Here is a 51,638-nt window from a genome sequence, read left to right as displayed (position 1 = left end):
CTTCATGACCGCCGCCTATGTGCAGCAGAACCGCGGTCACATCGGCATCGAGGCCTTTGTCGGCCTGCTCTCGCCGCTCGCCAACAGGATCCGGCTCTGGCTGGTCGACGCCGCGACGTTCCTGTTCTGCGCCTTCTTCACCTGGAAGTCCTGGACGCTGGCCCACGAGGCCTATGTCGACGGCCAGGTCTCGAATTCGATGTGGTCGCCGCCGCTTGCCATTCCCTATTCGCTGATGGCGTTCGGCATGAGCCTGCTCTGCATCCAGATCCTCGTGCAGCTCGCGCTGCCCTTTGCCGGAGGCCGGCGGCCATGAGCGTTTTCGGGATCGGCCTAGCCTACGGCATTGCGACGCTGGTCATCATGTTCTCGGGCATGCCGATTGCGTTCGCGCTCGGCGCGGTCGCGGTCGTGTTCATGGGCATCTACATGCCCACGGCGTCCCTCGATACGGTGACGCAGAACGTCTACGAGGAAATGGCCTCGATCACGCTGCTGTCGATCCCGCTCTTCATCCTCAAGGGCGCGGCGATCGGCAAGTCGCGGGCCGGCCAGGACCTCTATCTGGCGCTGCATGCCTGGCTGCATCGCGTTCCCGGCGGCCTCGGCGTTGCCAACGTGTTTGCCTGCGCACTGTTCGCGGCGATGGCGGGCTCGAGCCCGGCGACCTGCTCGGCGATCGGCTCGGCCGGCATTCCCGAGATGCGCAAGCGCGGCTATTCCGGCGGGTTCGCTGCCGGCATCATCGCCGCCGGCGGCACGCTCGGCATTTTGCTGCCGCCGTCGATCACCATGATCCTGTTCGCGGTCGCGGCCGAAAAGTCGCTCGGACGGCTCTTCCTCGCCGGCATCGGACCGGGCCTCTTGCTGGTCACGCTGTTCGGCGCCTATGCCGTGATCCGCTTCCGCCAGGAATACAAGACGGCTGAAGCGATCTACAAGAACGGTGGCCCCGAGGCTGCGATCCTGGCCCGCGACGAGTATACGCTCGCCGAACGCTTCAGCGTGCTGCCGCGCGTGATCCCCTTTGTGCTGCTGCTCACCGGCGTCATGATTGCGCTCTATGGCGGCTACGCCACGCCGTCGGAAACGGCCGGCCTCGGAGGCCTGCTGGCGCTGGCGCTGATCGCGGCGATCTACAGCGTGTGGCGGCCGAGCGACCTTGCACCCATCATGAAATCGACGATCCGGGAATCGACCATGCTGATGATGATCATCGGCATGTCGCTGCTCTATTCCTACGTGATGAGCTATCTGCACATCTCGCAATCGGTCGCCGAGTCCATCGTCGCGATGCATCTGCCGCGCTGGGAGCTGCTGTTTGCGATCCTCGTCATGGTCGTCGTGCTCGGCTTCTTCCTGCCGCCGGTCTCGATCATCCTGATGACCGCGCCGATCATCCTGCCGCCCTTGCGCGCCGCCAATTTCGATATCATCTGGTTCGGCGTGGTCATGACCATCGTGATGGAGATGGGGCTGATCCATCCGCCGGTCGGCCTCAACATCTTCGTGATCCGCAACGTCGCACCGGATATTCCCCTGCGCGAGGTGATCTGGGGCACGCTGCCCTTCGTGCTGCTGATGATGCTCGCGGTGCTGCTGCTGTGCTTCGTGCCGGGGATTTCAACCTGGCTGCCCGATCTCGTGATGGGGCCGGACGGGAGTAGGTGACGCTGCCGTAGGGTGGGTTAGCCGCGCGGATGCGCGAAGCGTGATCCGCGCGGCGTAACCCACCTCTTCTGCATCCGCGGTGACGAACAGTGGTGGGTTACGCCTTGCAGATGCGCTACGCACATCTGCAAGGCTAACCCACCCTACGGATTCTCCTTCCGCCGCTGCTTCGGCGCGTTGGCCACGACCTGCAACAGATCCTTGCGCACGGCCTCGATGTGCCGCTCCAGGAACCGGCAGGCCTCCTCCACCTTTTGCGCGCGGCACAGCGCGATCAGCTGGGCGTGCTCCTTCTCCGCGATGCCCATCGCCTTGGTGTTGGAGAGCTGCAGGCGGGTGTAGCGGTCGCTGGTCTGGAGCAGCGACAGCACGATCGCGCGGGTGCGCGGCTGCGGGGCGTGGACGTAGAGCGCCATGTGGAAGTCGGCGTTGAGCTGGCCCCAGTCGCTGACGTTCCGTGCCTTGATCGCCTTCTCAAAACTCTTGTGGATGTCGTCGAGTCCCTCGAAATCCTCCGCGGTGAAGCACGGCGCCGACTGCGCCAGCAATCGCGGCTCCAGGATGCGCCGCAGGTCGAACACGTCGTTGATCTCATCCAGTGACAGTTCGGAGACGATGGCGCCCTTCTGCGGCACGATCCGCACCAGCCCTTCGGCCTCGAGCTGGAACAGCGCCTCGCGCACCGGGATGCGGCTGACGCCATAGGCATCTCCAAGCGCGTCCTGGCGCAGCTGCGATCCGGCCGGATATGTGCCGTCGAGGATCGCCTGACGGAGCTGATCGACGATCGCAGCCGACAGGGTGCGATGCTTCAGAGGCTGTTTCATCTGACCTTCCGTCTTGCTTCCGACTCGTCGGAGCGAAGCGGTTCCTCTCTTGCATGTTGACGTGCTCCGCAAAAGCCGATGCCCAGCAAAAGCGCGTCCTGCCGCCGAATTGACCGCAATCTCCGTTTGACTCCCAAAATGTATAAATTATACATTTGGCAATCGCACGACAAATCTTCGGGGGTTGGGGCCTCTTTCATGATCGAGCAGACGATGCCGGCCACGCGCGCGCTCAGCCTCCGACGTACGGTCGTGCGGATGTCGAGCGCCCTGCTCGCCTTCGAGCGTCTGGCGCTGATGGGCCTGATGTACCTGCTCACCGGACTGATCCTGGTGAACGTCATCACCCGCTACTCGCGCTTCCCGATCTATTGGATCGATGAATCCGCGGTCTATTGCGTGGTCTGGCTGACCTTCATCGGCGCCTCCGCCATGACCCGGCTGCGGCTCGACTTCGCGGTCACCATGCTGACGGAGCGGCTTTCGCCGCAGCACCAGAAGATCGCCAAGGTGATCTCGACCGGCCTCGTCGTCGTGTTCGGAATCGCCCTGACCATCACCTGCGTGCTCTGGATGGACCCGGTCGGCCTCGCACGTGCCGGCTTCGACGGGCGCAAGCTCGCGGCCGAGACCTTCAACTTTCTCTATACCGAGCACACCCAGACGCTGAACTGGCCGACCTGGGTGCTCTATCTGACGCTGCCGATCTTCGCCGTGTCGATGACCATCCACGGCCTCGCCAATTTGCTGGAAGATCTCGAGCTGGTGCCGCGCACGCCGCCGAAAGGCTTCCAGCTCTCCGAGCTCGACGGGGTCAACTGATGATCACGTCCGCCGCCTTCGTCGCGTTCATGCTGGTCGGCGTGCCGATCGGGCTCTGCCTGTGCCTTGCCGGCCTCGTCTACATCGCAGCGTCCGGCAATCCCGTACTGTTCCAGTCCTATCCGCTCCAGCTCTTCGGCGGCGTCGACAGCTACGGCCTGATTGCCATTCCGCTGTTCATCCTGATCGGCGAGATCATGAACGGTGGCGGCATCACGCGGCGCATCGTCGACATGGCGATGGCCTTCGTCGGCTCGCTCAAGGGCGGGCTCGCCTACGTCAACATCCTCGCCAACATGTTCATCTCCTCGATCCTGGGCTCGGCGACCGCGCAGGTCGCGATCATGGCCCAGATCATGGTGCCGGAGATGGAGAAGAAGGGCTACGACAAGACGTTTGCGGCGGGCCTCACCGCTTACGGCGGCATGCTCGGCCCGATCATTCCGCCCTCGGTGATGTTCGTGGTTTACAGCGTGCTGGCGCAGGTCTCCGTCAGCGACATGCTGATCGCCGGCATCGTGCCGGGCGTCATCCTCACCGTGATGTTCTGCCTCGTCATCGCGCTGATGGGATACATGTACAACTATCCCCGCGCCGATTATCAGACGCCGCGCCAGCGTCTGATGACGATCCTGCGGACCTCGCCGACGCTACTGATTCCGATCGTCATCGTCGGCACGATTTTGAGCGGCCTCGCCAATGCGACGGAATCCGCCGCCGTCGGCGCAGTCGCCGCGGCGCTGGTCGGCAAATACTGGACGAAAGAATTTGAGTTCTCCCAGCTGCCGCAGATGATGCTGCGCAGTGGCATTTATTCGGCGATCGTGCTGTTCCTGGTCGCGGCAGCCGCCGTGTTCTCCTGGGTCCTGATCTTCGGCAAGGTGCCGCAGGAAACCGCCGGCTGGATCCAGTCGGCCGCCAAGGACCCGGTCAGCTTCATGCTGATCTGCAACGTCATCCTGCTGGTCATCGGCACTGTGATCGACGGCATTCCCGGCCTGATCATGACGGTGCCGATCCTGCTGCCTGTTGCAACCGACGTCTATCACATCGATCCCCGGCAGTTCGGCGTCGTGGTGGTTATCAATCTGGTCCTCGGCCTGCTGTCGCCGCCGGTCGGGCTCTGCTTCTTCGTCGCGGCCGCCGTCACCGGCGCCAAGCCCGGCAAGATGTTCATGGTGACGCTGCCGTTCTTCGTCATCTCCTGCGTCCTCCTGGTGCTGCTTTCGCTCTACCCCTCGCTCTCGCTGATCCTCGTCAAATAGGCCCGTACAAAAGGAAGCCCGACCATGCCGCTTTCACGCCGCCGCTTTCTCGCCGCCAGTGCCGCCGCATCGGTGTTCGCCCCTTCGCTGGCGCTCGCCCAGGCCAAGGAATTCCGGCTCGGCCTGATCACGCCCAACGGCCATTCCTGGAACAAGGCCGCGCTGAAATTCGGCGACGAGCTCAAGGCCGCAACCAACGGCCGCCTGACCCTGACCGTGTTCCACTCCGGCCAGCTCGGCAACGAGCCCGCGATGATGCAGCAATTGCAGTCCGGCGCGCTCGACATGGGCTTCATCCAGGCCGCCGAGCTCGGCTCGCGCGTGCCGCACATCGCCGCGATCAATGCGCCCTACATCGTCCGCTCGACGCCGGCGGTGGCGAAATTCGTGCGGCATCCGGCGGCAGTCAAACTGTTCGAGGTGTTGCCGCAGGAGACCGGCACGATCGGCCTCGGCTGGGGCATCACCGGCATGCGCGCGGTGTTCTCGTCCAAGGACCTGAATTCGCTCGCCGACATCAAGGGCATGAAGCTGCGCATCAACCCGACGCCGGTCTATCGCGACTTCTATTCCTCGCTGGGTGCTGCGCCGACGCCGATCCCGACGCCGCAGGTGTTCGACGCGATGGCCAACGGCCAGGTCGATGGCCTCGAGGCCGATCTCGAATTCTCCTGGAACCAGCGGTTCGACAAGGTCTCGAAGGTGATCCTGCAGATGAATGCCGTCTTCATGCCGATGGCCGCGGTCGTCTCAGGCCGGGTCTGGCAGTCGCTCCCCGCGGCCGACCGCGAGCTGATCACCAAGACGATCAAGACGACGCTGGATGCGCAGATCGACGAGCTCGCCGGCAACGAGCCCGCGTTGATCGAGAATTTCAAGAATGCGCCGATCCCGATTCGTCAGGTGCCCGCCGGCGACACCGAGGCTGTCATCGCCGAATTCGACAAGATCTGGCTGCCCAAGGCCCCGGTCCTCGCCGAGCTGCGCAAGGTCGGCGCCACGCTCTGATCCCAACCGCCATCCTTTTCGCCACAACCGGCGGCCCCAGCCCCCCGCCGGCAATACACTTGGAGTGAACTCATGAGCCGCCGCGTTTCCTGGGAAGGTGTCTTCCCGGCCGTCACCACCCAATTTCACGACGATCTCTCGCTCGACATCGATGCGACCGCCAAGGTGATGGACGGACTGATCCGCGACGGCGTCTCCGGCCTGATCGTCTGCGGCTCGGTCGGCGAGAACACCTCGCTGGAGCGCAAGGAGAAGGTCGCGATCATGGAGACGGCGAAGTCGGTCGCGGCCGGCCGCGTGCCCGTGCTGTGCGGCATCGCCGAATTCACCACGGCCTTCACGGTCGAAACCGCCAAGGAAGCCGCGCGCGTCGGCATCGACGGCGTGATGGTGATGCCGGCCCTGGTCTACTCGTCCAAGCCGCACGAGACCGCCGCGCATTTCCGCGCCGTCGCCAGCGCGACGGATCTTCCCGTGATGCTCTACAACAATCCGCCGATCTACAAGAACGACGTCACCCCCGACATCCTCGCCTCGCTCGCCGACGTCGAGACCGTGGTCTGCTTCAAGGACTCCTCGGGTGACACGCGGCGCTTCATCGACACCAGGAACATGGTCGGCGACCGCTTCGTGCTGTTCGCAGGCCTCGACGACGTCATCGTCGAGAGCGTCGCCATGGGCGCCGTGGGCTGGGTGTCCGGCATGTCCAACGCCTTCCCGCGCGAGGGCGAGACGCTGTTCCGCCTGGCCAAGGCCGGCCGCTTGGCCGAGGCCATGCCACTCTACGAATGGTTCATGCCGCTCCTGCATCTCGACGCCCGCCCGGACCTCGTCCAGTGCATCAAGCTGTGCGAGCACATCATGGGCCGCGGCACGGCGCTGACCCGCCCGCCGCGCCTCGCACTGCTGCCGCAGGAAAAAGCCGAGGTCGAGGCCATGATGGTCAAGGCGCTCAAGAACCGGCCGCTGTTGCCGGATGTCGGGCTGAAGGCGGCCTAGGAAGGTTTCGTAGGGTGGGTTAGCCTTGCGGCTGCGCAAAGCGCAGTCGCAAGGCTTAACCCACCACTGTTTGTGCGGAAACATAAGAGGTGGGTTACGCCCAGCGACCGCGCTTTGCGCGGCTGCTGGTCTAACCCACCCTACGAAGCCGCCCGCTTTTTCTTCGCGTTCAGCGCGGACGCCACACGACTCACCGGCGGCTTGCCCAGCACGACGCTCATCGCATTCGTCGCCGCCAGCAGCTTTTCCATGTCGACGCCGGTCCTGACGCCCATGCCTTCGAGCATGTAGACGACATCCTCGGTCGCGACATTGCCGGTTGCGCCCGGCGCGTAGGGGCAGCCGCCGAGGCCGCCGGCGGCGGCGTCGATGACGCGGACGCCCTCCTCCATCCCCGCATAGAGGTTGGCGAGCGCCTGGCCATAGGTGTCGTGGAAATGCATCGCGAGTTTCGCGGGCGGGATGTTGGCGCTGACCGCGCGCAACATGTCTTTCGCCTTGCTTGGTGTGCCGACGCCGATGGTGTCGCCGAGCGAGATTTCGTAGCAGCCGAGGTCCCACAGCGTGCTCGCGAGATCGGCCACCGCCTTCGGCTTGATCTCGCCATCGAACGGACAGCCCAGCACGCAGGAGATATAGCCGCGCACCTTCACGCCATCGGCCTTGGCGCGCACCAGCACCGGCTTGAACCGCTCGATGGATTCCGCGACCGTGCAGTTGATGTTGGCGCGCGAAAACCCTTCCGAAGCCGCCGCAAACACGGAGACCACGTTCGCGCCGGCGGCGCGCGCAGCGTCATAACCCTTCTCGTTCGGCACCAGCACGTGGAACTCGGCGTTCTTCACATGGGCGACACCTTGCAGCACGGCGTCCGAACTCGCCATCTGCGGGATCGCCTTGGGCGAGACGAAGGCGCCGACCTCGACCGTATCGAGGCCGGCTCCGACCAGCGCCTCGATGAAGGCAATACGGGCCTTGACGCTGACGGGCGTCTTCTCGTTCTGGAGGCCGTCGCGCGGCCCCATCTCGATGATGCGGACGGGATCGCTCATGTCACTCTCCCGTAGGTTCGACCACGGCGAGCTCGACGCCTTCCTGCACGATGTCGCCGACCTTGCATTTGATGGATTTCAGCACGCCGGCAAAGGGCGCGCGCAGCGTCTGCTCCATCTTCATGACTTCCAGCGTGAGGATCGGCGCGCCCTTCTCCAGCTTGGCACCCTCCTCGGCCAGCACGGCGACGACGGTTCCCGGCAGCGGCGCTGCGATCTTGTCTTCGCCGACATGCTCCTCGCTCTCGCCGCCGAACGGATCGACCCAGTGCAGGTCAAAGCGGCCGTTGCGCGTGCGCAGGTAAAGCTCATGGCCGTCGATCACCGCTGCGACCGACGATTTGACGCCGTCGAGCGTGAGATCGAAGCCGCCGTCCTTCGCCGTAATCGTGAACGCCAGCTCGCGCTCGCCGATGACCAGCGTGGACAGCCCGCTGCCGTAGTTCAGAGCGATCTTCTGCTCCGGACCATGGCCGACGCGGAAGGCAAAGCTGCGCTGGCGGCGGCCGACCGGCTGCCAGCCGAAGGTCTGCCACGGCGAACTCGCCTCGGCCTGCGCGGCCTGCCGCTCCTCGTTGACGATTGCGGCCACGGCGGCGCAGAGCTCGAGCTCTCCGGGCGCCGGGGCCGCCGACGTCAGCACCGCGAGCTCGCGCTCGATGAAGCCGGTGTCGATCGCATTCGCGCGCACCTTCGGGTGCGTGATCAGGGCAGACAGGAACGGAATGTTGGTGACGATGCCGCGGACATCGGACTCTTCCAGGCCGCGGTTGAGCCGGTCGATGGCCACGTCCCGCGTCGGCGCCCACGCAATCGTCTTTGCCAGCATCGCATCGTAGTAAGGCGAGACGGTATCGCCCTCGCGATAGCCGGCGTCGATGCGGAGGCCCCCGGTCTCCGCCGGCAGGCGCCAGGTCGAGATCTTTCCGACCGACGGCATGAAATTCTTGGTCGGGTTCTCCGCGTAGACGCGCGCTTCGATCGCATGGCCGTTGAGGCGGATCTCGTCCTGCTTCAAGGGCAGAGCCTCGCCGAAGGCGACGCGCAGCTGCCATTCGACGAGGTCGATCCCGGTGATCAGCTCGGTCACGGGATGCTCGACCTGGAGGCGCGTGTTCATCTCGATGAAGAACACGTCCTTGCCGTCGGAAACGAATTCGATGGTGCCGGCACCGACATAGTTGACTGCACCCGCCGCCTTCCGCGCGGCAGCGCAGACCGCCTCGCGCTGGGCAGCGTTGAGCGTCGGCGACGGCGCCTCCTCGATCACCTTCTGGTGCCGGCGCTGCAGCGTGCATTCGCGCTCGAACAGCGAGACCAGATTGCCGTGGCTGTCGCCGATCACCTGCACCTCGATATGCCGGGGATTGTCGACGTACTTTTCGATCAGCATGCGGTCGTCGCCGAACGCGGCCAGGGCTTCGCGCTTGGCGCTGACGATCGCAGGCCCGAGCTCGGCCGCGGAGCGCACGATGCGCATGCCGCGGCCGCCGCCACCGGCGGAGGCCTTCACGAGGACGGGGAAACCAACCTTCTCGGCCGCCTTCGCCAGCGTCGCATCGTCCTGCGCATCGCCGTGATAGCCGGGCACCAGCGGCACGCCGGCTTTCTCCATCAGCTCTTTTGAGCCGGATTTCGAGCCCATCGCCGTCATCATTCCCGCGGTCGGGCCGACGAACACCAGCCCGGCGTCGAAGCAGGCTCGCGCAAACTCGGCATTCTCGGACAGGAAGCCGTAGCCGGGATGCACGGCTTCGGCGCCGGTCTTGCGCGCGGCCTCGATCAACCGCTCGACATTGAGATAGCTGTCGCGGGCGCGTGCCGGCCCGAGCAGCACGGCTTCATCCGCGAGCGCGACATGCATGGCGCCACGATCGGCCTCGGAATAGACCGCGATCGTGCGCAGGCCCATCGCACGCGCAGTGCGGATGACGCGGCACGCAATCTCGCCGCGGTTGGCGATCAGGAGGGTGCGAAAACGGCGGTAGAGGTTTGAGCGGTCCATCGCATCACATCCTGAACAGGCCGAATTTCGTCGGCTCGATCGGCGCATTCGACGCCGCCGAGAGGCCGAGGCCGAGCACGAGGCGCGTGTCGGCGGGGTCGATCACGCCGTCGTCCCAGAGACGCGCGGTCGCGTAATAGGGATGCCCCTGGCTCTCATATTGCGCGCGGATGGGCTCGCGGAACTTGTCTTCCTCCTCCTTCGACCAGCTATCGCCCTTGGCCTCGATATTGTCTCGGCGGACCTGGCTCAGCACCATCGAAGCCTGCTCGCCGCCCATCACCGAGATGCGCGCGTTCGGCCACATCCAGAGGAAGCGCGGCGCGTAGGCGCGGCCGCACATGCCGTAATTGCCGGCGCCGTAGGAGCCGCCGATCACGACGGTGAATTTCGGCACCGAGGCCGTTGCCACCGCCGTCACCAGCTTGGCGCCGTCGCGCGCGATGCCGCCGGCCTCGTATTTCTTGCCGACCATGAAGCCGGTGATGTTCTGCAGGAACACCAGGGGAATGCCGCGCTGGCAGCACAGCTCGATGAAATGCGCGCCCTTCAGCGAGCTTTCGCTGAACAGAATGCCGTTGTTGGCGATGATGCCGACCGGATAGCCCCAGATATGGGCGAAGCCGCACACCAGCGTCGTGCCGTAGAGTTTCTTGAACTCGTCGAACTCGGAGCCGTCGACGACGCGGGCGATGATGTCGCGCACGTCGAACGGCTTTCGGCCATCGACGGGCACCACGCCGTAGATCTCCTCCGCGGCAAACAGCGGATCGCGCGGCGGATGCATGTTGAGGTTCGGCCGCGCCGACGGTTTCAGCGTGCCGACGATGCGCCGGGCGATGCCGATCGCATGCGCATCGTTCTGGGCGTAGTGGTCGGTGACGCCCGACTGCCGCGAATGCACGTCGGCGCCGCCGAGCTCCTCGGCGCTCACTACCTCGCCGGTCGCAGCCTTCACCAGCGGCGGACCGCCGAGGAAGATGGTGCCCTGGTTGCGCACGATGATGCTCTCGTCCGACATCGCCGGCACATAGGCGCCGCCGGCGGTGCAGGAGCCCATCACGATCGCGATCTGCGGGATGCCAGCTGACGACATCTGCGCCTGGTTGTAGAAGATGCGGCCGAAATGCCGCTCGTCCGGAAAGATCTCGTCCTGCAGCGGCAGGAAGGCGCCGCCGGAATCCACCATGTAGACGCAGGGAAGGTTGTTCTGCCGCGCGATGTCCTGCGCCCGCAGATGCTTCTTCACGGTCATCGGATAATAGGTGCCGCCCTTGATGGTGGCGTCATTGGCGACAATCACGCATTCGCGCCCCGAGATGCGCCCCACCCCGGTGACGACGCTCGCCGAATGCACGTCGCCGCCATAGAGGCCGTAGGCCGCGAGCGGCGACAACTCCAGGAACGAGGTCCCGGGATCGACCAGGAGGTCGACGCGCTCGCGTGCCAGCATCTTGCCGCGCGCGGTGTGGCGGTTGCGCGAGGCCTCACCACCGCCGCCGGCGACCTGGCTGAGCTTTTCGCGCAAGTCCGCGACGAGGCCGCGCATGGCCTCGGAATTGCGCGCAAAATCCGACGAAGAAGGATCGATGCTGGAATGGAGCGGCATGTTGATTCCAATGAGGTGAAGGATTTAAGCCGTCTCGGCCATCAGCTCGCGGCCGATCAGCATGCGGCGCACCTCGGATGTACCGGCGCCGATCTCGTAGAGTTTTGCATCGCGCCAGAGACGGCCGACCGGGAATTCGGATGTATAGCCGACCCCGCCAAGCGCCTGGATCGCCTCGCCCGCCATCCACGTCGCCTTCTCCGCGGAATAGAGGATCGCGGCGGCAGCATCCTTGCGCAGGCTGCGGGCGTGGTCGCCGCGGTCGCAGGCGCGCCCGACCGCGTAGACATAGGCGCGCGTCGCCTGCCAGGTCGCATACATGTCGGCCAGCTTGCCCTGCATCAGCTGGAAGTCGCCGATCGGCTGACCGAACTGCTTGCGTTCGTGCATGTAGGGCACAACAGCGTCCATGCAGGCCGCCATGATCCCGAGCGGCCCGCCAGAGAGCACCGCGCGCTCATAGTCGAGGCCGGACATCAGCACCCTGACCCCCTCGCCCACCTTCCCCATCACGTTTTCCTCCGGCACTTCGCACTCGTCGAAGAACAGCGGATAGGTGTTGGAGCCGCGCATGCCGAGCTTGTCGAGATGCTGGCCGTGGGTGAAGCCCTTGAAACCCTTTTCGATCAGGAAGGCGGTCATGCCGCGCGGGCCGGCCTCCGGATCGGTCTTGGCGTAGACCACCAGCACGTCGGCATCGCCGCCATTGGTGATCCACATCTTGGAGCCGTTGAGCACGTAGCGGTCGCCGCGCTTGTCGGCGCGCAGCTTCATCGAGACCACGTCGGAGCCGGCGCCGGGCTCGGACATCGCGAGCGCGCCGACATGCTCGCCGGAGATCAGCTTGGGCAGGTAGCGCTGGCGCTGCGCGTCGTTGCCGTTGCGGCGGATCTGGTTGACGCAGAGGTTGGAATGGGCGCCGTAGGACAGGCCCACGGCCGCCGAGCCCCGCGAGATCTCCTCCATGGCGACGATATGGGCGAGATAGCCCATGTTGGAGCCGCCATATTGCTCCGGGGCGGTCATGCCGAGCAGACCGAGGTCGCCAAGGCGCTTCCACAGGTCCGCCGGGAACAGATTGGCTTTCTCGATCTCGGCAGCGCGCGGGGTGATCTCCGCCTCCACGAAGGCGCGGAGCGTGTCGCGCAGCATGCCGATGTCTTCGCCCAGATCGAAATCGATGCTCGGGATGTTCAAGGCGATTCCTCCGTAATTTGGGACCGAACCTAGCGGGGACCGGGCCCTCTTGCGGTCGAAAAGGTTGCATTTTCCGCCAAACTTGGCGAGGATTTTTCCATGCCTTTTCAAGCCGCAACCGCGATCCCGCGTCGCGCCGTGACCCCTGCCGCCTTCGTCCGCGGCGTGGTGGCCGCATACGAGCGATACGGCCGCGATCCGACGGAGGCCCTCAGCCGGGGCCAGGTAGCGCTGGACATTATCAGTTCTCCGGACGGGCGGGTCACGGCCGCCCAGTTTGAGGCTTTGGCGGGCCATGCCATGCGCGAGCTCGACGACGAGGCGCTCGGCTGGTTCTCGCGCCGGCTGCCATGGGGCACCTATGGCATGCTGTGCCGCGCCTCGATCACCGCGCCGACGCTTCAGGTCGCGCTCAAGCGCTGGTGCCGGCATCACCGCCTGCTCACCGAGGACGTGCTGCTCGATCTCGCCGTCGGCGAGGAGACTGCGGTCGTGTCGATCCGGGAGCAGCGCGACCTCGGGGCTTTGCGCGAATTCTGCCTTGTCACGCTGCTCCGCTACGTGCTCGGCTTCTCCTGCTGGGCGGTGGATTCCAGGATCGCGCTCCGCGCCGCCGAATTCCCCCACCCGGAGCCAGGCCACGTCTCGGTCTATCCGACCATCTTTTGCAGAAACGTCCGCTTCGACGCGGCCCATGCCCGCATCGTCTTCGACAAGCACTATCTTTCGCTGCCGCTGACCCGCAGCGCCGCCGACCTCGACAATATGCTCAAGGGCGCGCTCAGGCTGACCGTGCTGCCCTACCGGCGCGACCGCCTGCTGGTCGAGCGCGTCCGCCGCGTGCTGCGCAATGCGCGCGGACGCAGCCTCCGCGCCGAGGATGTCGCGAGCGAGCTCGCGCTCTCCACCCGCACCATGCATCGGCGTCTGCGCGAGGAGTCCACCTCGCTGCGCGACCTCAAGGAAGAAGCAAAGTTCGAACTGGCAAAACAGGAGCTGATGCGCGGCCGCACGCCGATCAAGCGGATCGCGGAACTCGCCGGCTTCCGCAACGAGAAGAGCTTTTCGCGGGCCTTTCGGACCTGGACGGGTACGAGCCCGCGCGAATTTCGCGGCCGGTATCGTTGAGGCGCACCGTCACCTGCTCGTCATAAATAGACGGCCCCCGAGATCGCTCTCGGAGGCCGCAATGTGCTGGATCAGGTCTCGATGTCAGGCGTTAGTTTTGCGCGCCCGAGCGAACCTTGGGCTGCTTCGCCTGCTTCGGCTGGAAAGCGAGCGCGTCGTTGGTGGTCTTGGCGCCGCCGCTCTGCGAGCACATGCCGCCGATACCGCCGGCCGCCTGACGGCAGGCCTCCATGGTCGGATAACCACAGCCGTGAGCGGCCTGGGCGCCGTTGGTGATGCAGTAGTCTTCTGCCTGCGCAGCCGGCGCGGTCAGAACCAGAAATGCAGACGCAAACAGCGTCGCAGCGGAAGCCGCGATCGTCTTCGAGATCGATGTCATGTTGTCTTTTCCTGCTTCAGGGTCCCACAAAAGAATCCTCGGCATGCGAGGCAGGCTGAGGTTCACACCTTGCATCTAGGTGGCGCACTGAACCCGACAATCACGATTCAGCGCATTGCAGGACTTCGCAAATCACATGTCACAGTTAGGTGAGTTACTCAGCTGTTTTAATCCCATGACTTCGCCCCTACCGGGTCTTAGCGCCCCATGACGTGAATCGGATTGAAGCATCCGAGGATCAAACGCTTCGGATCGAACGGAATGTCCCCGCAGCCTCAAAACACTTGTCGTCACGCATTCTCGCTTCGGCCGCCTCGAGGGTCGCCTTGTCGGGCCAGACCTGCCAGGTAAAGACGATCTTCTCGCCTTCAATCGCATTCACGGCACGGTGAAAGTCCGTGTGCTTGCCGTGAGGCACGTTGTCCTCCCAGGATTCGACGATCTCCAGACAGCCATATTCCCTGAACAGCGCCGCACCGTTCCCGGCCCATCGGCGATAGGCCTCCATCTTGTCCTCCGGAACAGGAATGACGAAGCCCGCGACGTACATGATTTCAGCTCCTTCGGGTCTCTGTGAGCCTCACACCGGCGACGCAGTACCCTAACTCGCCGGTACCGCCGCGACCTCCTGCAACGGCAGCGGCACGTCCTTGGCGACCCCGAGCACCGGAAAGCTGCGGACGTTCTTCACGTCAGGCATCGCGGCGAAATGCAGCAGCTGCTGGCGCATACTCTCGACGCTCGGCGCGACGCATTTCAGCAGATAGTCGGTGTCGCCCGAAATCCGCCAGCACTGCTGGATACGCGGGATCGCCGCGATCGAGCTCTCGAATGCCTCCAGCACCGGCTGGGCCTGGCTGCCGAGCTGGATCGAGACGAACGACACCACCTCATAGCCGAGCAACCGCTCGTCGATCACGGCGCGCACCGCCCGGATCACGCCGCGGCTGAACAGCGATTTCAGCCGCCGCAGGCAGTTCGGCGCGGAGACGCCGACGCGCAGCGCCAGCTCGTTGTTGCGAACCCGCCCGTCCTGCTGCAGCTCGGACAGTATTTTCAGATCGACGCCGTCGAGCTGGTCACGCCCCGCCATACCCCACCCTCGTCTTGGTCGTGTTACGCGAGGCAGCGAAGCACGCGGCGAGATTGGTGCCAACCACCTTAGGCTTCCCCGAGGCTGGAAAAGCGTGGCGGGATGCTTGCCTGCGGCGCATCCTTCGAGACGCCCGCCTCCGGCGGGCCCTCAGGATGAGGTCACGCTTCGCGGCGAGGTATCAAACCCTCATGGTGAGGAGCCCGCCAAAAGCGGGCGTCTCGAACCATGAAGGCCGAGCTCGTCCGACAACCTCCCGCGGCCATCCATGCCGCCCCAAAACGACAGGCCCGGGCACGACGGCATCCCAGATGAGAATGGCCCTTAATGCGTCCAGGGCTCGCCGCGGCGGAACGAGAAATTGTCGGCATAGGCGACCGGCCGGCGGATCGAATCCTGGGGCTCGATGACTTGGTAGGCGATGCCCTTGCGCTCGCAATAGGCGACCGCCTCTTCCTTGCTGGCGAAGCGCAGCGTGATCTGCTGCTTCATGTCGCCCGACGAGGTCCAGCCCATCAGCGGCTCGACCGCGCGCGGCTGCTCCGGCTCGTAGTCCAGCTGCCATTCCTTCGTTTTGGACCGGCCGGATTGCATCGCGTTCTTGGCGGGCTTGAAAATGCGTGCGGTCATGGGTGGTCCGGGCCTCTTGCGTCTTTTCGTTCGATTTCGATGCGTCAGGGTGGCAGTTGGTGGAAACCTCAGGGATAGTATAGAGACACCGATTGGGAACTGATTGGTGATTCCGGCCCCCGGTAACCTCTGCGACGGTATAGTCATTATGCTGCACCGTGACAATTGCGTACCCGCCTTCCGCGCCGGGATCCCGCCCGGCGGCACTGCCTCCCCGACCTCAGCCTGTCCGCCCCCTTCGAGAGCTCCCGTCGCATGGCCTTCCTGAACATCAACGCCACGCTCCCCGAAAAAGGCCGCGACCTCCGGCTCGACCTGTTTCGCGGCGTCGCGAACTGGGCGATCTTCCTCGACCATATCCCCGACAACGTGGTGAACTGGATCACCACGCGCAATTACGGCTTTTCCGACGCCGCCGACCTGTTCGTCTTCATCTCCGGCTACACCGCCTCCTTCGTCTATGCGCGAATGATGCTGGACCGCGGTTTCATCGTCGGCGCGACCAGGCTCACCAAGCGGGTCTGGCAGCTCTACGTCGCCCACATCATCCTGTTCGTGATCTACATCGCCTCGATCAGCTATCTGGCGCTGCGCTTCGGCGATTCCGAGATGATCAACGAGTTCAACGTCGCCGGCCTCGTCGACAACGCCACCGAGACGCTGCGCCAGGGCCTGTTCCTGCGCTTCAAGCCGCTCAATCTCGACGTGCTGCCGCTCTACATCGTGCTGATGGGGCTGTTTCCGCCGGTGCTGTGGTTCATGCTGCGCAAGCCCGACGTGACGATGGCGCTGTCGATCGTGCTGTGGCTCGCCGCGCGCCAGTTCGGCTGGAACCTGACGGCCTATCCGGCCGGCCAGTGGTACTTCAACCCCTATTGCTGGCAGGTGCTGTTCGTGTTCGGCGCCTGGTGCGCGATGGGCGGCGCTCGGCGCTCGATGACGCTGATCAATTCGCCCATCACGCTGTGGCTTTGTCTCGGTTATATGCTGTTCGCGCTGATCATGACCATGGCCGGCCGCTTCCCCACCCTCGGCGGCATGATCCCGGAATGGCTGTTCTCGGCCTTCAACCCGAACGACAAGACCAACCTCGCGCCCTACCGCTTCCTGCATTTCGTCGTGATCGTGATCCTGGTGATCCGCTTCGTGCCGAAGGACTGGCCGGGCCTGGAATGGAAGGTGTTCGACCCGCTGATCGTGTGCGGCCAGCAGTCGCTCGCGGTGTTCTGCGTCGGCGTGTTCTTGTCCTTCGTCGGCCATTTCGAACTATCGATGAGCTCGGGCTCGCTGTTCGCGCAGCTCTTCGTCAGCATCGCCGGCATCGCGATCATGACGACCGTGGCCTATTACATCTCGTGGTCGAAGAAGCAGGACAAGCCGCTGAAGCCGCCACCGGCCAAGCCGGCGGCAGAGGCCAAGGCGGCCTGAGAGAGGCGGCCGTTACGCCGCCTCTTCGCCGTCGAACTCGGTGAATTTCTTGTAGATCCAGTCGCGGCCGTCGTGCCGCCGCCAGACCTTGCCGTAAACGAGCTGCCCGTTGATCGAGCGGCGTGGCACGATCACGGTCCAGAGGTGCCAGATTTCGGTCCAGCTCGACTGCGTACTGACGGTTTTGACGTTGCGATCGAAAGACATGACGCAGAACTCACAGGATACGCGCGCCGCGACGAACTGTGATCTTGTGTGAGCACGGATTTCAGGCAGCCCATCGCGAGCCGGGACTGATCTGATAACGCCCCTTGAGGCGGCCGCAACAACCGCTCGCCCTTAACCTAACCGATCAACCTTACCTGCGGCGAACGGATGGCCGGACCGGTTGAAAGCCGAGGCCGGCTTTTCTAGAATGCATGCGCGATTTGAGATGAGCGTGCCGTTTTGGACGCGCGGTGATTTTGAACTGACATTGCATTTGAAAAATGACTTTACTGACTGGGGCGATCGCAATGAACTTGCAGTGTGTATGTTTGCGCCTGGCGGTGCGACCGGTGCCGCCTGCCCCATTGCTCCGGACTTCGGTTCAGGAGCCGCCCAAGCCCGCCAACGACAACCAGATGATCTGGCCGTTCGTGCCGTTTCCGCCCGGCTGGCACGCGTCGAGCTGATTGCCTTGGGTCCGAAAAGCGCAACGCCGCGCAAGCGGAATATCATCGCTTGGCGGCGTCCGTTTAGGCCATTGGGCGCTGAAATCCCCAACACCGATATGTCTGTGGCGACAAGCCAAAGGTTCGATGAATCTTTGGCAATTCTGCGCCCCGTGGCCCTCGCCAATACCTTGAAAAATCGCGCGGAAGTCGTGCGATGGGGACAATGAGCGCCAAGGCTTTAGCCGGCTTCGGGCATGCCTGGTGCGAGCGTTTCAGGACACCATAGGCCGGCGATCAACCTCGACTAGACCGCAGCGCTGGCACCTGCGCTGGACGTGCTGCCGGATCCGTTCTGGGCATTGCCACTGACCGCGCCTTGCGCGTTGTAGGTCTGTCCGGCCTGACCGCTTTGACCAGCTTGCGCGCTCGCGGACGTCTCGACCTCCGTCGTGCCGTCGGAATAGGTGATCGTGGTGGTGGTGACCCCATCGATGGTGATCGAGACCTCGCTGACGATGGTCTTGGCCGAGCCGCCACTGCCTCCAGATTCCGAGCTTCCGCCCGCCGATTGCGACGACGATGTCGCCGACGTCGATGACGTGGCTGAAGTCGACGAAGCCGCTGATGTCGAAGATGCCGCGGAAGATGACGCCGTGGCCGTCGACGGGGTCGTCGCCGCCGCCGCGCTGGTTGATGCAATCGCACTGATCGACATGAAAGCCTCGTCCGTGGGAGCCTCGGGCGCAACGCCGGTTGCGTAACTGCCTCTCCGCTTCAACGCGCCGGGCGGGCGAAGCAGGCGCTGGAGGCGTAAAAAATTCGGCGCGGCAGGCATTTTCCGGCACCGACCGCAGCAACCAAACGCCACGCCGCGCGTTGCAGCTGGTTCCCACCTATCCGGGACATCCGCGGGCGTCCGCAGTCAGCGCGGGCCCTCATGCAGGGATCATCATCTCGCCTCACGTCCGTGTGAGCTGGAGCGCGGCCGGTGAATTTCTTCGACCGAGCAGAGACCAATAAAGAGAAGGCCGCAAGGCAAGGGGGCGCAGTGAGCCAGATCGATACGACCGAGAAACTCTCCGAGGCACCGGAGAGCGGAAGCTCACTGTTCGCGCTCTGTGGCCTCGGCGTCGCGGGGATCGTCATGCTGGGCTGGATCTGCGCCCTCGCCTGGATCGCCTGGCGCCTCGCCGATTGGCTGCTGTTCTGATGGGGCGCTAGCGGGCCGCAAGGCCCTCAACTTTGAGGCATCAACGCCGGGACTGGTCGGGGCAGCTGGATTCGAACCAACGACCTGCAGTACCCAAAACTGCCGCGCTACCAGGCTGCGCTATACCCCGAATGTCCGGCGAGCCCCGTCGATACACGCTTCCCAGGGCGCCAGCAAGCTTACAAACCGGCGCCAGCAAGGCTGGCAACGCCCCTCTTGGGCGACCCTATTTGCTGCCGAACAGCGGGTGGCCGACCCGGTCGCCGGGGCGGATGCCGTATTTCTGCGCCGTTCCCGCCACCACCTCCAGAACCGCCCGGGCGGGGCCTCGCGACGAGATGATCTTGGTCGACAGCGGCTCGGTGTTTTCCGCAATCCGCAGGATGCGGCCGTCGGCGCGGATGAAGATCATGTCGAGCGAGACATAGGTGTTCTTCATCCACATCGAGACTTCCTGCTCGGGATTGAAGTCGAACAGCATGCCTTTGCCGTCGGCCAGCTCCTTGCGGTACATCAGGCCGGTCTGCTTCTCCTCCTCGGTCGTCGCCATCTCCACCGAGAACACCTGCACACCGTTCTTCGTGACGATCTCGAGCGGCTGGAAGCTCGCTGCGCCGACGGGCGCACTCGCGACGGCAAAGCCGGCGATGAGGAGGATGGCGGCAAGCCAGCTCCAGGCCAGCAACCGGAACGGCCGTCGATCGAAATTCATGGCAGAACGCATGGGGGATGGCACTCGAGGCGTGGGAACGGAACAGTCCTACGCGGCGACCGCCGGAAAAGCCAGAGGCGCGCCGGTCAGCCGGCGCGCCTCTGCTCACGATTGCGGGAATTGGTTGTCAGGCGAAGCTAGTGCGACTGCAACCCCGGCGATCCGGTCTCGGGATGGATCTCGGCCGCCATCATGCCCTTGGAGCCGGGCCCGAAGCGGACCAGCACATATTGGCCGGGGCGCAATTCGGTCATGCCGAAGCGGCGCAGCGTCTCCATGTGCACGAAGATGTCGGGCGTGCCCTCGCCGCAGGTCAGGAAGCCGAAGCCGCGCAGCCGGTTGAACCATTTGACCTGGGCCCGCTCCAGCCCGCTGGTCGGCGTGACCGTGACGTGGGTGCGCGGCGGCAGCATCTGCGCCGGATGGATCGCGGTCGACTCGTCCATCGAGACCACGCGGAATGCCTGGTAGCCCTTGGCGCGCTGGATGCACTCCACGACGATGCGTGCGCCCTCATAGGCGGTCTGGAAGCCGTCGCGCCTAAGCACGGTAACGTGCAGGAGGACGTCGGGCCAGCCATTGTCCGGAACGATGAAGCCGTAGCCTTTGGAGGCGTCGAACCATTTGATGACGCCGGTCACCTCGACGAGATTGGCGCTTGCCTCGCCCAGTCCCGTGAACGGACTGAGTGCGCTGTCGCGGCCGGCGCCGCCATGCTCGCCCGGCGTCAACCGCCCCGGCGACGTGCCCTGTCCGGGAACTCCAAGCTTCTTCGACTCAAATCCGTCCGACGACCCCATAACCCCGGACCCCACACTGCCATGCAACCCGCCACATTGGCGGCGCTCGAATCACGCGTCTTAAGAGAATGTTCTCAACTCGACGCGACGCGAATCTTCCGACTCAAAAGATAACACTCCCGGTTGCGACGCATAGACAAAAAAGAGATTCGCCGGAACCTATGAACAGCTTGCACAGCCGCGAATCAAACTAACGCCTCAATTGCCGACGAAGGGCCCGAGGGTTTCGCCGATGTCGTGGCGGATGACGAGATCGGCGATGTCGTCCTGCTCGGTCGGCTCGCGATTGATGATCACCAAACGTGCACCGGAGTTCTTCGCCATCATCGGGAAGCCGGCCGCCGGCCATACGACGAGCGAGGAACCGATCGCGATGAAGAGGTCGCAATGCTGCGACAGCTCGGTTGCGCGCTGCATTTCATCCTCGGGCATCATCTGGCCGAACGAGATCGTGGCCGTCTTCACCGGCTCATCACACACGATACAGTTGGGTGCGGCGTCGTCCTCGTCGAATCGTCGCTTCACCCAGTCGAGTTGATAGGACTGCCCACATCCGATGCAGCGCGCATAAGTGGTATTTCCGTGCAGTTCAATCACGTGCTCGCTGGCGAAGCCCGAGGCCTGGTGCAGATTGTCGATGTTCTGGGTGATGACCGCGGGAACCTTGCCGGCGCGGTAGAGCGATGCCAGCGCGCGATGACCGCGGCCGGGCCTGGCCGCCGCAAAAACCTCCTCCATCGCGAAGCGGCGGCGCCAGGCTTCGTCGCGCGCGTCCTGGCTTGCGACAAATTCGCCGAACTCGATCGGGCGGTAGCGCGTCCAAAGTCCGCCCGGCGAGCGGAAGTCGGGGATACCGCATTCGGTCGAGATGCCGGCGCCGGTGAACGGCACGATGGTCCTGGCCTCGGCGATCATATCGCCGAGACGTTCGACGCCGCTGCGAAGATCTGATGCAATCATGGGCCAGCCATCCTGACTTTCGGGCATGGCTCTATAGCATGCCCGCGCCGGATGTTGCCGTCCTCTCGCAAGGCGCGCCCCTGCCCTGCAGCAGAATTCAGCGCGCGTCAGGCCGCCGTCGCGACTGATCTGCTCTTGCGATTTGCCTTTGGGCTAGCTGCGTCGCACCCAAGCGACAAGATTGTTGACGCTCTTGTCCACCGCGAACGAACGCACGACCCTCATGCGCACAGAAGCGTGCTCGGCAATTTTTTCCGACCGTCGCTTATCACAATCCTGCAATCCCTCTTCCCCATTGACGCCCCAATCAGAAGCGCCAATGCATATGTTGATGCGACTCAGCGAGCGATGCGGCGGCAGCGCTTGAGTACACATTTAGACGGAGTCCCATAGATGAAGTCCAATTGCGAACAGAGGGGATGGACATGACCGAAGACGAACAACGCAAGATCCGCGAACGCGAAGAGATTGCCGCCCGTGTCGCCGCCTTCCGTGCCACCCAGGAGAAGTTCAAGCGCGAACGCGAAGAGTATTTCGTGTCGACGCTCGAGAATGCCCGCAAGGTGGAACGGCCCTCGCTCTGGCCGTAAAACACACCTGATCGATGCGCATGAAAAAAGCCCGGAGCATCGCTCCGGGCTTTTCGCATTGTTGGACCGTTACCAGTGGCGATAGTAGTAGTGGCGCCGGTAGTACGGTCCGCCGTCATAGGCGTATGGGCCCGGTCCGTAATAATAGGCCGGCCCGTCATAGTAGCCGTAGCCCGGACCATAATAGCCGTACGGATGCGATGCGGCGACCGCGCCCGCGGTGATCGCGCCGGCGGCAAGGCCGAATGCGAGGCCCGGGCCGATGCCGCGTCCGCGAGCCTCGGCGGGCGCAGGCGCCGCGACCGCGGTCACGCCGACGGCTGCGACGGTGGCGAGAACTGCCAGTGTCTTCTTCATGATCTCCTCCTTCGCAACAGGAAGCACAACGCGGGCCGCCTGCGATGGTTGCGCGCAGGCGGAACCGGGGGCTGTCAAAAAATACCGATGCAGGCGGAACGAAATCTCCTCGCGGGCATTAAGTCTGCAAGTGCAGAGCCTCCGCTATCCGGTAGAGGCAAAAGCACGGAAGCCCCGTCAGTATCCTCCGCGATGCTGGCGGGGTTTTCAGTTCCAAGGGAAGCAACACGGGAGCAAACGGCAGCAGACGATAATGGCTGCCAGCGGGGGCGGATGCCGAGGAGGAAGGATTGCCCATATCCGCTTTGCTGGCCCGCATCCGCAGGCTCGTTCCCAAATCCGATGATCAGCACTTTGAGAAGATCGTGCGCAATTTCGGTGTCGGCACGCTGCGCCAGCCGCCGACGCCGATGAGCGACGGCGAACTCGCGCGGGCCATCGCCGAGTTCCTCAAGGAGCAGCCCTCATCCGAATCCGTCGCGGCTCTCGGCCGGCGGCTCGACCCCTCCTCCCGGCTCTAGCCGGATTTTTTTGCCCGCGCGGAACAAGCGTCCGTCGCGCACGTTGAGGTTGTCCTGACGAAATGCGAGGGCCGATATGCCCGCCTGGCTCGAAGTTCTGCTCAACCTGTCCGGCTTCGCCGGGTTCGTGGCGCTTGCAACTCGCGGCGCTTCGTCCCGCGATGCGTCGGCGACCGACCCGATCCACACCGACAAGCGTTAATTGCGAGCGTTAATTGGCGCGTGGCGCCTGGCCCGCCGTGCGCACCAGCCTATCGGCCTTGACCGCGACGCGGACGTCGTCGTCTTGCGGTCGCAGCGAGAAGCTGATCACCACGAAAGCGAGGCAGAACAGCGAGCCGACGATGGCGACCCGCCGGTAGGTGTGCCGATCGCCTTGATAAAAGGACGGTTCTGAAAAAGGCGTCATGTCAAAAGCTGCTTCTTGGCAAAGTCGTTCTTGTCCTTGCAGGAACACCTACTCCAAGCAGCAGCAATCGCAACGCGATTGGGCTTTTAACCTAACCGAATAGGGTTATCGGCTTGCGCGAAAGCTTTCGTTAGGCGTTCGCGCAGCGCGCCCGTTGCCCTGCACAGCTTTGTTCAGGCCGCGACCGAAGGCCAATTGCATTCGCCGTCCAGCTTTGTTCCAGCTTCGACTCCATTTCGTTCTCGAAGAACGAATCGGAATCGAAGAAATCGGCGCGGAGCAACTGTTAACAAGAGGTGTGGAGCACGCGCGCGAATCGCCGGTCACCGCGAGCCGATCGAGTTCGCAGAGACACACAGTACCCACGGCCGGCTTGGCTCCGCATCGGGATTCAAGTCAGTCGCGACTTGTTCCGCATCCGACTCCATTTCGTTCTCGCAGAACGAATCGGAATCGAGAAAATCAGCGCGCAGCGTTTCCTAACGATCGATGAAGTCGCACTGCGCCGCTGCGTCAGTGGCAGACATCTTCGGCGGCACGAATGTCGAGACGACCGCAAACACGATGACGATCTCGCGGCAGGGTTCGCATCGAAAGCTGTTGGCCGAGCTCGCCGTCATCGGCCTGGCGCATCGCGGGCATATCATGGTGCGCGAACGCTGATGCAGGATGATGGTTCCTACGCGAGCGGCGGCGAGCACACGGACACACAGCGCCACGCGCCAACGCAACCCGCGATGACCGGCCTGCGATCAAAAACTCAACGCACCGCCCCCTCGGCGATATCAGATCAAGTGCGCGCCGCCAGAACGGGACCGCGCCTGCCTGATGTCGTCGATCCCGGCCGAACGTACGTCACGCCGCCCGCTTGCCTTTGCCCTTCTCGGAAAAGCATTCGAGGATCTGGATGCGGAGCTCTTCCGCGGCGGGGCCTTCGACCTTCCTGAGTTCGTTCCAGAGCCGGATCACTTCGCGCTGCTTTTCGACGGTCATGAGTCACCTCCAAGGTGACCTAACTAGAACAAAAAGAGAACACGAAGTCCAGCCCCTCCGCGAGATTTCCGCGCAAATCGTCTTGAACCTTCCGGGCGCTGCGCAGACTCATGAAGGCTGGGGATTTCAGCGCCCAGTCACATAGCAGCGCCGCGTGGACGAGCATATTCCGTCGCCGCGGCGCTGTTGCATTTTGGATTTTCAACCTTAAGTTAGAGCTATGACTGACGGCCAGGCGCTGAAATCCCATCGCCGTCAGTTTGGAAAACCCCGCGCGCATCGCGCGGGGTTTTTCTTTTTAAAACCGCCGGCCGAAACGAAGCGTCTCGAAACGCGGCTTTCCGTCCCACGTCGAATTGCATGAAGGCGACGTGAAGCTGCTTCTGCGAGCTTCAGGTGCTGTGGGTGATCCTCGCGCTCGCGGGACTGCTCGCGATCGCGTTCGCCGAGCATGATCTCTTCGTCAGACCGTGAACCTTTGGCAGGCCCGCGCGTCTAACTATTGAAGCTTCCCCCAGGCTTCCCCCATTAGAAAGCCCCGCTTCCCCCAGGCGGGGTTTTCGCTTTTCGCGAGGGATGATCGCGCCGTCCCGCGTGTCGTTTCGTCCGGCACGCAAGGCGGCGCGTGAGCGCCGGATCAGACGGCGTCCTTGGCCACCTTCAGCGGCGAGGCCTTGACCGACTTGCTCGCCGGCTTGGCCGCAAACTGCATCGGCTCCTTGGTGAAGGGATTGATGCCCATCCGCGCTTCGGTCGCCGGCTTGTTCACGACCGACATCTTCACGAAACCGGGAATAACGAACTCACCGGACTCGTTGAGCTCCTTGTAGCCGACGGTGGCCATGTACTCGATGACCGACTTCACGTCGTTCTTCGAGAGCTGCGTGCCCTCGGCAATCGCGTCGATCAATTGAGTCTTGGTCATCTTCGCCATGTCTGGAATCCTTCTGAATTGGGTGGGTGTGAGCTGTGAGGTCACTTGCCGGGCACATGACAAAACCGCGCAGCGCGCTTCGTGGTCATGCCGGCGGTCAGGAAGTCACGGGGCTTAGAACCCATCGAGGCCGAAAACGCAAGCCGCAGTTTCACGTGAATCCCGTCACTTTTTGCTGCCGCCTGCCACCCGTCGATCGAGAGCTGACGCGCTATATCAGCCGCGACATCGCGAAGATGCGTCCGGCACCATCGCCGTCGCGGCGCGCAATGTGATGGCCTTCAGGGAGTCCCCAACCGAACCACCAGGCCGCAACACCGATCGCGACGAAGCTCAGGCCGACGGCGGCCACGAGCTCGACGGCGTTCTCCAGACCGAAGGAGTCACCTCACCGTTAAACTTGTGATGAGAGGCATGTTGTTGAGACTTCAGTAACCTAACGCATCCAAGCTTCATTAGGTATCGTTGCGTTGGAGTATCCCCACAGTGCTGAATTTTGACGAGCTGCGTGAACTCGCAGCCGATGTTCGCGTTTTTGTCGATGTCGCCGAGGACAAGGCCGAGGCGCTGAGAGCCGTGATCGCGGCTTATGACGTAGTGCTGGCGATCTTCCCGTCCGCGGAAGGAATGGGCCTGCACGTCATCAAGGGCAAGGAGATCCTGGACAGGATCGCGACATCGCGGACCCATGCGATCTACAGCCACACGGCCATCGCGGTTCCCGATCTCGAGCATGCGAAAGCGCTCAAGTACCTGACGACGCCCGTCGCGCAACGGATCGCCGCGTAGCCTGAGCATGAGTTCGCGAGACCGCCGCTCAAAGCGGCGGTCCGCGGCCTCGCATTGTGCGGAAAACAGTTCGAACGATCAGCTGCCGGGTGGGCTATAGGACGAGCGCAGCTTGGCCGCGTTCTGCCGCACCTGCTTGATCTCGTCCTGCGTGTACAGGCGCATCAGTTTCACGTTTTGCAAGGTGCCCGCCGTGACGGTGAGGCCGGAGATGGCAGGCGCCGCACTGGGATCAGGCACGTCGAAGATCACGAGAACGCCGGGTCCGTCGACCGCGACGCTGTACATCGAGACCAGCTTTCCGCCGGCCGCCTCGACCAGCTTTCTCGCCGCTTCCTGGCGATTGGTCGTGGGATTTTCCAGAATGGCATTGAGAGCGCGCGGCGTGTATTGCCCTGTGAGACAGAAATGCATGTTGCTTGCTCCGTTCTGAAATGAAGACGCGCATCGCGACGATGCTGATCGTCGCGACGGTGGGATCTGAAATAAATGGAGTACACCGCCCGCCGTGGGCATAAACGCCGCCAGGTACTGACGAGGTTTCGGCACACCTCGTTGGCGGCTCGCTATGGAACATACATCAGCGTGGACGCGTGTGAAAGGCGGTTTCGGAAAACCTGCCGGAGAATGTCCGTCCGACCGAACGTCCTCATTCAGGAAAGTGGCTTTCTTATTCCCGTTGGCCAACACAACCAACCAGGAATGATGACGCCACGCTGGTAGGATGCTCCGGCTGTTGTATGGTCGGATGTTTCTCGCGAGGGCTGATGAAGATTGCCATTGTTATCGCCGGCTTGATCGTTGTGGCCATTGCCGCCCTCGTGGCGATCCAGCCGGGGTTTTTGAAGCCCGCATCGCTGGCCAATGTGAAGAAGTCCGACATCCTCGGCTTCTCGCCCGGGATGACATTGGAGGAGACCAACAAAGTCATCACGCAACGCCGCTACCGCTGCCGCCAGCTTCGCGACACCTTCACCCTCGAATGCGCAGTCGATGGCGCCAAGGTCACGATCGACAGCGACGACGTCGACGCCAGGCATCCGATCTGGCGCGTCCATGCGGCGCTGAACAATCCCGGGCCGCAAGACGCCGCCGTCAAATCGATCTCCGACCAGTTCAACGCCCAGCCGGCGAAGGATACCCGCGAGGGATGGATCTGGATCGTCGGCCGCGGCTTGAGGCTGAGCTACGACGGCGCGGCCTTGACGCTCGTGGACGAGTCCGAAGAGGCCGGGCGCGGCAAGGACGGATCAAGGCGCTGAAGCATCATCCTGAATGATGCCACCGGAATCCACCGGCTATTTTCACTCTCGCATGTCGCTGGTCGCGAAGTGGCATCCGAATGCCACCAGGACCAGAGTGAACGACGCGCCGAGCAAGATTCGCAGAGCCAGTTCTGTCCCCTCGCTCACATACCGGACGTCGTGCCGGTGCGCGTAACGCTCGGGATGTGCGGCATCGGGCGCTTGCGGAGAGCTTGTCAAAAGCACGAGCCACGCGACGGTGCCGCAAATCGCAGCAACCCTCGCAACCTTGCCTAACCTCTGAAGCCAGCTCTTCATGCCTCCCTCAGCACCTTTACAGCGCTGAGAATGACGAAAGCACCCAGACCGTAGACGAGCGCATTCACGAGCCAGGAAATGGCGATGCCGAGGAAGGAGGAGCCTCCTACCGCTCCCCAGAAGAAATACGCTACGGTGATGCCAGGCCATTCCAGCGAAAGATAAGCGAAATCGGTCAGCGGCTCGATGGCGAGGAGCACCAATGAGACGAACGCCCCGATGGCCAATGCGATGCAGAAGTTTGTCTTCACGGAGGGCATCAAAGACCCAGCAGCCCGGCGATAACAGGAATGAGGAAATAGGCGGCGATCCCGAGCAGACCGCCCACGACAAAGCGTGCAGCGCGGCCGTGAATCTTCGTGTCGAGCCACGCACAAATGGCCAATGCAGCCTGTCTCAGCCAGCTGCCGACGAGGCTTCTGGCGAGATCGAACAGGAATTCTGCAAGGAAAGCGGCCATGGCGTTTAGTCGCCCCCGCCTCTGGCGGGGTTCAACTGCGCTTGCGTGCCGCGGAGGGCACGGCCGGCGCACTCGCTCATCCGACCTTGCCCTGCCCGGTTATAAATCTTATCGAGCCGCATGTGTATGATGTGGCTAATGACTTACCGCATGGTTTGCATGCCGTGCGACCGGCATGATAGTCAGACGGCCCAACCGAGACAATTCATGGCATGCAAGAATGTCTATCCGTTCGCACTCGCAGTCCTGATGTTCGCGGGTTCGGCTCGCCTATCGGTGTTCGTCACGTGGCTGGGATTTCCCGACGGATTCATGTCTCAGCTGGATCGCGCCGAGCAGCAATTGGCCATCTGCCTGACCTGGTTCAGCCTCGCCTTCGGGATCGGATTCCTTGGCCTCGGCGTATGGTCATTCCGTGCAGATGTGAGGAAGCCACTGATATATGCGAGTATCCTCGTCCTGCTCGGTGCTGCGGGCTCTGTCGCGCTTGATCTGCATTTTCGAAGCTACATGATGGACAGCGCCGGCGGCTGAACGTCCGTACGGTGTGAGCGAGATATGGATCTTCGCACTACGGTGACAGTGTTGGACTGCACCCCTGAAGTGAGACACGATAATTACAGTGACAGGCATTTCGAGGATGACCTGTGGCAGGACGAGGAAAGAAGCGTCAGTTTCCGACGGCTTACAAGTTGAAGGCAATCAAGCGGGTTGAGCGAGGCGAAGGCGTCCTCCCTGTGGCCCGCGAGCTTGGAATCTCCCGCAAGATTCTCCATGACTGGATCAAAGCCTGGAACGCCGCTGGGCCGGACGGTTTGAACCGGAAGCCCGGACCCAAACCTGGCCCCCGCAAGCTCAAGCCGCTAGCGACGTACGACGACAAGCGCTCCGCCCTCGCGCTTGCCAAAGCCCGCATTGCCGAACTCGAACGGCTGGTGGGCCGCCAGCAGATGGACCTCGATTTTTTTCGGCAAGCCTTGCGCGCATTGGAGCGGCCGGCAGCGCAAGGCAAACTCGCACCCGCATCATCGAAGTCATCAAAACCATGACATCGAAGACGATCGATGCTCATGCCGATGTGCAGCGCCTGTGTCATCTCGCGGGTCTGCCGCGCGCGACGTATTATCGCTACCAGGCCAAACGCAGCCGCGAGACGGCCGAATGCGAGCTGCGCGACGTGATCCAACGCATTTGCCTCAAGCACGTCTTCTACGGCTATCGGCGGGTGACCGCCACCCTTCGGCGCCAAGGCATGGTCGTAAACGCCAAGAAAGTTCAGCGACTTATGCGTGAAGATAACCTGCTGGCACAGCGCAAGACGCCGTTCCTGAAGCCGCCCGCGGAGCGGCCATCGGGCTTTCTCGTCGTCCCGAATCTGGTCCGTGGCTTGGTGCCGTCCGCACCCGACCAGATTTGGGTCGCGGACATCACCTATGTGCATCTGGCTAAATCCTTCGCCTATCTCGCCGTCATTCTCGACGCGTTCTCGCGCAAGGCTGTTGGCTGGGCTTTCGAGGACACGCTCGATGCCTCGCTTGCCATTGCCGCGCTGGAGAAGGCCATCGCGGCTCGGGGACCGGCCCCCGGCAGTCTGATCCATCACTCCGACCGCGGCGTGCAATACGCCTCCATCGCCTATCGCCAGCGGCTTGCCGATCGCGACATCACCATCAGCATGAGCAGGCCGGGCAATCCCTTCGACAACGCCAAGGCTGAAAGCTTCATGAAAACGCTCAAGGCTGAACAGATCAACGGTAAGGCCTTTGCCGATCTGGGCGATGCCCGCCGCCACATCAACAGCTTCATCGCGGAGGTCTACAACAAAGAGCGCCTGCACTCGGCGCTCGGATACCAGTCGCCCCTTGAGTTCGAAACCGCCTTCGCGCAAAACAACGCGCGGTAGCGCATCGTGACAACCCCACTGTCACTGTAATTATCGTGTCTCACTTCAGGGGTGCAGTCCAGTGCATTCAATTTATTCGCCATCGCCCACCCGGCCGGCTCTGCGGGTTCAGTCCACGCTTAGCGGACAGCCCAATTGAGTGCACCGTCACCGCAATTAGGCTTGATATTGCACGATTTGGGCGGTACGCCTCGTCGACATCTTTTGGTTGTATTCGTAAAGAGCGGGCCGCAATGTCCATAGGGAGTGAAGTCCAAGATCAAGGACGGAAAGCAATTGACATGTTCTTAGCGGCGGTAACCTACCCCGTCGTCTGGACAAACGGCGATCGCCTAGAGACCCTGGGCAGTGGTGTGCTTTTTCGACATGGCGACCGCCACTTTCTCCTTACCGCCCGACATCTATTCGATGACTACGACAAGAAGACTCACACTGAATTTCCTTACGATGGCCTTGTCGGTCCAATTGACCTAGCGACCATTGAGCCCAGAAAGCTAGGTCGAAAATTTGTGCACATCACCCACGGCAATAGGGCAACCTCAGGCGACATCATCGCAATTGAACTCCTGGATGATGCTTTCGTTCGAAAGTTGAAGCTAACGTGGCAATTCATAGACATCGAACACTTCGATCTCCCAGATCGCGACTCTCTCTATTTCGTCGCAGGATTTCCCAAGATACGAGAGCGAAAGACAGGCGAAATGATCGGCGCGTCATTCATGAGCCTAACGACTCAACGACTTTCGACTGCGCCGACAGGGGTTAAAAAATACGACGCGCGGTACGACGTTATCTTGGACTACGACAAGACAGCAGCAGACTCTTACAACGGCAACAAACCTGTCGACGCACCTTTCGTCGGTGGAGTAAGCGGCGGCCCTGTATTCCGTGTTGCCAGCAAGGCTCCCAAAATCTGGACGCCCAAAACTGGCATTGCATTTATGGGACTTCAGGTCAGCTCGACTAAGACAAACGCGTGGCTTCGAGTAAAGAATGTCCACGCAATACATAGATACTTTGACGACGCTATCCCTTCAATTGGGGCGTCGATTGCGAAAAAGTTGGGAAAGCGTCCCCGACTTAATCCTTCCATTGCGCCCCGAGCGAGGTCACCGTAGTTGGTTACGGTGACATTGCATCACCCTCATATCCCGCTCAAAATGCTTGGCTGCGCGGCCAACGCAGCACAACCATTTGCTTTAGTTCACCTTTCGGGCCAAGGCCTGAGTGCACGCATTGGTACAACTCCTTCGGGGGCTTTTGTCTTGGGGACGCCAAATGAAGATGCCGCTTTACCTTGCCTGCGATCTTATAGGGAAGCTTCTTATTCTCGGCTCGATCGGTGTCCAACTTCTTGTCATGGCACCTATGGCAGACGAGGTATCGGAAAACCGGATCAACGCTCTTGTCGAAATGGCCCTGCTAAATCAGCGCGTCATCATGCTCAACATGGGCGTGCCCCCTGACAACTCTCCGTCGAAAAAGGGGATCGCGGGAATGCTAAAGGACGAATGGGAGGAACTGGATCGCAAAGTTGATGTCGAGTTAGCAGTCCCGCCCATCCTTCATCGGACACGGAATACTTTTATTGTCCTGTTTGCGCTCGGGACCATTCTTACGATCGTCGGGACGTACTTGGAAAAGCGCAACAAGCCCGCCGCCTAGCTAGCCGACCTCGTCGCAGAATAAGCCCCTCATCGAAGGCCGCCTATTGCCGTTTCAGCACCACAGTGACAGTGCTGGACTGTAATTTGGTCAACGGCAAGATGGCGGCGGTGTTCGTTGCTATGCGCGCAGCATGGTTGGCGGTCGCACTTCGCGTGAGGGGCTATGACCGAAAAGGCCCCGGTGTCACCGCAATTTCGGCATTCTCACGGGTGGAGAGGCGACGCGTCGGATCGAGCGACCCCAGTCAAGCGCACAAACGAAAGAGCCGCCCCGAAGGACGGCCTCTCAAAATAGTATCTAACCGAAAGTAATACCTTAAATGGGGTCTCTCGACCCCAAGTACCATCAACGTTTTCGGTTGATGGTGATGTTGATCGTTAGATAGATCAGCATGCTCAGCTCCTTCCCACCGTTATGCATCGCGGCTGATGGTTTTGCAGCTAGCTAGTCTGCAAGGCGCCATGAAGCACAGCGCCAAGTCGTTCGCCAGAAGTTTATATTCTAGGCGCGAGGGAACCAAATCAGACATGCTGGACAAGCAGACCTCTCAAATCACGGCCCAGCACCGAACAATCAGTCTTCGAGCTAGCGCGACTCCGCGAGCTGCTTCCCCCCTCACGCACAGCCGCCCCCTGCCCCTCCTCCCACTTTCCTGCTATCTCCTACCCCCGCCGTCCCGGCCCAAAGCAAAACCCTCCATCCGTCAAAAGGGAGCAACAACCATGCGTTATCTCCACACCATGCTGCGCGTGCGCAATCTCGATGTCGCGCTGAAGTTTTACCAGGATGCGCTGGGGTTGAAGGAGGTGCGGCGGATCGAGAACGATAAGGGGCGGTTCACGCTGGTGTTCCTGTGCTCGTCGGACGATCTCGACGCGCTGAAGGATCAGCCCAAGACGCGCGGCGCGCCGCTGGTCGAGCTCACCTACAATTGGGACGAGGAGAAGTACGGCGAGGACCGTTTCTTCGGCCATCTCGCCTATGAGGTCGACGACATCTACGCGACCTGCGAGAAGCTGCAGAAGGCCGGCGTCACCATCAACCGTCCGCCGCGCGACGGCAACATGGCCTTCGTGCGCTCGCCGGACCTGCACTCGATCGAGCTGTTGCAGAAGGGCGAGCCGAAGCCGCCGCAGGAGCCGTGGCTGTCGATGCCGAACACCGGCCATTGGTAAGGCCTGATCGGTAAGGCCCGCGCGGCAGGAACAAGCCCGTATCGGGGGCGTTCACTCCTCAACGATACGATTGGAGGAGAACGCGATGGGACGCGGAATCTTGTTGTGGATGCTGGGCGTGCCGATCCCGGTGATCATCCTGCTGTGGCTGTTCTTCGGCCACTGACGTCGGGCTCAGTATGCGATGAAAAAGCTCCGCCCCGGGCGGAGCTTTTTGCATGAGGGGCTCGGCGCAATCGCCGACCTCCGCGATCCGAAATTCGGCTATCACCCGCACGGCGGTGGACCGTAGCCCGGATGGAGCGAAGCGTAATCCGGGACAGTCTCGCCGCACGAACAAACCCCGGATTGCGCTGCGCTCCATCCGGGCTACGACACCGGGTGCGCCGCGGGGAGAAGCTTCATGCCTGACACCAAGCCGACAATCTGGGGCCGCGCCAATTCGATCAACGTGCAGAAGGTGCTGTGGTGCCTCACCGAGCTTGGCCTTGCCTACGAGCGCATCGACGCCGGCATGCAATACGGCAAGACCCGCGAGGCCGACTATCTCGCGATGAACCCCAATGCGCGGATCCCGACGCTGGTCGAGGGCGACTTCGTGCTGTGGGAGTCGAACTCCATCATGCGCTATCTTTGTCTGGCCCATGGGCGCGGCACGCCGATCTATCCGGACACGCCGAGGCTGCGCACCAGCGTCGACCGCTGGCTCGACTGGACGCTGTCGGCAGTGCAGCCGGTCGACCGCCCGGTGTTCTGGGGCATCGTGCGCACGGCGCCCGCCGAGCGCGACATGATCCAGGTGCAGCGCGATGCCGATGCCGCCGCCGAGGTCTGGGCGATCGCCGACAATCTGCTCGCCTCGCGCCGTTTCATGGAGGGCGACCAGTTCACGCTCGCCGATATCGCGATCGGCTCCTACGCGCGGCGCTGGCTCGGTGTCGAGGGCATCAGCCGGCCGGCCCAGCCGAACCTGACGCGCTGGCTCGCCGAGCTCGGCAAGCGGGGTGGATTTGCACAGTTCGTCGCACCCCCGATGTCGTGAGCCGGCGGCGGCGCTTAAAGCGCGACGCGCGCACGGAAAATCGCCGTTCGGCCGCGAATGTTCGCCGCCGCTGCGCGACTTGACGGCTACTGTGCATGGGGTTGTTTTCGCAGTTTTTTGTTTGCATAGCGTTTTCGAGCGAAGTGGATACCGGTTCGCGTGAAGAAAACGCGTCCAAACAAACAAGACCTCCGCGCCTAGAGCCAGCCGCGCTCGACCAGCACCACGCAGATGATCAGCACGAGCGTGACGACCGCGGTGGCGAGCTTTGCCGTCCAGCTCATGCCGCGGCCGACCCACCACAGCAGCGCGCAATACACCAGCACGGGGACGAGGATGTCGAGCCGCAACAGGTCCGGCGGCATGCGCTTCAGCGCCTGACGGCGGCGTCGACGCTGATCGCACCGCCGATCTTCACGCAGGTCCCAGTCGCCTCGACCAGATGGAAGCCGGCTCCATACGATGCGCAGGCATTCGCCTTCGCCGTGGCGGAGGCGTCCTTCAGCGGCAACGCCTTGCCCGCCCGCGCCGGCTCGGCGGCGGGAAGGCGCAGCGTCTCGGCCGCGGCCGCGGACGTGATGAGCAACGTGATCAGGATCAGGAGCAGCGCACGCATGCCGACCTTCTAGCCCGGACGGGCGCGGCGCGCCATCCGCGGGCGAGGTCAGATGAACCTGACGCCGGCCGACTTGCCGCGGCGCCAGATCACCTGGCAGCTCCGCCCGGTACGGGCATCGCGCGCGAAGGCCATCCGGATCACGCCGGGCAGCTGGCTCGCGTCGTCGTCCATGGTGATCTTGGCGCCCGTCTCGGAGATGTCCTGGACCAGGCAATGCCGTGCCGCGAACCCGCCGTCGAGCGTGATCCAGGCATGCCGCGACAGCAGCTTGCGGGCGGCCCGCTTCTTGGGTTGTGGCATCGGCGAAAACTCTCCCCCTCCAGCGCTAGCTCAGGGAACCCTAAGAAACCGTTGAAATCGCCTCCGAATGATCCCGGGGCGAGGCTATCCACCGGTTCCAAAAGACGTTCCCGAACGGCTTGCCCGCAGCCGCAAAGGCCACTATACGTTCGCCCGCTGCAAGCCGCCGGGTACGACTCAGGTGGTCGGCGGCCGTGCCGCCCAAAGCGGCGGGGCCCTGCGTTTGCTCCCTTCGTCTATCGGTTAGGACGCCACCCTTTCACGGTGGAGAGAGCGGTTCGATTCCGCTAGGGAGCGCCACGTGCGAGACCGCACAGGGCCGCGATATTTACCCCTGCAGTGAACCTCCCCGCCCCTGGCCTCCGACCAATGCTCGATTGGAACCGGTGCAGGCCCATGGCGCAGCGCAAATCCCCCTCGGACAGCCAGCTCGGCGTTGCCGGGCAGCCGCCACCCTGGATGCACCGCGCCGCCCCCTACGCGCCGGAGCGCCGCGCCAAGATGCTGGAGCACATGGCGCGCGCTAGATCGCTGCCGCAGGGGCAGGCCGCACCGAAGCCACCAAGCACGAATGATGTGGAGATCCTCTGCGACGTCATCGGCCACGTCGTGCTGTTCGGCATCATCGCCATCCTCTTCATGTCGCGTATCCCTCTCTATGTCGGCGCCTTCCTGTTCTTCACTGACGGCGACCGGATCGAGCGCATGCTGGCAGCGACCGGCATCCGGTTCGAGCCCGATGCGATCGGGCCAGATATCGTCAAGGGCTTTGCGTCCTGGTTCGGATGGTTCGCGCTGCTCGGCGCACTGAAAGGTTCGGTCCCCGCCTTGGTCGCGCAATGGATGCCTCCGGCCGAGTCATGGTCGGTCATCGCCGGCATCGCCCTTCTGTTCGCTTGCCTCGAAGTGTTCGGGTCGTTCGCGATCCGGCGCGCATTTGCATGGTCCGGATTGCAGCACCGGTCGGATGGTCTGATCTGGTTGACGATCAAATTGCTGATCAGCCTCGGCCTGCTGGCCCTGGTGGTGCTGCTCGGATAAGTGCCGCAGCTGTTGCTTCTGCCGCGCTCGGCAATGACGATGTTGTGAGAGCATCACGGTGCGCAACGCCCGGCGCATTTACCGGAAATTTACCCCTGCTCCTGAGCGACGGTATCATTTGCTTAGAATTTGACGGCTACCGTGGATTTACGGAAATCATCCGCAACCGATTGGCGTTCATGTCCGTCGCAGAGTTCCTCAGGCAGCGAGCAGTGGAAGTCACCGTGAGCGGCAGCTACTCGCTGCCGCGCTGGTACGATTGCGAGGGCCAGCTGCGCACCTTCGCCTGCCGGACCAAGCGCGTCTCGCCGTTCCGGATGATCGTGGACGTGCCCGTCGTCGGCAAGGTCGGCGAGCGCGTGACCTCCTACTTCCAGGATTTCGGCGAATTCCAGTGCACCATCAGCGCGACGCTGAAGGCAGGCTTCCTGATGGAGCTCGAGATGACGCGGGCGCGGCGGGCCTGGATGTCGGAAAAGCTGACCTGGCTCGAGAAGAAGCAGAAGGACGCCAGCGTCCAGGAGCTGCGGCGTGACGCCCGCTTCGTTCCGCAGGTCTCGCACACGCTGCTGACGCTGGCCGACGGCAGCATCCATCCCTGCTTCATCATCGACGTCTCCACCGCCGGCGTCGCCATCTCCTGCGAATACGACCCACCGGTCGGAACCGCGCTTGCGGTCGGCGCCTGCGTCGGGCGGGTCATTCGCAAATTCGACACTGGCTTCGCGGTCAAGTTCGCCGAAAAGCAGTCGCGCGACGACCTCGTCCGCCTGATCGTTCGCTCGCCCCTGGCGCAGTCAGCCTGATACCGGCCGGGCCGATCTTAACTCTTTCTTAACTAAACGCTGGAGGCGGAGGCCCCTGCGCGATAGGGTGTGGCCCAGTACGTCCGCAATCAGTGCGGGCCTTAAGTATTGGAAATCCCGGAATGTCCATCGCCGAGTCCGCCCCGGCTGAAATCGCAAAGACCACCGTCACCGCGGCCAAGCCACAGCTCCCACCCGGGGTCGTGACCGAGGGACCGCTGGTCCAGGCCAAGCTGCGCGAGAGCTATCTCCTGCTCGGCATCCTCTATGTCGGCGCGGTCGCGGGCATCGTCTGGGCCGTCACGCAAGGCGTCGGCAAGGTCGAGCTGTTTACGTTCGCCTGGATGTTCGCGCTGACGACGTTCGGCATCGGCGCCGGCATGCACCGCCTGTTCGTCCATCGCAGCTTCCGCACCGGGCCGATCATGCGCGTCTTCTTCTGCGCCCTTGCGCAGATGGCCGTGCAGGGCTCGATCGCCAAATGGGTCGCCAACCACCGCCGCCATCATCTCTACGCTGACGACGTCGGCGATCCCCACAGCCCGCAATTCGACGGCTTCGGCAATCGCTATGCCAGCGCCCTCAAGGGCTTCCTGCATGCCCAGGGCAGCTGGGTGTTCGACCAGGCAACCACCGACAACGAATACTACGCCAAGGACATCCTCGCCGATCCCATCGCGATGTTCTTCGTGCGCACCCGCTGGGTCTGGTACGGGATGTCGGCTGTGTTCATCCCCGGCGTGGTCGGCTACATCTTCGGCGGCGTGCACACCATGATCGGCTGCGTGCTGTTCTCCGGCCTGCTCCGCGCCTATCTGCTGATCCTCACCAGCCAGCTTACCGGCTCGGTCTGCCACGCCTACGGCTATCGCCGCTTCGAGGTCGACGACGCCTCGACCAACGAGTTCGTGACCACGATCCTCACCTTCGGCGAGGGTCTGCACAACAATCACCACCGCTTCCCGCGGGACGCCTATATCTCGCACGCCTGGTGGGAGATCGATCTCAACGGCCTCATCATCCTGGGCTTGGAAAAGATCGGCCTCGTCCACGATGTCTTCCACGCCTCGCACCGTCAGCTGGAGCGGGCCGAAGCACAGGCGGCCTCGACGGCGCGCTGAACCGGCAGGCGGCGGCCGCGCGTTGCGGCCGTCTTGCCTCCGCATCGCCGCCCTATCGCGGCCCCATTGCGGGATCAGCTTTTGACGGTCCGTGCCGCGTGCCGGACGTCAATTTGCGGACTTGCGATCGGGGGACCGGATGCCAGTCAACAAGATCACCTGGGACAGGGTCGGCCGGGTCACCGAGCCCGGCCGCTACATGTACACGTTCGGCTGGCTCACCATCACCGCCGACGATCTCGAGATCTGGAAACAATACCCCAACGCCGCATTCACGCTGCTCGCGCACCATGCCGAGGCGGACGCGTTCATCGGCGAGGAATTCCATCTCGGCGCCTTCGACATCGCCCCCGAAGGGCCGCCGCCGTTCACCACGCACTGAAGACCGGCCGCACAACGAAGCGTGGCTAGGCCGCTTGGCTTATCCGTGCCTTGTCGAGACTCGCCTCTGGACTCGGTGTCGGAGCACGTGCATCGTGAATCGAAGAAACCTGCGCATTCCCTTGATCTGGCTTGCCAATTCCCACCCAGGCCGTGAGGCGCCGCCGTTGTCATTGATGGCGAAGCGGTTCCGTCATGCAATTGATTGCGCTCGTATTCTACACATGGCGGTCCCGATGAACGTTGGCTGTCGCGCTCGTTAAGCGAGGCGACAGCCTACGCATGACAGATGGTCGCATCGGTAGAAGTAGATAAGCGGATCAAGGGAACCTATTTTCGGCGCCGATGTACCTGATTGAAGCGTTACCCACCGTCATCGGAACTGCCGCCATCGCTCCGGCGCTGCTGATGCTGTGGCTCGTCATTGCCGCCGAAGAACGCCCTGGCCCGCCGGCCCAGGTCTGGACCGCGTTCCTGTTAGGTGCGGCCAGCATTTCCCTGCTGGGCCTTGCCCGCGCCCCCTTCGCCAAGATGGTTGCGGCTCCCGACAATCCCTGGGCGGCGCTGGCCATGCACTCGATCTTCGGGGTCGCGCTGCCAGAAGAGGCAGTCAAGGTGATTGCCATCGTGTTGGTCTCCTCGACCAAGCGGCGGACCTTCGCCAATCCGATGGACACCGTGGTCTATGGCGCCGCGGTCGGCCTCGGCTTCGCCGCCTACGAGAACCTCGCCTATCTGGTCCAGCATGCCGAGATGTGGCGCTCGCTGGCCGCCTTGCGCAGCGTGCTGACGGTACCGTTCCACGGCGCGCTCGGCATCATCGCGGGCGCCTACCTGACCATCGCGCGCGCCGGCACGGCGCTGGGCGCGAACCGCCACCATCGCGACTGGGCCCGCCTCTCCAGCCGCCTCTTGATCTTCGCCGGCCCGCTCGCTCTGCATTCGGCGTTCGACTTCCCGCTGCTCACCCTCCAGCGCATGCCGGATCTCGATCCCAACTTGCGGATGTGGCTGGGCGGCGCCAGCCTCCTGATCGGCTTCAGCTCGATTGCCTTCGCCATCCGCCTCGTCCGCCGCGTCGCGCGCCATCACGCGCCGCGCACCGATGTCGCACGGGAGCGGCTCAGCCAATTGCGCCGGATGTGGGCGCTGCTGCTCGCCGGTGGCGGCGTCGGCTTCCTCGGTCTTGCCTTCGTGCTGACCTCGATCCATCACTGGCTGATCAACCCCGAGCGCAACCTGACGCTGGCTCTGATCCCGATCGGCTTCGTCTCGATCCTGCTCGGCCTTGCACTTCTGATCGTCACGATCGCGATCTACATTCTTGGCCGCAACCGCGTTCGTACCAGTGGCGAAGGTTTTTCGTCTGTGCACGGCGGCGGTTGACGCACGGGTTGGCGAACGCGCTGCGCACCGGGTAGATTGGACGCATCGGCTGCCACGTTGGGGGTCACCATGACATTGCCCGAGGATTTTTCACGGCTTAAGTCCGCGATGAGCCAGGCGGTGAAAGCGCATTGGAAGGCCTTTCTGTTCGAAGGCATCCTGCTCGCCGCGCTCGGAATTGCCGCGCTGATCGTGCCGCCGCTCGCGAGCCTTGCGACCGCGATCTTTCTCGGCTGGGTGTTCCTGATCAGCGGCATCGGCGGGCTGATCGTCACCTACTGGGCACGCACCTCACCGGGCTTCTGGTGGTCGCTGATCTCGGCTGCGCTGGCCGTGCTCGCCGGCATGCTGCTGCTGGCCCGTCCGATGCAGGCCGTGCTGACGCTGACCATCGTGCTTGGCGCCTATTTCCTCGCGGAAGGCGTCGCCACCATCATGTACGCACTGGAGCACCGCCGCGAGCTCAGCGGCCGCTGGTCGTGGCTCCTGATCTCGGGTCTCGTCGACATCGCGATCTCCTTCATGGTGATCACGGGGCTGCCGAGCTCGGCGGAATGGGCGATCGGCGTCCTCGTCGGTATCAATTTGCTGTTCGGCGGCGCCACCCTAATCGGCGTGTCGCTGGCGGCGCGCAACAGCAACCCCTGAGACCCCTCATCGCCCGACCGGCCGATTGGGGGGTGACAACCCGCCAATGGCACGCTATATGGCCTGCCATGATCACCGTCGCCACCAGCTATTTTTGGTACTTTAGCTACGACAGCTTGCTGGCGGCAGGAGGATCGCGCTCAATCTGAATATTGAAGCAAACGTCCGAACAGCCGCCAGACCTGGCGGCTTTTTTATTGGCCGGCAGGTTCTAAAACAGACAGGAGCCCGCCGTGCTGAGCACGACAGACGATCTTCGTATCCGCGAACTAAAAGAGCTGAGCACGCCGGAAGAGGTGATGCGGGAGGTCCCGCGCACGCTCACGGCGACCCGTGTGGTCATGGCCGCGCGCAACGCGATCCATGCCATCCTCACCGGCCAGGACGACCGCCTGCTGGTCGTGGTCGGCCCCTGCTCGGTGCACGATCCCAAGGCCGCGCTCGACTACGCCGAGCGCCTGTCAAAGCTGCGCGAGGACCTCGCCGACCAGCTCGAGATCGTGATGCGGGTCTATTTCGAGAAGCCGCGCACCACCGTCGGCTGGAAGGGCCTGATCAACGATCCTGATCTCGACGGCAGCTTCGACATCAACAAGGGCCTGCGGCTGGCGCGCAACGTGCTGTCGGCGGTGAACAATCTCGGCCTTCCGGCCGGCGCCGAATTCCTGGACATGACGACCCCGCAATACATCGCCGACCTCGTGTCCTGGGCCGCGATCGGCGCGCGCACGACCGAGAGCCAGATCCACCGCGAGCTGGCCTCGGGCCTGTCCTGCCCGGTCGGCTTCAAGAACGGCACCGATGGCAATGTGCGGATCGCGGCGGACGCGGTGAAGTCGGCCTCGCATCCGCATCATTTCATGGCGGTCACGAAGCTCGGCCGCTCGGCGATCGCCTCGACCGCCGGCAACGAGGACTGCCACATCATCCTGCGCGGCGGCAGCAAGCCGAACTACGATGCGGCAAGCGTTGCGGCGGCCTGCAACGAACTGGCGAAATCCGGTGTCGCGCCGCTGGTGATGGTGGACGCGAGCCATGCCAATTCGAGCAAGAAGCCGGAGAACCAGCCGCTGGTGATGGCGGACATCGCCGGCCAGATCTCCGGCGGCGAAAACCGCATCATGGGCGTGATGATCGAGAGCAATCTCGTCGCCGGCCGCCAGGACGTGGTGCCGGGCAAGCCGCTCACCTACGGCCAGAGCATCACCGACGGCTGCATCGACTGGGCGACCACGGCAACCGTGCTGGAACAGCTCGCCGACGCTGTCGAAATCCGGCGCAACGCGCAGCGCGCGGGACTGCACGAGCGGTCGGCCTGACGTAAAGACCAATGCGGGCGGGGCGATGCTATTCGCGCCCTGCCCGCTATGGTGACTAGCAGCCGCGGCAGATGCTCTTGATCTTCTTGTCGAGCAGAGCGTCTTCCTTGTTCACGGGATTGTTCGGATCGCTCAGATTCTTCTCGCTGGGTACATCGCTGGCACGCGGCTGGCGATGACCAACAGGGGCTGGCAGCACCGATCCGGAGGACGCGCCGCTTGACGTCGATCCCTTGGAGCCGCCGGTCTGTGCAACCGCCGCGCCGCCAAGCAAGACCACGAGCGATGCTGCCAGCATGATCTTCTTCATATCCGTTCCTCCATTCTCAACGGGCGCTCCCACCATCACCGCTCAGGTCTCGGGCGGATAGAGATGAACCTCGCCGCAATAGTCGACGATACGATAACGTGTTTCGGCTCCCGCATCACGTGCGTGGGGTGCGGTATTTTGCACCGCCAACACGTAACTCGGCCCCACCGGCGATTTGCCGGCACCGCCGGGAATATCGATGACATAGTCAGGCTGACACAGTCCTGACACCCGTCCGCGCAACTGCCGCATCAACTCCTGTCCCTCCGCCAGCGTCGTGCGCAGATGCGCAGTGCCCGGCGCCAGATCGCCGTGATGCAAGTAGTAGGGCTTGATCCGGCATTCGACGAAAGCTCGCATCAAATCCGACAAAGCGGCCAAATTGTCGTTGACGCCGCGCAAAAGCACGGACTGGCTGACCATGGGAATGCCGGCATCGACGAGCCGCGCGCAGGCGGAACGGGCGGCTTCCGTGAGCTCGCGCGCATGGTTGGCATGGAGCGCCACCCAGGTGGTCGCGCCCGGAACCTTCAGCGCTGCGACCATCTCGTCGCCGATCCGCGCCGGGTCGGCCACGGGCACGCGCGTATGAAGACGGATGATCTTGACGTGATCGATCGCGGCGAGATCGGCCATGATCTCGCTCATGCGACGCGGCGACAGCATCAGCGGGTCGCCGCCGGTCAGGATCACTTCCCAGATCTCGCCATGCGCGCGGATGTAGTCGATCGCGGCGCGATAGGCGGTGTCGGAGAGCGCGTTCTCCTTGCCGGGCCCGACCATCTCGCGGCGGAAGCAGAAGCGGCAATAGACCGCGCAGACGTGAACCAGCTTGAACAGCACGCGATCGGGATAGCGATGCACGATGCCGGGAACCGGGGAATACGGATGATCGCCGATCGGGTCGGCGTTCTCGCCCGGCTGCATCTCCAGTTCCGCGGCTGTCGGAACGAATTGCCGCGCGATGGGATCGTCGGGATCGGAGGTGTCGATCAGCTCGACCAGCGCCGGCGTGATCGCGACCGCATAACGCGCGGCGACGCGCTCGAGCGCGGGCAGCGCCGCGGCGGGGGCAAGCTGCTCGGCCACGAGCTCGGCCGGCTCGCGCAAAGTGCGTGCAAGATTCGTCTTCGTCATGTCTCACCCGCAGGCGGCGTCCACACCACCTGATCAATCCGTGTTGCGCCGCTCGCCAGCATCACCAGCCGGTCGAAGCCGAGTGCGACGCCGCTCGCTTCCGGCATCTCGGCGACCGCAGCGAGAAAATCCTCGTCCAGCGGGTAGGCCTCACCGTAGCGGCGCTGCTTCTCCGCCATCGAGTCCGTGAAGCGGCGGCGCTGTTCCTCGGCATCGGTCAGCTCACCAAACCCGTTGGCGAGCTCGACGCCGCAGGCATAAACCTCGAACCGCTCGGCGACCCTGGGATCGTCCGCCTTCACCCGCGCCAGCGCCGCCTCTGGAGATGGGTATTCGAACAGGATGGTCAAACGTCCCTGCCCCAGATGCGGCTCGACATGCTCGACCAGGACCTTGCTGAAGATGTCCGACCAGGTGTCGTCCTCGGCCACGCGGACCTTGCCGGTGGCCATTCGGGCGAGCGCGGCACGGTTACCCTCGTCGCCCGAGATTGTCGACAGCAGATCGATCTCGGCGAACCGCTCGAAGGCCCCCGCAACCGTCAGAAGCTCCGGCTCGGCAAAGGGGTCGGCGGTGCGGCCGCGGAAGGAGAACGTCCCGATTCCGGTCGCCTGCGCCGCGCGGGCGATGACGGCGACGGTGTCGGCCATGATCGCGGCATAGGGGGCGCTGGCCCGGTACCATTCCAGCATGGTGAATTCGGGCAGATGCAAGTCGCCGCGCTCGCGGTCACGGAACACCCGTGCGAACTCGAAGATTCGGGGCTCCCCGGCCGCCAGCAGCTTCTTGCAGGCGAATTCCGGCGAGGTCCGCAAATATCGGCTGGCCCGGCTGCCGTCGGGCCGCATGATCTCGGTCCGGGGGGCGTGCAGATGGGTCTCGTTGCCCGGGGACACCTGGAGGACCGAGGTTTCGACCTCGATAAACCCTTGTTCGGCGAAAAAGCCCCGTAAAGCTCCGGTCACGGCACCCCTCGCCTGGAGGAATGGCCGCCGGTCGAGGTGCCGCGAGGGCGACCAGAACGGCGAGATCGGCTTGTCCCCAGCCATTAACCGACGGCTCCGCAGGCCAGCAAAAAGCTGGCATCCAGCGGCAAAATCAGTATGTTGCGGCCCGAAACGGGCGCCGAGGTCCGATTTGAGGCCCCAAGTCCCCCATCAATTTGACCACGTCCTGGCCGCAGCCGGGCCAAGCAAGCAGGAAATACAGCTTTGAGAGTCATCGCCAGTTCTATTCGCAAGGGCAACGTGATCGAGCAAGACGGCAAGCTTTATGTCGTCGTGAGCGCCGAGAACATCCATCCCGGCAAGGGCACCCCGGTCAGCCAGATCGAAATGCGCCGAATCTCGGACGGGGTAAAGATCTCCGAGCGCTACAAGACCACCGACCAGGTCGAAAAGGCCACGATCGAAGAGCGCAACTACACCTACCTCTATGAAGATGGCGACGGCTATCACTTCATGAACCCGGAGACCTACGACCAGGTCCAGGTTTCCAAGGACGTCGTCGGCGATGCTGCCGCGTATCTTCAGGAGAGCATGACGGTCAAGCTGTCGATGCACGACACCAACCCGGTCTCGATCGCCCTGCCGCAGCGCGTGACGCTGGAAGTGGTCGACACCGAGCCCGTGACCAAGGGCCAGACCGCCTCCTCCTCCTACAAGCCCGCGGTGCTGTCCAACGGCGTGCGCACCACCGTGCCGCCGCACATCACGGTCGGCACCCGCGTGGTGGTGATGACCGAAGACGGCTCCTACGCCGAGCGCGCCAAGGACTAAGCGAGGGATCGAGACAGGTGCCGCCGGGGGGCGAGACAGTGGTTGGGAAGAGTTTCCGCTTCGTCTCGCTTCTTCTGGCGTCGCTGTCGCCCCTCATTGCCGTTCCGCTGGCCGCGGATGAATTCCGCAGCCCGTCGCTCACGGCCCTGCGCGTCGATTGGCGCGCAGCGCTCGACCAGCTTCGCGTCGAGATCAACAGCCATCCCCAGATCGCCGGCGATTTCACCTTCGTGCCCCGCCGATCGGTGCCGCGCTACGATCCGCGCGCAACACCGGCCCTGGTGCAGCTCAACGGGGTCTCCTCGCAATTCTTCTCCGGCATTGCCCGCAGCGCCGTGCCCGTGCTGCTGCCGTTCGACGCCGGCGCCTATCTCGAGGCCCGGCGCAATGGCGCGCCATCGAGCCTGTCGCTGTCGCGTTATCAGGCCGATTTCAATCCCATGGACATGTTCGATGCCGGTCCCGCGGGTTACAGCGCGACCTTTTCGCTAGAGCCCGGCGCCGGCGACGGCATGCCCTCGCGTGTCTTCGCAAGGCCGGTCGAGGTGCAGATCACCGGCTCGGCGCTGCTCTATGACGTTGCCGATCCCTCCGGCGGCAAGGGCGAGCCGGTCAAGCCGCTCGCCGCAACCTATCCGGACCTGCGCAGGTTCATCCGGGAAGGCTATGTGCGCTACGCCTTCACGCGCTTCGGCGTCGCCTATGTGGTGTCGGTCCAGTGCCTCGACAGCGTCGCAAAACCGCGGCGGCTGGCCTGCAAGGAGGCCTATCCGGTCGCCGAGCGCTTCCTGAAAGCGCTGCGCATCGCCGGCGGCCAGCGCATGCGGCCGCTGACGGACATTGCCTCCAACGTGCTCGATCGTCCCGCGACGCGCTCACTCGATTTCGGCTACCGGCCGAGCGGCGACATCATCCCGAACACCGGCTACCGCAACAAGAGCGGCCATCCCGACGTGATCGCCTATGCGCAGATCCGCTTTCCCCTGGAGAAGACGCCCGCTTTCGTGCGCTCGCAGTCCTACGCCAGGCGCGACAAGAGCGATGGTCCGACCGCCTATCCCTGGCGCGACAATTTCTGCGAGTCCCGCAGCTTCGAAGTCTGGCAATGCGCCGGCGGTTACGGCCACCAGGGCGAGGACATCCGTGCGGCCGAGTGCCCGCCGCCCGGTGAAGGACGCGAACCCTGCGATCGCAAGCAGCGCGCCGTCGTCGCGGTGCGCGACGCCGTCGTGATCCGCACGTCTAAGGACCAGGCCGCGACGCTTCAGGTCAACAGCCGAAAGGAGCACATCCGCTTCCGCTACATGCACATGAATCCGCAGGCGATGAATGCCGATGGCCTGCTCAACGGTCGCATCGTGGCCGAAGGCGAGAAGATCGGCGTGGTCTCGAACTATCTCGACCATCCCGCCGGCACCTCGATGCATCTGCATTTTGACGTCCAGGTGTTCACCCGCGACGGCTGGATCTGGGTCAGCCCCTACGTCACGCTCGTTTCGGCCTATGAGCGCCTGATCCGCGCCCGCGGCCGCGAGGTCGGCCCGGAGATCGCCGTCACGGCCCAGCCGGTGGCTCATGCGCTGCCGGAGGACGCCATCAAGCCGGACCTGCGCGAGGGATCGAGCAGCGAGGAGAATTGAGGCAGTTACCGCCTCATCGCGCATCTCCCCGCCCCATGCGCGCGCAGACTGACCGGATCGACGTCAAGACCTTCCCGAAACATCGCGCCTTCTCTGGCCCCGGAATTGCTTTGCTCTCGCCAGGCAAACTGGAAGAAGGGAAGCACATGCGTTGTCTCACCACGGCGGTCGTTCTGGCCGTTGCATTCGCCGTGCCGGCTCATGCGGAGGAATTGACCGGTACGCTGAAGAAGATCAAGGACACCGGCGCGATCACACTCGGCGTGCGCGACAGTTCCGTACCCTTCAGCTACATCGACGAGAAGCAGAAGACCGTCGGCTACGCCATCGACATCTGCATGAAGATCGTCGAGGAGATCAAGGCCGAACTCAAGCTGGACAAGCTCGCGGTCAACGAGAACCTGGTCACCTCGTCCAACCGCATTCCGCTGATGGCCAACGGCACCATCGATCTCGAATGCGGCTCAACCACCAACAACGCGGAGCGCCAGAAACAGGTCTGGTTCACCAACACCCATTTCCTCACGGCAAGCCGCTTCGTGTCGAAGAAGGCTTCGAAGCTCGATCAGGTCGATGACCTCAAGGGCAAGGCCGTCGTCTCGGTCTCCGGCACCACCAACATCACCCAGCTCAACAAGGCCAATGCGGCGCGCTCGCTCGGCATCACCGTGATGAATGCCAAGGATGTCCCGGAAGCGTTCCTGATGGTCGAGACCGACCGCGCGGTAGCCTTCGTCATGGACGACATCCAGCTTGCGTCCATGATTGCCTCGGCGAAGGATCCGTCGCTCTACGCCATCAGCACCGGCGCTTTTTCCGATCCCGAACCCTACGGCATCATGCTGCGCAAGGACGACGCACCATTCAAGGCCGTGGTCGATCGGGCCACCGCAAGACTCTACAAGAGCCCGGAGATCGAGAAGATCTACAACAAATGGTTCATGGAGCCGGTGCCGCCGCGCGGCCTGAACTTCCACGTGCCGATGCCGGTCTCGATGAAGAAGTCGTTTGAGCATCCGTCGGACAATCCTGATCCGGCGTCGTATGGGGGCTGACGAGAGAGCCCGCTGATTGCGTAGCCCGGATGAGCGAAGCGACATCCGGGACTTTTACGACGACTGCCCCGGGTGTCGCTTCGCTCACCCGGGCTACGATCACTCCAGATACGTCGTCAGCTGCGCGCCTTCGTCCGCGACGAACACCGCGATCAATTCGGCCGGCTCTGTCGCGCTCGCGTTCGCCGATACGAGATGCGTCGAGCCCGGCGGCTCGAAGAACGACTGGCCAACGCCAAACGTCTCGACCGGGCCGCCGCCGAGCTGGGAGCGGATCTCGCCCTTGGTGACGTAGGCCGTCACCGAGCCGGCATGGCGATGCGGCCGCGAAAACCCGCCGGGACCATAGAACACGCGCACGATCGTGACGCGCTTGCCCGGCACGTTCGGCAATGCGTAAGAGCCGATCGGCTCGACCTTGTCGAGCGGCGAACTCTCGGCCGCGGTGGCGCAGAGTGGCGCCAGCGCGCCGGGGACAGTGTCGATCGTCAACGGCAGCGCCTTGCCGATTGCGAACGCGCAGGCGAGACCCGCGACGACGGCGAGCACTGCCGAACCTGACGGCGTCGGACGTTGCGCGGCAGAAAAGCTCATGGCTGTCATCGGGATCTCTCCTTGTCTATCAGGATGCAGCGGCGGTCGCCGCGACCGGCCGCTTCGCCGGCGTCCAGCGAAACGCCGCGCCAAAACGGTTCCAAACGTTGATCGAGGCGACCGCCGAGGTCAGATACGTCAGTTCCGTCTCGGAGAATTCGCGAGACGCTTCCGCGTAGACCTCCTCGCTGACGCCATCGGGCAGACAGGTCAGCGCCTCGGCCCAGGCCAGTGCCGCCCGCTCGCGCGCGGAAAAGATCGGCGCCTCGCGCCAGACCGCGACCAGATGGAGCTTGTCGACGGGCACGCCGATCCGCTCCGACAAGAGGACGTGGTGCTGAACGCAGAAGGCACAGCCATTAATCTGCGAGGCGCGCAGCTTGGCCAATTCGAGCAGCTGCTTGTCGAGACCCGCCTTGGCCGCCAGCTGGCCCAGCGCCAGCACCAGATCATACGCGTCCGGCGCGATCCGCTTGAAATCCTCATATTCGCTGCGGGCGTGTGACATTGCCGTAGACCTCGTGTTATTGTAAGAATACTTACATTGTATAAGAGCACTTACATGTCGCGCAAGACTGCTGATGTCACGAGATCGAAAGCCCGGCGGGAAACGCCCAGGCCGACTGCCGTTCGCGTGCCCGCGCCCGGCGAAGGCAAGCGCGGCGAAGAGGGCTATCTCGGCTATCTCTTGCGTCAGGCCCATGCCGCGGTCCGCCTGACGATGGAGCGAACGCTGGCCGATCTCGGCGTGACGTCGCCGCAATTCGCGGCGCTGACGATGCTGAACGCCTATCCGGGACTATCCGGCGCCGACGTCGCCCGCCTCACCTTCCTGACGCCGCAGACCGTCGGCGTCATCATCCGCAATCTCGAGCGTGACGGCGCGATTGTGATGACGCCGCATCCCGTCCACGGCCGCATCCAGCAATGGACGTTGACGCCGCGCGGGGCGACGTTGCTGAAGGCCTGCAGGGAACGCGTGATCGCGCTGGAGAAGCGCCTCGCCCGTAATCTGGATGCCAAGGCTGAAACCACGGTCCGGCGCTGGCTCGCCGGAATCGCCGCAGATCTGCAGGAGGACTAGGCGGGCCTAGTCGCCGCCGCCTCCGTCGCCGCATCCCCCGCCATCATCAAAATCCGGGAGGTCGCCGCCGGCGCCATCGCCTTGAATGCCGCGGCGAAAGTTCTCGGCGATGATCATCAGGATCACGACGAACAAGCCGGCTCCGAAAGGCCAGGGATTGGCACGGATGATCTCGAATAGTTCACGCATGCGCACATCTTGCGCGACAAGAGCGAACCGACGGTAAAGCGCGAGGCTTAAATTTGGGGATATTCAGGCTTGCAGAAGGGCGGCCTATCCGCCCTTCAACGATTTCTTAACTTCGCCATCCGACCAGGTCTCGCCTGCGGCGATCACGCGGACACGGGTCTGGTCCGCAGCGTTCACCAGCACATGCGAGCTCAACCGGTCGCCGCTCGGCCCCAGGTGCAGATCGGTCTCAGGCTTCCAGCTCAGCGTGGTCGCGAGGTCGCCGGGAAAGATCTGCCATTGCGATCCGTCGTCGAGCTCCACGACATGGCTTTCCGCATGCGCGCGTATCTTCATTCCACCTCGAATACTTGGATGAACAGACCATGTTCGGAGGGAATGCAGCAGTGCGACAGTTTGTTCCCAGCGCCTGGTCTTCTGTTCCAGGAACCGACTCACACGGGCCATGTTTCCGGCTAGAATGTGCCCATGAAGCACGCTGATTCCTCGCCCTGTCACACCCGCCGCGCCCTGCTCCAGTCGACGCTCGGTGCAGCCGCATTGCTGGCGCTCCCGACGCGCGTTCTCGCCGCGCCTGCCGGCTTCGACGAATGGCGCGAGACCTTTCGCGCACGCGCGATGGCCAAGGGAATCTCGGCCGCGACCTGGCAGCGCGCGATGGGGCGGGTCGAGCCCGACATGAGCGTGTTCAAGCAGATGCGCAACCAGCCCGAATTCCACGAGCAGGTGTGGCAATACATCAACCGCCGCGTCTCGGACTGGCGCATCATCAACGGCAAGATTGCGCTGAAGAACAACGAGGCGCTGCTCGCACGCATCGAGCGCGATTTCGGCGTCGAGCGCGGCACGCTGCTGGCGCTGTGGGGCGTCGAGTCCGCCTATGGCGATCCCTTGGTGCAGCAGAACCACATGACGCCGGTATTTCCCTCGCTCGCCGCGCTGGCCTGGAACGAGCCGCGCCGCAAGGCCTATTGGGAGACCGAGCTGATCAACGCGCTGCGCATCGTCGACAAGGGCTGGAGCACGCCCGAGGAGATGAAGGGCTCCTGGGCCGGCGCGATGGGGCATTCGCAATGGATGCCGGAAGTCTGGCTCAATGTCGGCATCGACTATGACGGCGACGGCAAGGTCTCGCCGTTCGGCAAGCCCGACGATGCGCTGGGCTCGACCGCAAAATATCTCGTCAATCGCGGCAAGTGGCATCGCGGCGAGCATTGGGGCTACGAGGTCCGCGCATCAGGCGAGATGAGCGGCAGCCGGACCTATGCGGCCTGGGCTTCAGCGGGCGTCACCCGCGCCGACGGCCAGCCGTTTCCGCAGCCCAACGCTTCGGCGCAGATGTGGACGCCGGTTGCGGGCGGACCGACGTTCCTGCTGGGGCCGAACTTCTACTCGGTGAAGAGCTACAATCCCTCGATGAACTATGCGCTGGCGATCTGCCATCTCGGCGACCGCTGCCTCGGCGCGCCGCCTTTCATCCAGCCCTTCCCCGGCTCCGAGCGCGCGTTGACGCTCGCGGAGGTGCAGGAGATGCAGACGCGTCTGACCAAGGCCGGTTTCGACACCGGCGGCACCGACGGCCGCGTCGGCAACGACACCATGAAGGCGATCAAGGATTTTCAGCAGCGCGCCGGCATCACGCCGGCCGACGGCTATGGCGGACTGAAGGTGCTGGCGAAGCTGCGGCAGGGGTCGTAGGTATCCCGTCATTCCGGGGCTCGCGTAGCGAGAACCCGGAATCTCGCGCTACAATCTCTGGATTCCGGGTTCGAGGCTTCGCCTCGCCCCGGAATGACATCCCTACTTTCAGTGCCTGTACTGCGGCTCCTCGGCATCGAGCTGGCGCCGGATCGCGGCGAGATGCAGCCGTGCGGATTCGGAATCGCCCCCGCGCATCTGCTTGTATGTTTCGGCCGCAACAGCCGGATCGACCGGCAGCACTTTGCGTCCCGTCGACATCGCGAGCACCTGCACCTCGGCGGCGCGCTCGAGGTAATAGAGATCGTCCCAGGCCTCCGCGATGGTCGGGGCCAGCACCATCACGCCGTGATGCTTCATGAAGACGATGTCGGCATCGCCGACGGCGGAGGCGATGCGCGCGCCTTCGCGGTTGTCGAGCGCGAGGCCGTTGTAGTCGCGATCGACCGCGGTGCGCCCGTAGAATTTCAGCGCGGTCTGACCGGCCCAGATCAGCGGATCGCCCTCGGTCATCGACAGCGCCGTAGCGTAGGGCATGTGGGTGTGGAAGGCGACCTTGGCGCGCGGCAGGCGCCTGTGCATCTCGGCATGGATGTAGAACGCGGTCGCCTCGGGCAAGCCCTCGCCGTCGAGCACGTTGCCGTGGAAGTCGCAGATCAGGAGTTTTGACGCCGTCAG

Annotated in this window: 68 protein-coding genes and 2 tRNA genes (2 of these 70 cut by a window edge); 37 read left to right on the top strand and 33 right to left on the bottom strand. The window is 63.6% G+C overall.

What is annotated here, in order from left to right:
- Both JQ592_RS29930 and JQ592_RS29925 read left to right on the top strand, forming a co-directional pair.
- On the top strand, nucleotides 1–316 hold the 3' portion of the coding sequence (locus JQ592_RS29930; protein WP_211406361.1) for a TRAP transporter small permease. It extends 239 nt beyond the left edge of the window; only the last 316 of its 555 coding nucleotides appear in the window; its start codon lies beyond the left edge, outside the window; it ends in the stop codon at nucleotides 314–316.
- Nucleotides 313–1,671 carry a TRAP transporter large permease gene (locus JQ592_RS29925; protein ID WP_211406360.1) on the top strand — a complete coding sequence of 453 codons (1,359 nt, stop codon included), beginning with the start codon at nucleotides 313–315 and terminating at the stop codon, nucleotides 1,669–1,671. Before JQ592_RS29930 ends, JQ592_RS29925 begins: the two co-directional genes overlap by 4 nt.
- Before the next feature lie 143 nt (nucleotides 1,672–1,814).
- Here the strand turns inward: JQ592_RS29925 and JQ592_RS29920 are convergent, their stop codons facing one another.
- Nucleotides 1,815–2,498, bottom strand: coding sequence for a GntR family transcriptional regulator (locus JQ592_RS29920; RefSeq protein WP_211406359.1), 684 nt, complete (start codon nucleotides 2,496–2,498; stop codon nucleotides 1,815–1,817).
- Between the two features lie 198 nt (nucleotides 2,499–2,696).
- Between JQ592_RS29920 and JQ592_RS29915 the strand changes: the two genes are divergently transcribed.
- From JQ592_RS29915 to JQ592_RS29900, 4 genes are all read left to right on the top strand, one after another.
- On the top strand, nucleotides 2,697–3,320 hold the full coding sequence (locus tag JQ592_RS29915) for a TRAP transporter small permease (protein WP_433996442.1): 624 nt from the start codon (nucleotides 2,697–2,699) through the stop codon (nucleotides 3,318–3,320).
- Entirely contained in the window at nucleotides 3,320–4,585 is a 1,266-nt protein-coding gene (locus tag JQ592_RS29910) for a TRAP transporter large permease (RefSeq protein ID WP_211406358.1), read from the top strand. Before JQ592_RS29915 ends, JQ592_RS29910 begins: the two co-directional genes overlap by 1 nt.
- A gap of 24 nt (nucleotides 4,586–4,609) precedes the next feature.
- Nucleotides 4,610–5,593 carry a TRAP transporter substrate-binding protein gene (locus JQ592_RS29905; protein ID WP_211406357.1) on the top strand — a complete coding sequence of 328 codons (984 nt, stop codon included), beginning with the start codon at nucleotides 4,610–4,612 and terminating at the stop codon, nucleotides 5,591–5,593.
- 72 nt (nucleotides 5,594–5,665) lie between these two features.
- On the top strand, nucleotides 5,666–6,592 hold the full coding sequence (locus tag JQ592_RS29900) for a dihydrodipicolinate synthase family protein (RefSeq protein ID WP_211406356.1): 927 nt from the start codon (nucleotides 5,666–5,668) through the stop codon (nucleotides 6,590–6,592).
- Between the two features lie 140 nt (nucleotides 6,593–6,732).
- Here JQ592_RS29900 and JQ592_RS29895 read toward each other — a convergent pair whose 3' ends face one another.
- The 4 genes from JQ592_RS29895 to JQ592_RS29880 are packed head-to-tail and all read right to left on the bottom strand — an operon-like array spanning nucleotide 6,733 to nucleotide 12,455.
- Entirely contained in the window at nucleotides 6,733–7,644 is a 912-nt protein-coding gene (locus JQ592_RS29895) for a hydroxymethylglutaryl-CoA lyase (RefSeq protein WP_211406355.1), read from the bottom strand.
- A gap of 1 nt (nucleotide 7,645) precedes the next feature.
- The gene (locus JQ592_RS29890) at nucleotides 7,646–9,649 is read right to left on the bottom strand and encodes an acetyl/propionyl/methylcrotonyl-CoA carboxylase subunit alpha (RefSeq protein WP_211406354.1); all 2,004 of its coding nucleotides are present in this window, start codon (nucleotides 9,647–9,649) and stop codon (nucleotides 7,646–7,648) included.
- A 4-nt stretch (nucleotides 9,650–9,653) separates the two neighbouring features.
- Entirely contained in the window at nucleotides 9,654–11,258 is a 1,605-nt protein-coding gene (locus JQ592_RS29885) for a carboxyl transferase domain-containing protein (RefSeq protein ID WP_211406353.1), read from the bottom strand.
- A gap of 24 nt (nucleotides 11,259–11,282) precedes the next feature.
- Entirely contained in the window at nucleotides 11,283–12,455 is a 1,173-nt protein-coding gene (locus tag JQ592_RS29880) for an isovaleryl-CoA dehydrogenase (RefSeq protein ID WP_211406352.1), read from the bottom strand.
- 99 nt (nucleotides 12,456–12,554) lie between these two features.
- Here JQ592_RS29880 and JQ592_RS29875 point away from each other — a divergent pair, with 99 nt between their 5' ends.
- On the top strand, nucleotides 12,555–13,583 hold the full coding sequence (locus JQ592_RS29875) for an AraC family transcriptional regulator (protein WP_211406351.1): 1,029 nt from the start codon (nucleotides 12,555–12,557) through the stop codon (nucleotides 13,581–13,583).
- Between the two features lie 91 nt (nucleotides 13,584–13,674).
- On the opposite strand, the gene JQ592_RS29870 is transcribed toward JQ592_RS29875, so the two are convergent.
- The 4 genes from JQ592_RS29870 to JQ592_RS29855 form a co-directional block, all read right to left on the bottom strand.
- A complete protein-coding gene (locus tag JQ592_RS29870; protein ID WP_211406350.1) occupies nucleotides 13,675–13,962 on the bottom strand; it encodes a DUF3551 domain-containing protein in 288 nt (95 codons plus the stop codon).
- A 238-nt stretch (nucleotides 13,963–14,200) separates the two neighbouring features.
- Nucleotides 14,201–14,470: a DUF1428 domain-containing protein gene (locus JQ592_RS29865; protein WP_246820755.1), complete on the bottom strand. Its 270-nt coding sequence runs from the start codon at nucleotides 14,468–14,470 to the stop codon at nucleotides 14,201–14,203.
- Nucleotides 14,471–14,563: 93 nt separating this feature from the next.
- Nucleotides 14,564–15,055 carry an Lrp/AsnC family transcriptional regulator gene (locus JQ592_RS29860; protein WP_211406349.1) on the bottom strand — a complete coding sequence of 164 codons (492 nt, stop codon included), beginning with the start codon at nucleotides 15,053–15,055 and terminating at the stop codon, nucleotides 14,564–14,566.
- Between the two features lie 324 nt (nucleotides 15,056–15,379).
- Nucleotides 15,380–15,685 (bottom strand): ETC complex I subunit, encoded by a 306-nt coding sequence (locus JQ592_RS29855; RefSeq protein WP_211406348.1) that lies wholly within the window; start codon nucleotides 15,683–15,685, stop codon nucleotides 15,380–15,382.
- Nucleotides 15,686–15,940: 255 nt separating this feature from the next.
- Between JQ592_RS29855 and JQ592_RS29850 the strand changes: the two genes are divergently transcribed.
- The gene (locus tag JQ592_RS29850) at nucleotides 15,941–17,113 is read left to right on the top strand and encodes an OpgC domain-containing protein (RefSeq protein ID WP_211406347.1); all 1,173 of its coding nucleotides are present in this window, start codon (nucleotides 15,941–15,943) and stop codon (nucleotides 17,111–17,113) included.
- A 12-nt stretch (nucleotides 17,114–17,125) separates the two neighbouring features.
- Here JQ592_RS29850 and JQ592_RS29845 read toward each other — a convergent pair whose 3' ends face one another.
- Entirely contained in the window at nucleotides 17,126–17,320 is a 195-nt protein-coding gene (locus JQ592_RS29845; RefSeq protein WP_211406346.1) for a hypothetical protein, read from the bottom strand.
- A gap of 226 nt (nucleotides 17,321–17,546) precedes the next feature.
- Between JQ592_RS29845 and JQ592_RS29840 the strand changes: the two genes are divergently transcribed.
- The 3 genes from JQ592_RS29840 (at nucleotide 17,547) to JQ592_RS29830 (ending at nucleotide 18,979) form a co-directional block, all read left to right on the top strand.
- Nucleotides 17,547–17,996: a hypothetical protein gene (locus JQ592_RS29840; protein WP_211406345.1), complete on the top strand. Its 450-nt coding sequence runs from the start codon at nucleotides 17,547–17,549 to the stop codon at nucleotides 17,994–17,996.
- 264 nt (nucleotides 17,997–18,260) lie between these two features.
- Nucleotides 18,261–18,530: a hypothetical protein gene (locus JQ592_RS29835; protein ID WP_211406344.1), complete on the top strand. Its 270-nt coding sequence runs from the start codon at nucleotides 18,261–18,263 to the stop codon at nucleotides 18,528–18,530.
- A gap of 227 nt (nucleotides 18,531–18,757) precedes the next feature.
- The gene (locus tag JQ592_RS29830) at nucleotides 18,758–18,979 is read left to right on the top strand and encodes an RNA-binding protein (RefSeq protein ID WP_211406343.1); all 222 of its coding nucleotides are present in this window, start codon (nucleotides 18,758–18,760) and stop codon (nucleotides 18,977–18,979) included.
- A 53-nt stretch (nucleotides 18,980–19,032) separates the two neighbouring features.
- On the opposite strand, the gene JQ592_RS29825 is transcribed toward JQ592_RS29830, so the two are convergent.
- From JQ592_RS29825 to JQ592_RS29810, 4 genes are all read right to left on the bottom strand, one after another.
- Nucleotides 19,033–19,109, bottom strand: a tRNA-Pro gene (locus JQ592_RS29825).
- 96 nt (nucleotides 19,110–19,205) lie between these two features.
- Complete coding sequence (locus tag JQ592_RS29820) at nucleotides 19,206–19,691, bottom strand: DUF192 domain-containing protein (protein WP_211406342.1); 486 nt, start codon at nucleotides 19,689–19,691, stop codon at nucleotides 19,206–19,208.
- A gap of 137 nt (nucleotides 19,692–19,828) precedes the next feature.
- Nucleotides 19,829–20,491 (bottom strand): cold-shock protein, encoded by a 663-nt coding sequence (locus JQ592_RS29815; RefSeq protein WP_183239308.1) that lies wholly within the window; start codon nucleotides 20,489–20,491, stop codon nucleotides 19,829–19,831.
- 198 nt (nucleotides 20,492–20,689) lie between these two features.
- Entirely contained in the window at nucleotides 20,690–21,451 is a 762-nt protein-coding gene (locus JQ592_RS29810; RefSeq protein ID WP_211406341.1) for an SIR2 family NAD-dependent protein deacylase, read from the bottom strand.
- Nucleotides 21,452–21,876: 425 nt separating this feature from the next.
- Between JQ592_RS29810 and JQ592_RS29805 the strand changes: the two genes are divergently transcribed.
- Entirely contained in the window at nucleotides 21,877–22,041 is a 165-nt protein-coding gene (locus JQ592_RS29805; RefSeq protein ID WP_164933808.1) for a hypothetical protein, read from the top strand.
- 69 nt (nucleotides 22,042–22,110) lie between these two features.
- On the opposite strand, the gene JQ592_RS29800 is transcribed toward JQ592_RS29805, so the two are convergent.
- Nucleotides 22,111–22,398, bottom strand: a complete 288-nt coding sequence (locus tag JQ592_RS29800; RefSeq protein ID WP_211406340.1) for a hypothetical protein — start codon at nucleotides 22,396–22,398, stop codon at nucleotides 22,111–22,113.
- A gap of 290 nt (nucleotides 22,399–22,688) precedes the next feature.
- On the opposite strand from JQ592_RS29800, the gene JQ592_RS29795 reads away from it, so the two are divergent.
- Complete coding sequence (locus tag JQ592_RS29795; RefSeq protein WP_211406339.1) at nucleotides 22,689–22,919, top strand: hypothetical protein; 231 nt, start codon at nucleotides 22,689–22,691, stop codon at nucleotides 22,917–22,919.
- Nucleotides 22,920–22,995: 76 nt separating this feature from the next.
- The gene (locus JQ592_RS38640) at nucleotides 22,996–23,121 is read left to right on the top strand and encodes a hypothetical protein (protein ID WP_283816198.1); all 126 of its coding nucleotides are present in this window, start codon (nucleotides 22,996–22,998) and stop codon (nucleotides 23,119–23,121) included.
- Nucleotides 23,122–23,130: 9 nt separating this feature from the next.
- Here the strand turns inward: JQ592_RS38640 and JQ592_RS29790 are convergent, their stop codons facing one another.
- Nucleotides 23,131–23,328, bottom strand: a complete 198-nt coding sequence (locus JQ592_RS29790; protein ID WP_211406338.1) for a hypothetical protein — start codon at nucleotides 23,326–23,328, stop codon at nucleotides 23,131–23,133.
- A gap of 516 nt (nucleotides 23,329–23,844) precedes the next feature.
- On the opposite strand from JQ592_RS29790, the gene JQ592_RS29785 reads away from it, so the two are divergent.
- On the top strand, nucleotides 23,845–23,991 hold the full coding sequence (locus JQ592_RS29785; RefSeq protein ID WP_211406337.1) for a hypothetical protein: 147 nt from the start codon (nucleotides 23,845–23,847) through the stop codon (nucleotides 23,989–23,991).
- Nucleotides 23,992–24,183: 192 nt separating this feature from the next.
- On the opposite strand, the gene JQ592_RS29780 is transcribed toward JQ592_RS29785, so the two are convergent.
- The 3 genes from JQ592_RS29780 to JQ592_RS29770 form a co-directional block, all read right to left on the bottom strand.
- Nucleotides 24,184–24,321 (bottom strand): hypothetical protein, encoded by a 138-nt coding sequence (locus tag JQ592_RS29780; RefSeq protein WP_167336508.1) that lies wholly within the window; start codon nucleotides 24,319–24,321, stop codon nucleotides 24,184–24,186.
- A gap of 637 nt (nucleotides 24,322–24,958) precedes the next feature.
- Nucleotides 24,959–25,255 (bottom strand): HU family DNA-binding protein, encoded by a 297-nt coding sequence (locus JQ592_RS29775; protein ID WP_008558895.1) that lies wholly within the window; start codon nucleotides 25,253–25,255, stop codon nucleotides 24,959–24,961.
- Between the two features lie 211 nt (nucleotides 25,256–25,466).
- Nucleotides 25,467–25,607, bottom strand: coding sequence for a hypothetical protein (locus JQ592_RS29770; RefSeq protein ID WP_211406336.1), 141 nt, complete (start codon nucleotides 25,605–25,607; stop codon nucleotides 25,467–25,469).
- Between the two features lie 134 nt (nucleotides 25,608–25,741).
- Between JQ592_RS29770 and JQ592_RS29765 the strand changes: the two genes are divergently transcribed.
- On the top strand, nucleotides 25,742–26,044 hold the full coding sequence (locus JQ592_RS29765; protein ID WP_211406335.1) for a hypothetical protein: 303 nt from the start codon (nucleotides 25,742–25,744) through the stop codon (nucleotides 26,042–26,044).
- A 78-nt stretch (nucleotides 26,045–26,122) separates the two neighbouring features.
- Here JQ592_RS29765 and JQ592_RS29760 read toward each other — a convergent pair whose 3' ends face one another.
- Nucleotides 26,123–26,458: a GYD domain-containing protein gene (locus JQ592_RS29760; protein ID WP_211406334.1), complete on the bottom strand. Its 336-nt coding sequence runs from the start codon at nucleotides 26,456–26,458 to the stop codon at nucleotides 26,123–26,125.
- 353 nt (nucleotides 26,459–26,811) lie between these two features.
- On the opposite strand from JQ592_RS29760, the gene JQ592_RS29755 reads away from it, so the two are divergent.
- Nucleotides 26,812–27,306, top strand: a complete 495-nt coding sequence (locus tag JQ592_RS29755; protein WP_211406333.1) for a hypothetical protein — start codon at nucleotides 26,812–26,814, stop codon at nucleotides 27,304–27,306.
- A 296-nt stretch (nucleotides 27,307–27,602) separates the two neighbouring features.
- Here the strand turns inward: JQ592_RS29755 and JQ592_RS29750 are convergent, their stop codons facing one another.
- Together JQ592_RS29750 and JQ592_RS29745 are read right to left on the bottom strand one after the other, a co-directional pair.
- Nucleotides 27,603–27,866, bottom strand: coding sequence for a hypothetical protein (locus JQ592_RS29750; RefSeq protein ID WP_211406332.1), 264 nt, complete (start codon nucleotides 27,864–27,866; stop codon nucleotides 27,603–27,605).
- Nucleotides 27,866–28,066: a hypothetical protein gene (locus tag JQ592_RS29745; protein ID WP_211406331.1), complete on the bottom strand. Its 201-nt coding sequence runs from the start codon at nucleotides 28,064–28,066 to the stop codon at nucleotides 27,866–27,868. Before JQ592_RS29745 ends, JQ592_RS29750 begins: the two co-directional genes overlap by 1 nt.
- Nucleotides 28,067–28,273: 207 nt before the next feature.
- Here JQ592_RS29745 and JQ592_RS29740 point away from each other — a divergent pair, with 207 nt between their 5' ends.
- From JQ592_RS29740 to JQ592_RS29710, 7 genes are all read left to right on the top strand, one after another.
- Entirely contained in the window at nucleotides 28,274–28,600 is a 327-nt protein-coding gene (locus tag JQ592_RS29740) for a hypothetical protein (protein ID WP_211406330.1), read from the top strand.
- 113 nt (nucleotides 28,601–28,713) lie between these two features.
- On the top strand, nucleotides 28,714–29,115 hold the full coding sequence (locus JQ592_RS29735) for a helix-turn-helix domain-containing protein (RefSeq protein WP_211406329.1): 402 nt from the start codon (nucleotides 28,714–28,716) through the stop codon (nucleotides 29,113–29,115).
- The gene (locus JQ592_RS29730; protein ID WP_211406328.1) at nucleotides 29,112–29,969 is read left to right on the top strand and encodes an IS3 family transposase; all 858 of its coding nucleotides are present in this window, start codon (nucleotides 29,112–29,114) and stop codon (nucleotides 29,967–29,969) included. Before JQ592_RS29735 ends, JQ592_RS29730 begins: the two co-directional genes overlap by 4 nt.
- 233 nt (nucleotides 29,970–30,202) lie before the next feature.
- The gene (locus JQ592_RS29725) at nucleotides 30,203–31,087 is read left to right on the top strand and encodes a trypsin-like peptidase domain-containing protein (RefSeq protein WP_211406327.1); all 885 of its coding nucleotides are present in this window, start codon (nucleotides 30,203–30,205) and stop codon (nucleotides 31,085–31,087) included.
- Nucleotides 31,088–31,247: 160 nt separating this feature from the next.
- Nucleotides 31,248–31,634 carry a hypothetical protein gene (locus tag JQ592_RS29720; RefSeq protein ID WP_211406326.1) on the top strand — a complete coding sequence of 129 codons (387 nt, stop codon included), beginning with the start codon at nucleotides 31,248–31,250 and terminating at the stop codon, nucleotides 31,632–31,634.
- 725 nt (nucleotides 31,635–32,359) lie between these two features.
- Complete coding sequence (locus JQ592_RS29715; protein ID WP_080138742.1) at nucleotides 32,360–32,812, top strand: VOC family protein; 453 nt, start codon at nucleotides 32,360–32,362, stop codon at nucleotides 32,810–32,812.
- Between the two features lie 403 nt (nucleotides 32,813–33,215).
- Nucleotides 33,216–33,854, top strand: coding sequence for a glutathione S-transferase family protein (locus JQ592_RS29710; RefSeq protein ID WP_211406325.1), 639 nt, complete (start codon nucleotides 33,216–33,218; stop codon nucleotides 33,852–33,854).
- Nucleotides 33,855–34,051: 197 nt separating this feature from the next.
- Here JQ592_RS29710 and JQ592_RS29705 read toward each other — a convergent pair whose 3' ends face one another.
- From JQ592_RS29705 to JQ592_RS29695, 3 genes are read right to left on the bottom strand one after another with little or no spacing between them, the layout of a single operon-like run.
- Nucleotides 34,052–34,219 carry a hypothetical protein gene (locus JQ592_RS29705; RefSeq protein ID WP_211406324.1) on the bottom strand — a complete coding sequence of 56 codons (168 nt, stop codon included), beginning with the start codon at nucleotides 34,217–34,219 and terminating at the stop codon, nucleotides 34,052–34,054.
- 5 nt (nucleotides 34,220–34,224) lie between these two features.
- Nucleotides 34,225–34,470, bottom strand: coding sequence for a hypothetical protein (locus JQ592_RS29700; protein WP_211406323.1), 246 nt, complete (start codon nucleotides 34,468–34,470; stop codon nucleotides 34,225–34,227).
- A 48-nt stretch (nucleotides 34,471–34,518) separates the two neighbouring features.
- A complete protein-coding gene (locus tag JQ592_RS29695) occupies nucleotides 34,519–34,773 on the bottom strand; it encodes a PilZ domain-containing protein (protein ID WP_211406322.1) in 255 nt (84 codons plus the stop codon).
- 225 nt (nucleotides 34,774–34,998) lie between these two features.
- Here JQ592_RS29695 and JQ592_RS29690 point away from each other — a divergent pair.
- The 8 genes from JQ592_RS29690 to JQ592_RS29655 all read left to right on the top strand — a co-directional run bounded on the left by JQ592_RS29690 (nucleotide 34,999) and on the right by JQ592_RS29655 (nucleotide 41,475).
- A tRNA-Glu gene (locus JQ592_RS29690) sits at nucleotides 34,999–35,073 on the top strand.
- A gap of 96 nt (nucleotides 35,074–35,169) precedes the next feature.
- Nucleotides 35,170–35,814, top strand: a complete 645-nt coding sequence (locus JQ592_RS29685) for a hypothetical protein (RefSeq protein WP_211406321.1) — start codon at nucleotides 35,170–35,172, stop codon at nucleotides 35,812–35,814.
- Nucleotides 35,815–35,993: 179 nt separating this feature from the next.
- Complete coding sequence (locus JQ592_RS29680) at nucleotides 35,994–36,620, top strand: PilZ domain-containing protein (protein WP_211406320.1); 627 nt, start codon at nucleotides 35,994–35,996, stop codon at nucleotides 36,618–36,620.
- 122 nt (nucleotides 36,621–36,742) lie between these two features.
- Complete coding sequence (locus JQ592_RS29675) at nucleotides 36,743–37,741, top strand: acyl-CoA desaturase (protein WP_211406319.1); 999 nt, start codon at nucleotides 36,743–36,745, stop codon at nucleotides 37,739–37,741.
- 139 nt (nucleotides 37,742–37,880) lie between these two features.
- Nucleotides 37,881–38,123: a hypothetical protein gene (locus JQ592_RS29670; protein ID WP_211406318.1), complete on the top strand. Its 243-nt coding sequence runs from the start codon at nucleotides 37,881–37,883 to the stop codon at nucleotides 38,121–38,123.
- A gap of 344 nt (nucleotides 38,124–38,467) precedes the next feature.
- Complete coding sequence (locus tag JQ592_RS29665; RefSeq protein WP_211406317.1) at nucleotides 38,468–39,508, top strand: PrsW family glutamic-type intramembrane protease; 1,041 nt, start codon at nucleotides 38,468–38,470, stop codon at nucleotides 39,506–39,508.
- 69 nt (nucleotides 39,509–39,577) lie between these two features.
- The gene (locus JQ592_RS29660) at nucleotides 39,578–40,156 is read left to right on the top strand and encodes an HdeD family acid-resistance protein (RefSeq protein WP_211406316.1); all 579 of its coding nucleotides are present in this window, start codon (nucleotides 39,578–39,580) and stop codon (nucleotides 40,154–40,156) included.
- A gap of 233 nt (nucleotides 40,157–40,389) precedes the next feature.
- Nucleotides 40,390–41,475: a 3-deoxy-7-phosphoheptulonate synthase gene (locus JQ592_RS29655; RefSeq protein WP_211406315.1), complete on the top strand. Its 1,086-nt coding sequence runs from the start codon at nucleotides 40,390–40,392 to the stop codon at nucleotides 41,473–41,475.
- A 55-nt stretch (nucleotides 41,476–41,530) separates the two neighbouring features.
- Here the strand turns inward: JQ592_RS29655 and JQ592_RS29650 are convergent, their stop codons facing one another.
- From JQ592_RS29650 to epmA, 3 genes are read right to left on the bottom strand one after another with little or no spacing between them, the layout of a single operon-like run.
- Nucleotides 41,531–41,785: a hypothetical protein gene (locus JQ592_RS29650; RefSeq protein WP_211406314.1), complete on the bottom strand. Its 255-nt coding sequence runs from the start codon at nucleotides 41,783–41,785 to the stop codon at nucleotides 41,531–41,533.
- Nucleotides 41,786–41,827: 42 nt separating this feature from the next.
- The gene (locus JQ592_RS29645) at nucleotides 41,828–42,922 is read right to left on the bottom strand and encodes a lysine-2,3-aminomutase-like protein (RefSeq protein ID WP_211406313.1); all 1,095 of its coding nucleotides are present in this window, start codon (nucleotides 42,920–42,922) and stop codon (nucleotides 41,828–41,830) included.
- Complete coding sequence (epmA, locus tag JQ592_RS29640; RefSeq protein ID WP_211406312.1) at nucleotides 42,919–43,971, bottom strand: EF-P lysine aminoacylase EpmA; 1,053 nt, start codon at nucleotides 43,969–43,971, stop codon at nucleotides 42,919–42,921. Before epmA ends, JQ592_RS29645 begins: the two co-directional genes overlap by 4 nt.
- Before the next feature lie 162 nt (nucleotides 43,972–44,133).
- Here epmA and efp point away from each other — a divergent pair, with 162 nt between their 5' ends.
- From efp to JQ592_RS29625, 3 genes are all read left to right on the top strand, one after another.
- A complete protein-coding gene (efp, locus tag JQ592_RS29635; protein ID WP_028177546.1) occupies nucleotides 44,134–44,700 on the top strand; it encodes an elongation factor P in 567 nt (188 codons plus the stop codon).
- 17 nt (nucleotides 44,701–44,717) lie between these two features.
- Nucleotides 44,718–46,340, top strand: coding sequence for a M23 family peptidase (locus JQ592_RS29630; RefSeq protein WP_211406311.1), 1,623 nt, complete (start codon nucleotides 44,718–44,720; stop codon nucleotides 46,338–46,340).
- Nucleotides 46,341–46,486: 146 nt separating this feature from the next.
- Complete coding sequence (locus tag JQ592_RS29625) at nucleotides 46,487–47,395, top strand: amino acid ABC transporter substrate-binding protein (RefSeq protein WP_211406310.1); 909 nt, start codon at nucleotides 46,487–46,489, stop codon at nucleotides 47,393–47,395.
- Nucleotides 47,396–47,494: 99 nt separating this feature from the next.
- Here the strand turns inward: JQ592_RS29625 and JQ592_RS29620 are convergent, their stop codons facing one another.
- Both JQ592_RS29620 and JQ592_RS29615 read right to left on the bottom strand, forming a co-directional pair.
- The gene (locus JQ592_RS29620) at nucleotides 47,495–47,998 is read right to left on the bottom strand and encodes a cupin domain-containing protein (protein WP_211406309.1); all 504 of its coding nucleotides are present in this window, start codon (nucleotides 47,996–47,998) and stop codon (nucleotides 47,495–47,497) included.
- A gap of 19 nt (nucleotides 47,999–48,017) precedes the next feature.
- Complete coding sequence (locus JQ592_RS29615) at nucleotides 48,018–48,497, bottom strand: carboxymuconolactone decarboxylase family protein (protein ID WP_211406308.1); 480 nt, start codon at nucleotides 48,495–48,497, stop codon at nucleotides 48,018–48,020.
- A 54-nt stretch (nucleotides 48,498–48,551) separates the two neighbouring features.
- On the opposite strand from JQ592_RS29615, the gene JQ592_RS29610 reads away from it, so the two are divergent.
- Complete coding sequence (locus JQ592_RS29610; protein WP_211406307.1) at nucleotides 48,552–49,073, top strand: MarR family winged helix-turn-helix transcriptional regulator; 522 nt, start codon at nucleotides 48,552–48,554, stop codon at nucleotides 49,071–49,073.
- Nucleotides 49,074–49,079: 6 nt separating this feature from the next.
- Here the strand turns inward: JQ592_RS29610 and JQ592_RS29605 are convergent, their stop codons facing one another.
- Both JQ592_RS29605 and JQ592_RS29600 read right to left on the bottom strand, forming a co-directional pair.
- Nucleotides 49,080–49,262 carry a hypothetical protein gene (locus tag JQ592_RS29605; RefSeq protein ID WP_211406306.1) on the bottom strand — a complete coding sequence of 61 codons (183 nt, stop codon included), beginning with the start codon at nucleotides 49,260–49,262 and terminating at the stop codon, nucleotides 49,080–49,082.
- 84 nt (nucleotides 49,263–49,346) lie between these two features.
- Nucleotides 49,347–49,598, bottom strand: coding sequence for a hypothetical protein (locus JQ592_RS29600; RefSeq protein WP_211406305.1), 252 nt, complete (start codon nucleotides 49,596–49,598; stop codon nucleotides 49,347–49,349).
- A gap of 132 nt (nucleotides 49,599–49,730) precedes the next feature.
- Here JQ592_RS29600 and JQ592_RS29595 point away from each other — a divergent pair, with 132 nt between their 5' ends.
- On the top strand, nucleotides 49,731–50,960 hold the full coding sequence (locus tag JQ592_RS29595; protein ID WP_211406304.1) for a lytic murein transglycosylase: 1,230 nt from the start codon (nucleotides 49,731–49,733) through the stop codon (nucleotides 50,958–50,960).
- 108 nt (nucleotides 50,961–51,068) lie between these two features.
- Here the strand turns inward: JQ592_RS29595 and JQ592_RS29590 are convergent, their stop codons facing one another.
- Nucleotides 51,069–51,638, bottom strand: the 3' portion of a protein-coding gene (locus JQ592_RS29590; protein WP_211406303.1) for an aldolase. Its footprint extends 228 nt past the window's final position; 570 of the gene's 798 nt are visible here — the last part of the coding sequence; the start codon falls outside the window, past its right edge; it ends in the stop codon at nucleotides 51,069–51,071.

It is taken from the genome of Bradyrhizobium iriomotense, assembly GCF_018129405.1.
Classification (GTDB): domain Bacteria; phylum Pseudomonadota; class Alphaproteobacteria; order Rhizobiales; family Xanthobacteraceae; genus Bradyrhizobium; species Bradyrhizobium iriomotense_B.
The sequence above is the reverse complement of the archived record's forward strand: the minus strand, read 5'-3'. Positions and strand labels throughout refer to the sequence as shown.

Bases quoted from the DNA above. Each gene is read 5' to 3' on its own strand.
- JQ592_RS29925 (WP_211406360.1), top strand. From the start codon at position 313: ATGAGCGTTTTCGGGATCGGCCTAGCCTACGGCATTGCGACGCTGGTC.
- JQ592_RS29920 (WP_211406359.1), bottom strand. From the start codon at position 2,498: ATGAAACAGCCTCTGAAGCATCGCACCCTGTCGGCTGCGATCGTCGAT.
- JQ592_RS29915 (WP_433996442.1), top strand. From the start codon at position 2,697: ATGATCGAGCAGACGATGCCGGCCACGCGCGCGCTCAGCCTCCGACGT.
- JQ592_RS29910 (WP_211406358.1), top strand. From the start codon at position 3,320: ATGATCACGTCCGCCGCCTTCGTCGCGTTCATGCTGGTCGGCGTGCCG.
- JQ592_RS29905 (WP_211406357.1), top strand. From the start codon at position 4,610: ATGCCGCTTTCACGCCGCCGCTTTCTCGCCGCCAGTGCCGCCGCATCG.
- JQ592_RS29900 (WP_211406356.1), top strand. From the start codon at position 5,666: ATGAGCCGCCGCGTTTCCTGGGAAGGTGTCTTCCCGGCCGTCACCACC.
- JQ592_RS29895 (WP_211406355.1), bottom strand. From the start codon at position 7,644: ATGAGCGATCCCGTCCGCATCATCGAGATGGGGCCGCGCGACGGCCTC.
- JQ592_RS29890 (WP_211406354.1), bottom strand. From the start codon at position 9,649: ATGGACCGCTCAAACCTCTACCGCCGTTTTCGCACCCTCCTGATCGCC.
- JQ592_RS29885 (WP_211406353.1), bottom strand. From the start codon at position 11,258: ATGCCGCTCCATTCCAGCATCGATCCTTCTTCGTCGGATTTTGCGCGC.
- JQ592_RS29875 (WP_211406351.1), top strand. From the start codon at position 12,555: ATGCCTTTTCAAGCCGCAACCGCGATCCCGCGTCGCGCCGTGACCCCT.
- JQ592_RS29870 (WP_211406350.1), bottom strand. From the start codon at position 13,962: ATGACATCGATCTCGAAGACGATCGCGGCTTCCGCTGCGACGCTGTTT.
- JQ592_RS29865 (WP_246820755.1), bottom strand. From the start codon at position 14,470: ATGGAGGCCTATCGCCGATGGGCCGGGAACGGTGCGGCGCTGTTCAGG.
- JQ592_RS29860 (WP_211406349.1), bottom strand. From the start codon at position 15,055: ATGGCGGGGCGTGACCAGCTCGACGGCGTCGATCTGAAAATACTGTCC.
- JQ592_RS29855 (WP_211406348.1), bottom strand. From the start codon at position 15,685: ATGACCGCACGCATTTTCAAGCCCGCCAAGAACGCGATGCAATCCGGC.
- JQ592_RS29850 (WP_211406347.1), top strand. From the start codon at position 15,941: ATGGCCTTCCTGAACATCAACGCCACGCTCCCCGAAAAAGGCCGCGAC.
- JQ592_RS29845 (WP_211406346.1), bottom strand. From the start codon at position 17,320: ATGTCTTTCGATCGCAACGTCAAAACCGTCAGTACGCAGTCGAGCTGG.
- JQ592_RS29840 (WP_211406345.1), top strand. From the start codon at position 17,547: ATGAGCGTGCCGTTTTGGACGCGCGGTGATTTTGAACTGACATTGCAT.
- JQ592_RS29835 (WP_211406344.1), top strand. From the start codon at position 18,261: ATGGTGATCGAGACCTCGCTGACGATGGTCTTGGCCGAGCCGCCACTG.
- JQ592_RS29820 (WP_211406342.1), bottom strand. From the start codon at position 19,691: ATGAATTTCGATCGACGGCCGTTCCGGTTGCTGGCCTGGAGCTGGCTT.
- JQ592_RS29815 (WP_183239308.1), bottom strand. From the start codon at position 20,491: ATGGGGTCGTCGGACGGATTTGAGTCGAAGAAGCTTGGAGTTCCCGGA.
- JQ592_RS29810 (WP_211406341.1), bottom strand. From the start codon at position 21,451: ATGATTGCATCAGATCTTCGCAGCGGCGTCGAACGTCTCGGCGATATG.
- JQ592_RS29805 (WP_164933808.1), top strand. From the start codon at position 21,877: ATGACCGAAGACGAACAACGCAAGATCCGCGAACGCGAAGAGATTGCC.
- JQ592_RS29800 (WP_211406340.1), bottom strand. From the start codon at position 22,398: ATGAAGAAGACACTGGCAGTTCTCGCCACCGTCGCAGCCGTCGGCGTG.
- JQ592_RS38640 (WP_283816198.1), top strand. From the start codon at position 22,996: ATGCCCGCCTGGCTCGAAGTTCTGCTCAACCTGTCCGGCTTCGCCGGG.
- JQ592_RS29790 (WP_211406338.1), bottom strand. From the start codon at position 23,328: ATGACGCCTTTTTCAGAACCGTCCTTTTATCAAGGCGATCGGCACACC.
- JQ592_RS29780 (WP_167336508.1), bottom strand. From the start codon at position 24,321: ATGACCGTCGAAAAGCAGCGCGAAGTGATCCGGCTCTGGAACGAACTC.
- JQ592_RS29775 (WP_008558895.1), bottom strand. From the start codon at position 25,255: ATGGCGAAGATGACCAAGACTCAATTGATCGACGCGATTGCCGAGGGC.
- JQ592_RS29760 (WP_211406334.1), bottom strand. From the start codon at position 26,458: ATGCATTTCTGTCTCACAGGGCAATACACGCCGCGCGCTCTCAATGCC.
- JQ592_RS29755 (WP_211406333.1), top strand. From the start codon at position 26,812: ATGAAGATTGCCATTGTTATCGCCGGCTTGATCGTTGTGGCCATTGCC.
- JQ592_RS29750 (WP_211406332.1), bottom strand. From the start codon at position 27,866: ATGCCCTCCGTGAAGACAAACTTCTGCATCGCATTGGCCATCGGGGCG.
- JQ592_RS29745 (WP_211406331.1), bottom strand. From the start codon at position 28,066: ATGGCCGCTTTCCTTGCAGAATTCCTGTTCGATCTCGCCAGAAGCCTC.
- JQ592_RS29740 (WP_211406330.1), top strand. From the start codon at position 28,274: ATGGCATGCAAGAATGTCTATCCGTTCGCACTCGCAGTCCTGATGTTC.
- JQ592_RS29730 (WP_211406328.1), top strand. From the start codon at position 29,112: ATGACATCGAAGACGATCGATGCTCATGCCGATGTGCAGCGCCTGTGT.
- JQ592_RS29725 (WP_211406327.1), top strand. From the start codon at position 30,203: ATGTCCATAGGGAGTGAAGTCCAAGATCAAGGACGGAAAGCAATTGAC.
- JQ592_RS29720 (WP_211406326.1), top strand. From the start codon at position 31,248: ATGAAGATGCCGCTTTACCTTGCCTGCGATCTTATAGGGAAGCTTCTT.
- JQ592_RS29715 (WP_080138742.1), top strand. From the start codon at position 32,360: ATGCGTTATCTCCACACCATGCTGCGCGTGCGCAATCTCGATGTCGCG.
- JQ592_RS29710 (WP_211406325.1), top strand. From the start codon at position 33,216: ATGCCTGACACCAAGCCGACAATCTGGGGCCGCGCCAATTCGATCAAC.
- JQ592_RS29705 (WP_211406324.1), bottom strand. From the start codon at position 34,219: ATGCCGCCGGACCTGTTGCGGCTCGACATCCTCGTCCCCGTGCTGGTG.
- JQ592_RS29700 (WP_211406323.1), bottom strand. From the start codon at position 34,470: ATGCGTGCGCTGCTCCTGATCCTGATCACGTTGCTCATCACGTCCGCG.
- JQ592_RS29695 (WP_211406322.1), bottom strand. From the start codon at position 34,773: ATGCCACAACCCAAGAAGCGGGCCGCCCGCAAGCTGCTGTCGCGGCAT.
- JQ592_RS29685 (WP_211406321.1), top strand. From the start codon at position 35,170: ATGGCGCAGCGCAAATCCCCCTCGGACAGCCAGCTCGGCGTTGCCGGG.
- JQ592_RS29680 (WP_211406320.1), top strand. From the start codon at position 35,994: ATGTCCGTCGCAGAGTTCCTCAGGCAGCGAGCAGTGGAAGTCACCGTG.
- JQ592_RS29675 (WP_211406319.1), top strand. From the start codon at position 36,743: ATGTCCATCGCCGAGTCCGCCCCGGCTGAAATCGCAAAGACCACCGTC.
- JQ592_RS29670 (WP_211406318.1), top strand. From the start codon at position 37,881: ATGCCAGTCAACAAGATCACCTGGGACAGGGTCGGCCGGGTCACCGAG.
- JQ592_RS29665 (WP_211406317.1), top strand. From the start codon at position 38,468: ATGTACCTGATTGAAGCGTTACCCACCGTCATCGGAACTGCCGCCATC.
- JQ592_RS29660 (WP_211406316.1), top strand. From the start codon at position 39,578: ATGACATTGCCCGAGGATTTTTCACGGCTTAAGTCCGCGATGAGCCAG.
- JQ592_RS29650 (WP_211406314.1), bottom strand. From the start codon at position 41,785: ATGAAGAAGATCATGCTGGCAGCATCGCTCGTGGTCTTGCTTGGCGGC.
- JQ592_RS29645 (WP_211406313.1), bottom strand. From the start codon at position 42,922: ATGACGAAGACGAATCTTGCACGCACTTTGCGCGAGCCGGCCGAGCTC.
- epmA (WP_211406312.1), bottom strand. From the start codon at position 43,971: ATGGCTGGGGACAAGCCGATCTCGCCGTTCTGGTCGCCCTCGCGGCAC.
- JQ592_RS29625 (WP_211406310.1), top strand. From the start codon at position 46,487: ATGCGTTGTCTCACCACGGCGGTCGTTCTGGCCGTTGCATTCGCCGTG.
- JQ592_RS29620 (WP_211406309.1), bottom strand. From the start codon at position 47,998: ATGACAGCCATGAGCTTTTCTGCCGCGCAACGTCCGACGCCGTCAGGT.
- JQ592_RS29615 (WP_211406308.1), bottom strand. From the start codon at position 48,497: ATGTCACACGCCCGCAGCGAATATGAGGATTTCAAGCGGATCGCGCCG.
- JQ592_RS29610 (WP_211406307.1), top strand. From the start codon at position 48,552: ATGTCGCGCAAGACTGCTGATGTCACGAGATCGAAAGCCCGGCGGGAA.
- JQ592_RS29605 (WP_211406306.1), bottom strand. From the start codon at position 49,262: ATGCGTGAACTATTCGAGATCATCCGTGCCAATCCCTGGCCTTTCGGA.
- JQ592_RS29600 (WP_211406305.1), bottom strand. From the start codon at position 49,598: ATGAAGATACGCGCGCATGCGGAAAGCCATGTCGTGGAGCTCGACGAC.
- JQ592_RS29595 (WP_211406304.1), top strand. From the start codon at position 49,731: ATGAAGCACGCTGATTCCTCGCCCTGTCACACCCGCCGCGCCCTGCTC.